The sequence below is a fragment of the Motilimonas eburnea genome (assembly GCF_021295345.1).
Classification (GTDB): Bacteria; Pseudomonadota; Gammaproteobacteria; order Enterobacterales; family CBDFNC01; genus Motilimonas; species Motilimonas eburnea.
The window spans coordinates 57,672-115,342 of the sequence record NZ_JAIMJB010000013.1 but is presented as its reverse complement, the minus strand read 5'-3'; the positions used below and the strand labels follow the sequence as shown (position 1 = coordinate 115,342).

The following is a 57,671-nucleotide window of genomic DNA, read 5'->3' as shown; positions in this document are numbered from 1 at the left end:
GCTATTTCATTGATCAAGTTAGCTATATCTCTCTCTACCACGAAGCGTTCGCCGTAAAGCTTGGCGAAGATTTCGCACTTATCTAAAATAGCCCCCGCCCCTAATTGACGGATCATATTCATCGGCCCACCTAAATAGGGTGGAAAGCCGATGCCAAATACCGCGCCGACGTCAGCATCTTCGTCGCTGGCCACCACACCTTGGTGTAAACAGCGACAAGCCTCTAACACCATCTGCAACACGCAGCGCCATGCGATGTCATCCGAACTCAAACTGGCATTAAGGCGAATATCTAGCACATCATAAACCCTATCATCGCCTAGTTGGCGTGACTTCTTGTCATCAAATCGATAGAACCCTTTATTGCTTTTCTTACCTAAACGTTGGTCATTTAATAAATGCGGAAATACATCCGGCGGAGTAAAACGCTTGCCTAATTGCTGAGTTAAAATAGGCGCAATTTTGGCTGCCACATCGAGTCCTACTTCATCCAACAAACGAAACGGGCCAACAGGAAAACCAAAGTCAGTCAGCGCCGTATCAATTTTTACCACCTGCTCACCCGCTAATAGAATACGGGCCGCTTCATTGATATAGGGAGCTAAGATCCGGTTAACATAAAAACCCGCCTCATCTTTTACCACAATCGGGGTTTTACCTTGGCTAATGGCAAAATTAAGGGTGCGATTTAAGGTTTGCTCGGATGTTAAAGCGTGAGGGATCACCTCAACCAAGGGCATTTTTTCCGCTGGGCTAAAGTAGTGTAAACCTATGATGTTTTCAGGTCGCTGCGCGTTCTCTGCAATAGCCGCAATGGGAATCGATGAAGTGTTACTGGCAAAAATCGTGTCTGGTTTAGCATATTGTTCGACATCAGCCACCATTTGCTGCTTCAGCTTAAGATCCTCGAACACGGCTTCAATCACTAAGTCAGCCTTATTCAAACCTTGATAGTCTAAACTACCTGAATAGCGATTAATGATCTGATCATAAGCCACTCTATTAAGATGACCACGACGGCGTTTTTGTGCCAAGATCTGATGACCGTATGCCAATGCATTAGCTACCCCCTGCGGATTGATATCTTTAATGCGTGTCGCCACTTTCGCTTGATTGACGCAGGTATAAGCGATCCCGCCGCCCATCAAACCACCACCTAGCGCCCACACTTGTGAGATCTGACTGTATTCGCTTAGTTTTCTTTTCTTTTTCGCCGCTGTAGAAGCAAAAAATAACCTGCGCAGCGATTTTGATTGCGAGGTCATGACCAATTGGCCAAATTGATCAGCCTCAAGCTTAAATCCCGCTTTACTCATGTTGCGCTGTTTAAGCACAGTTAAAATAGCGTCAATGGCGGGATAATGCCCTTTGGATTGGCTTAAAGCACGTTTCTTTGCTTGCTTTAAAACCAAAGATTTAAATACAAACGAATCCATCAATCGCGTCGCCATGGGTTTAGCCCGGCGCCGCGATACTTTTTTAGGCTCACTGGCCATCGTTAAGGCTGTTGACAACAAGACATCTTGCGCCACCATGTCATCTGCTAAACCCAGTTTAACAGCGGCTTTAGCATGCAATTGTTTGCCCGTTAATATCAGCCCCAAACTCTGACTTAAACCGATTTGCTTTACGAGCCTCTGTGTGCCTCCGCTACCGGGTAACAAGCCTAATTGCACCTCAGGTAAACCCAAGCGGGTTTTCGTGTTGTCACTAACAAGACGATAATCACAGGCCAATGCCAGCTCTAAGCCACCGCCCAAACAACTGCCGTCGATGGCGGCGACTACGCGATACGGTAGTTTACTTAATCGCGCAAACAAGGTTTGCCCCGTCGCTGCAAGTGTTGACGCTTGCTCTGCAGTATCACAAGCATCGAGCATCTTGACATCGGCGCCCGCTACAAAGCAGTCTTTCTTACCGCTGTAGATGACTAATCCTTTGATTTGTTTATCTTGCTCGAGCTGATCTAAGATGGCGGTCATCTCGGTGATGGTTTGCTCAGACAAGGTATTCACCGATTCGTGTTCAACGGCAATGCATATTTGTGCGATATCTTCTGCAGTGCGCACTAAGGTTAAATCCGCCATTATTTCACCTCCAATACAAATGCGCTGCCTAAACCACCCGCGGCGCAGGCGGTGCACAACCCTAGCCCACCTCCTTGGCGACGTAAATGACCTAAGGTTTGCAGAATCAAACGGATCCCGGTCGCGGCAAAAGGATGACCATAAGCAATGGAGCCCCCTTGCGGATTAAATTTCGTCATGTCTACCTGACCTATGGGTGACGCTAGCCCTATCTTTTGTGCAAAACGCCTTGATTCAAACATTTGGATATTAGCGAGGGCTTGAGCGGCGAAGGCTTCGTGCATTTCAATGCAGTCAATATCGGCCAAGGTCAATCCCGCTTTTGCCAGCGCCATTGGCGTCGCATAAGCAGGCCCCAGTAGCATATCTTGCCACACATCGATGGCCGAAAAAGCCCAGCTGCGGATCAAGCCAAGCACGGGTAAGCCTAAAGCCTCGGCTTGCTGTTGTGACATTAACATCACCGCGGCTCCACCATCTGTTAACGCCGTAGAGCTGGCCGCCGTGACGGTGCCGTGGCGTTTATCAAATGCCGGTTTCAGGCTCGCATAATCGTCCAACTTGGATTGTGCGCGTATGGTATTATCGGCCACTATGCCTTCTTTATAAGGCGCCACCCAAGTGGGCATAACCCATTCATCTTGCCAGCCTTGTTGCCAAGATTGATGGGCTAATTGATGAGAGCGGTGAGCAAATGCGTCTTGATCGGCGCGGCTGATTTGCCACGACTTTGCCATTTGCTCCGCGGTTTTCCCCATGGTTAACCCGGTTGAATATTCTGCAATGGCGGGGGCTACTGGCACTAAGTCAGCTAGCTTGAGTTGCGACACTAGCTTAATTTTTTGCCTAAGGGACTTGGCTTTATTTAACTTGGTCAGTTGTTTGGCCATGTGCTGTGACACACCGATAGGAAGCACCGAAGTTGAATCAGCGCCACCTGCGATACCCACGCTAATGCTGCCCGCCAAAATAGATTCAGCCACATTGGCGACGGCTTGCAAACTGGTGGCACAGGCGCGCGACACAGAATAAGCATCGGTTGTTGGCCCTAGCGTGGTGCCGAGCGCGATTTCTCTTGCAATGTTGGGAGCACTGGGCATTTGCACCACTTGACCAAATACCAATTGGTCGACCCGCTCGGGGGCAATGTCGGTTCGCTGCAGCATTTCACTGACCACTAATTTACCTAACTGTAATGCTGGAATATCGGTGTAACTGGTCATTTGTTTGGCAAAGGGGGTACGCAATCCGGCCACGATGGCAATGGCGGGGGCCTCATTGGGTGGACGGGTCAAGCGATTGGCAACATTGCGCATAATGGACACCTTGGGCTATATGTTTGGTAAATAATGGTAAATTAATGTAAATGTTTTTTATATTTCAATTATTTAATCATAGCCAGTCTTTTCAGACTTGCTGCTTTTGGGTAGTATCTTGCCACCTAGTTAACAGACTTAAGTTTTTCTCATGACAGCACAAAATATTCAAGCGCTTAGAGCGCACCTCAATAGCGAAATTCTGGGCCAAAGCGAGTTAGTAGACAGTTTGTTGATAGCCCTATTAGCCGATGGCCACATTATTGTAGAAGGCCCGCCGGGGTTAGCCAAAACCCGCGCCGTTAAAGCCCTTGCCGATGGCATTGCGGGGGATTTTCACCGTATTCAATTTACCCCTGACCTATTACCCGCCGACCTCACCGGCACGGATATTTTCCGCCCACAAACCAGTGAATTTATTTTTGAGTCTGGGCCTTTGTTTCATAACCTTATTTTGGCCGATGAGATTAACCGTGCGCCCGCTAAGGTGCAATCGGCACTGCTTGAAGCCATGGCGGAGCATCAAGTGACGGTCGGTAAGCAAACCTACCCGTTGCCAGAATTGTTTTTGGTGATGGCGACACAAAACCCATTAGAGCAAGAAGGCACGTATCCGTTGCCAGAGGCTCAGCTTGACCGCTTTATCATGCATCTGGAATTAGATTACCCAGACGCGGAGACAGAAAAAGCCATCTTGCGCCTAAACCAAGATGAAATCATGGGGGCAGCGAAAGCGCCGTTAACGAAGCTCACCCCTGACGATATCTTCAAACTGCGTGATGCCGTGATGCAAGTCAATCTCGCCCCTGCTTTAGAGCAATATATCGTTGACTTAGTGATGGCAACCCGCCAGCCACAGAAGTATTCCGATCAGCTGGCGAGCTGGATAAGCTATGGCGTGAGCCCCCGAGCCACCTTAGCCCTAGCGCGAACTGCAAAAGCCAGAGCTTGGCTCGAAGGGCGCGATTTTGTGACGCCTGATGACATAATTCGCTGTTGTTTCCCTGTGTTTAGGCACCGCATATTACTTAGCTATGAAGCCGAAGCCGATGGCATCAATGCCAATACGGTGATCCAGCAAATCATCAAACAGGTGGCATTAACCGCATGATACATTCAGCTTTAACTGATAGTGATGGACTGAATCTAACACTAAAAGAGTTGCTGTTTTATCAACAACAAACTAAGCCTCGCTCGCAGCTAGGCTTAGCCAAAAATGCCATGGCGGGGCCCTATCGCTCGACCATTAAAGGCCGCGGCATGGAGTTTGATGAAGTTCGTCAATATCAAGCCGGCGATGATGTGCGCGCCATCGACTGGCGCGTCACGGCGCGCACCGGTAGTACTCATACCAAGATTTTTAAAGAAGAAAAAGAGCGCCCTGTGCTGATGCTGGTGGATTTATCGGACAGCATGATCTTTGGCTCGCAGCTGCTACTTAAATCGGTGCAAGCCGCCCACCTAGGTGCTTATCTTGCTTGGCAAGCCAAGCAACGCGGCGATCGGATTGGCGGGGTGATTTTTAATCAAAGCCAGCATCAAGAGCTGCGCCCCAAAGGCCGTGCCAGCGGGGTGTTGCAATGGCTACATCAATTAAAGCAGCTTTACACCAATCAGCCCCAAGCCTTATTGCAACTCGAGCAAGGTCAAGAGCCCGTATCCCTTAACCAAGCAGACTACTTTACTCAACAATTGACTCGGTTAAGACGCCTAGCCCAACCCGGCAGTCAGGTGCATGTGATCAGTGATTTTGCGCACCTCGATGAGGCGGGTGAGAAACAATTAGCCTTGATCAAGCGCCATAATCAAGTCACTGCTTGGCAAATTTTTGATCCTCTTGAGCAAGCATTGCCCAAGACCAAAGGCTTAGGTGCAAGATTGAGTTTCAACGTGATCACTGAGCGAGGCGCGGGCTGGCTACGTTTAGGCAAAGACAATCAAAACTACCAACAACAAGCGCAACTGCGCCAACAGCATTTACTCGCTCGCTTAACCAGACGCGCCATTGGCCTGCGCCAAATCAGCGCCGGACAGCCGCTATTAGGCCAAGTATGAGTAAGTCGATGGTTAAGTTAACGCGTAATGATAACTCTGTTTTGTTTGGAGTATAACGAAAATGCAAGGAAATTCCTCGGTGCCTGATTTAGGCCTGCATGACATTATATTACCGCCCCCACCCAGCTGGTGGCCACCTTCAATCTGGGCAAGCCTAGTTGCGCTGTTGCTACTGATTAGCTGCGTACTTGTGGCGGTGGCAGGCGTTCGCTATTTTAACAAACGCAAACTGCAACGCTTAGCGATTAAGCACCTTAATCAGCAGTCCAATATCACACTCACAGAGCTCAATACCTTGCTCAAGCAAGCAGCGTTGCAATATTACCCTCGTGAGCAGGTTGCCTCATTGCATGGCCAGCAATGGCTTGATTTTTTAACCCAAAGCAGCGCTCATAAAGCCAACTTCAGTGCCGAGCAAACCCGCTGGTTAACCGCTCTTTACCAGCAAGACAGCCTAGCTCAAGCATCTGATATTCAGCTTGCGCGTATTTGGTTAAAGCACGCCCTGCCCGCAGCAACATCATGGCGAGGTGAGCATGTTTGAATTTAGCTACCTATGGCCGGCTTTATTATTACCACTCCCCTTATTAATGCGCTTTTTGCCTGGCGTAAACAAGCAACAAATCAAGTTATGGTTACCCCTTGCCCAAGTGGGTAATGACGCGCCCAGTCAAATCTCTAGCAGATGGCCTGTTAGCTTACTCTGGCTGACTTGGCTTTGTTTTGTACTGGCCTTAATGCGCCCTATTTGGCTAGGAGAGCCAGTGCGCATTAGCCAAGAGCACCGCGATGTAATGCTGGCGGTGGATCTTTCCGGCAGTATGGAAATTGAGGACATGGAGTTAGGCCTGCGCCAAGTTAATCGCTTGGATGTGAGTAAAAAAGTCATCAGTGAATTTATTGCTAAGCGTCAAGGCGATCGCTTGGGGCTTATTTTGTTTGCCGATCACGCTTATCTTCAAGCGCCGTTGACCTTTGACCTCACCACCTTGCAAACCTTGATGCAGGAAACCCAAATTGGCCTAGTGGGCGATAAAACCGCCATTGGTGAAGGCATAGGCTTGGCAGTTAAGCGTTTTATCGAAGCGCAAAATGAGCAAAAGATTTTGATCTTACTGACCGATGGCCAAAACACCTCGGGCAGTTTAACGCCCATTCAAGCGGCTGAACTGGCCAAAGAGCATGACATTAAGATTTATACCATAGGCCTAGGCGCCGATGTGATGATCCAGCGCAGCTTGTTTGGCAGCCATAAAGTTAACCCATCGGCCGATTTAGATGAAAAAACCTTATCTGAGATTGCCAAGATGACAGGCGGCCAATACTTTCGTGCCCGCAGCAGCGAAGAGCTAAGCCAGATCTATCAAACCTTAGATAAACTTGAGCCCATTAGCGCACAAGAGCAAAGCTTTCGCCCAGAGCAGCCTTTGTTTCACTGGCCTTTGCTGGCGGCATTAATGTTATTTTCCATCCGTTTAATTTGGCTTAAGGAGGCTCAATAAGATGGAGTTTTTGCGTCCTTATTTCCTACTGCTATTACCTCTCGTGGGTTTGATTGTCTGGCAGATGAAGCGCAGTCAACCGGCGCAGTCTTTAACTGGCTTGATTGCCCCCCATTTATCCAAGCACCTGATTAGCGGACAAACGGGCAAGCCGCGCCATATTGCCTTAGTTGCTTGTGTTTTAATTATCACCATTATCGCCTTGGCGGGGCCTAGTTTTAGAAGTTTAGAGCTACCCGTCAAACAAATCAGTCCCGCTCGCGTGATCGTAATGGACATGTCGGCCAATATGCTGGCAACGGACTTACCACCCAATCGACTCACCCAAGCCCGCTTTAAAGCCTTAGATCTAGTGAAACAGCGTGATGAAGGTGAGCAAGCGTTGGTTGCCTATGCCGGTGATGCCTTTAGTATTAGTCCGCTAACCTTTGATGGTGGCAACCTAAGCAACTTGATCCCTAATTTAGCCCCCAACATCATGCCGGCCATGGGTAATGCTCCCCAAGCTGGCTTAGCCATGGCCATTGAGTTACTGACCAATGCTGGCCACCAGCAAGGCGATATCGTATTTATCACCGCAGGCTTTACCGATCTTCAAGTTGAGGCCATGCAAGAAATATTGGTAGGGCAACCTTGGCGCGTTTCTGTACTCGCGGTCGGCACGGCCAAAGGCGCGCCCATTAGCTTGGCTAATGGCGATCTACTTAAAGACAGCCAAGGGAATATCGTGATCCCGCAACTCGATGCGGCTACCACGGCTAAAGTGGCGCAGCTCAGCGGTGGAGAATATTTAACTATCCGAGCCGATGGCAGTGATGTTGAGCGGTTAAATCAAATTCACTTACTGGACAGCAAGATTAAAGATAGCGAAAAAGAGACATCAGCCCAAACCACCAGTCAGCAGGTTGACGATGGCTACTGGCTTCTTTGGCTAATTTTGCCCTTTTTATTGTTGGCATTTCGCCGTGGGCAATTAGCTTGTATTTTCATGGTCATTGCCCTAGGCCAGTCTGATCCCGCCATGGCCAGTTGGTGGCAAAACGAGCAAACCCAAGCTTACCAAGATTTTCAGCAGCAAGCGTATCCCCAAGCCGCCGAGCAATTTAGTGATCCTCTGTGGCAAGGCGCGGCTTATTATCGCGCTAAAGACTATGAAAATGCCGCAAAGGCGTTTGCTCAAGTGCAAACGGCTCAAGGCTATTACAACTTAGGCAATGCGCTGGCCATGTCGCAGCAATACCAAGCTGCGATAGAGGCTTATGATCAAGCCCTTGCCCTTGCGCCCGACATGGCTCAGGCTAAGGAAAATAAAGCAAAAATTGAAGAATTGTTGAAACAACAAGAACAAGAGCAAGAGCAGCAAGAGCAGCAAGAGCAGCAAGAGCAAAGCTCAGCGGACGATCAACAACAAGAAAATAAACAAGAACAAGGTCAAGAAAACAAAAACGCAGATCAATCTGAGCAACAAGATTCACAGCAAGCTCAAGAACAAAACCAGCCGCAAGACAATCAGCAAAGCAGTGAAGATCAAGGACAAAACTCAGCTTCGCAGAATGAATCTTCAGCAGAGGAAACAGAGCAAAGCGCAGCGTCACAACAAGCTCAAGCTAACCCAAGTGGTGAGCCTACCAATGAGGCTGATTCAACGCAAAACGCACAGCAAGGGATTGATCAGCTCGATGACGAGCCGCAGGCGAGCCCAGAGCCTAGCGAGGCAAACGCTCAGCTAGAGCAGCAAGATACAAGCCAAGAGCAAGGCCCAGAGATCCCTGCATTGCTACAACAAATGCCAGATGATCCCGCAGTGCTGCTGCGCAATAAAATGCGCTTAGAATATCAAAGACGTCAACGTGAAAACCGCTAACAGCAAGGAAATATCCGTGAAACAAGCAATCAAAATAGTAACGTATGTTTTATTAGTTTGGTGTGGACTTGGCGCTAGCTACAGTTGGGCGGCGCTGCAAGCCAGTGTTAGCCAAAATCCCGTCTACGTTGGAGAAATATTTACCCTTGAAGTAGCCAGCGATAAAAGTCTCGATCCTGATGAACTCAGCACTAAGGAGCTTGAAGCCAGCTTTGACGTCTTTCGCCCTTCCGTGAGTCGGCAAAAATCTTACGTCAATGGCACCTTAACCAGCAGTACCCGCTGGACCATATCCTTACTGGCTAAGCAAGCAGGACAAGTCATCATCCCCCCTCTCACCATAGCAGGGGAAACCACGCAGCCAATTAAGCTCACGGTGTTAGATGAGAAGCAGCAAGCCAATCATCAACAAGCGGACGATGTTTGGATGGAATCAAGCGTCAGCCACAACCAAGTTTATGTCGGTCAACAACTGATCTACACCGTTGATTTATATATTGGCGCCATGCTGGAAAATGCTAACTTACAAGCACCTAGCCTAACAGGCGCTCAAGTGGTGCAATTAGGCAGCGACGAGAAGCAAATGGTGGTCAAAAATGGCGTGAAGTATCAAAAAATTACCCGTAAATTTGCCATCACCCCAAAACAAGCCGGTGACGTGACCATTACGGGTGCTAGGCTAACGGGTGAGCTGTATAAAACCGTTGCTACGAACGGTTTTCGCAGTCGCACCGTGCGGCAAGTGGTAGACATTAATAGTGGTGATGTCACCCTTAAGGTCAAAGCCAAACCCAGTGAGATCAAGGACAAGGACTGGTTAGTCAGTAGTGAAGTCTTACTCAGTGAGCAATTACAAGACGATGCCGTTAACTTAACCGTGGGTCAGCCGATTACCCGCACTTTTACCTTGATCGCCACCAATACAGGCGAGCAAGCCCTGCCCAAGATCGCGTTTAATTACCCGGCTAGTGTGCGCATTTATCCGGATAAAGATGAAGTCAGCAGCTTTATTCATCAAGGCACCGCCTTTGCCCAGCGCATCAGCAGCCATGCGATTATCGCCGAGCAGGCCGGAGAGCTAGTATTGCCCGAAGTGTCGGTCCCTTGGTGGAACAGCGAAACCGATAAACTGGAATACGCCATTGTGCCAGCGCGCACCATCCAAGTGTTACCCAACCCTAATGCTAGCGAGACGCCGATACCGTCGGTTCAACCTACCACAACACAAGGAAGCAGCCCGGGCTTTTGGCCTTATACCACTCTCTTATTTGCTCTACTTTGGTTAGCCACCTTAGCGTTATGGCTTTACCAAAGGCATGGCCAAGGTATAAACGCTGCGACTCAATCAGCGAAGGGTAAATCAGCAAAAAGACATGCTCATATTGATAACGTCGATAAGGCGTTAGTGGTAGCAGTGAAAACCAATGATCCACGTCAAGCTTGGCAAGCACTTCAACCTTGGGCACAGCACCACTGGCCCAACATCAACGGCGTCAGCCAACTACCCGTGTCAGCTGAACTACAATTGGCCATACAAGAGTTGGAACTGTGTATTGCCAAAAATCAGCCTTGGCAAAACCAAGCTATGCTCGCTGCGCTTAAGCAGTCAAAACAGCGCAGTGCATCAGCTACACTGCCGCCAATGAACCCTACTTAGGCATAAGGCGTTTTTTTACATGCTAAATGGATTTTTCGGAAAGAAAAAAGTCAGTCGCACGGTCATAGATGATATGGCTAATAAACAAAAACGCTACGAGGCCCTAGTACAGGCCTATCATAGCGATATCTACCGATACGCGTACTGGTTGTGCCGCGACCAGCATATTGCAGAAGACATAGTGCAAGACACTTTTCTGCGAGCTTGGCGGGCATTGGATTCTTTACAAGACGAAAAGGCAGCTAAAGCTTGGCTGATCACCATCTTACGCCGTGAAAACGCCAGACGGTTTGAACGGAAACAATTTGAGCTGGTTGATCTTGAGACGGAAGCCATGGTGGATAACGAACAAGAAGGCAGCGAGCACACCATGGAAAGTGAATGGCTTCACCGACAAATTGACAAGTTGCCTCAAGAATATAAAACGCCTTTGTTGCTGCAAGTCGTGATGGGGTTGTCCGGTGATGAAATCGCCGACCAGCTTGGGTTGAATAAAAACACCGTGATGACACGATTGTTCCGTGCGCGCAATCAATTAAAAGAGGCGCTTGACAGTGACCCTAAAAACAAACAAATCGGGAGGGCAAAATAATGGATGAGTTAGAATTTCGTCGGCGCGTGTTAAGTGACCCTCATGATCTCGATGAAGAATTGCTTGATGCCGCCCTTGCGGATAAAAATAAGCGTAAGTACCTTGACGACATGAAACAGTTTGATAAGCAGCTTGAAGCAGGCTTAAAAGACATTCCTGTGCCAGAGGGCTTGGCTGATCGGATCTTGCTAAACCAGTCATTTGAGCAGTTTCAAGATAAACAAAAGACCCAGCGTTGGCATATCGCACTCGCAGCGTCCATTGCGTTTATTATCGGCTTAAGTGTCAACCTGATCCAACTGCCTAATACGCCTAATATGGGTGAAGTCGCGATACAACATGTGCAAGATGAATGGCTGTTTACCGAGCAAATCAATGAAAATGCCGATCTTAATGCGGTTAATGCCAAATTGGTTAAATATGGCGGCGCACTGCAACAAGAGCTAGGTCATATTTACTATGTCAATCACTGTTCATTTAATGGTGAGCCCGCATTGCACATCGTGATGGCGGGGGAGAAAAGTAAAGTCACCTTGTTTGTAGTGCCTAAATCAACGGGCTTGTCCATCGACCCCGTGTTTATCAAAGGCAACATGCGCGCCATGGTGATGCCGGTGCAAAACGCCAACTTAGTGATCGTGGCAGACAAAGCAGAGCCCGTCGCCAAACTAGAGCAAAAACTCGAAAGCAGTATTAATTGGTCAATTTAACCGCAATCATTCATGATAAAGTTAAGAAAGCAGAGCCAGCTCTGCTTTTTTCAGTTTGGTTTAAATTCACAATATTATATTATGCTTTTATCATTAAACCCTAGCTGTGTTGTGTTTTATGTACTCTTTTATTGCACGTCAACCTATTCTTAATACTCAAAAAAAGGTCATTGCCTATGAGTTATTATTTCGCGACAGTGCAGAAAATATTTTTCCTGATATTGACTCTGATGATGCCACTAAAAAGTTGGTTTCCGATAATGTGCTCAATGTTGGGTTTGATAAGATTGCCGATGAAAAAACCTGCTACATCAACTTTTCAAAACAAGCCATATTACAACAGCTCCCTCGCCTACTCAGTAAAAACAACTTGGTCATTGAGTTATTAGAAGACATTGAGCCTTGTGAATCATTACTTGAAGAAGTCATCGCACTACACCGACTGGGTTATCAATTGGCCCTTGATGATTTTCATTACCATACTCAGTGGCTGCCATATTTACCCTATATTAGCATCATCAAGTTTGATATTCGTCTGTCATCCTTTGAAGAAATTCGCAAGGTCATCGCCTTTACGCGTCAATATGACATCAAATACCTAGCCGAGAAAGTAGAGACCCTTGATGAGTTTGAACAGGCTAAAACCCTTGGCGTTGAAATGTTTCAAGGGTATTTTTTCAGCCGTCCTGAGATATTTAAACAAAAGGCCCTCGCGCCCAGTCAATTGGTTGTGCTCGAGTTATTAAATGAAATCGCTAAACCAGATTTAAACTTTAACAGAATCGAAGGTATTTTTGTTCGTGATGTCACGTTGTCATACAAACTGCTGATGTTTGTTAATAAACAAATCAAATCCAATGCAAAACCCATTGCCTCATTTAAACAGGCCGCCGTTTACTTAGGTGAGCAACAACTGAAAAAGTTTATTTCTCTGGTGGCAACGTCCCTATCTAAACAAGATAAACCGTCCGAGCTCTATTTAATGTCGGTTATACGCGCCCGATTTTGCGAACGTGTCTTCACTGAAGTCAACCCAAATGACGCACAACAAGCCTTTTTAACCGGGTTATTTTCATTACTGGACAGCTTACTAGATCAACCATTAACAGCCTTACTGGCTGAAGTACAATTAAACGCCGCGATCACTCAAGCCCTTACTGAACGCCAGGGGCCATTAGGCCATTGTTTAAATTGCATCGAGCACTTCGAACATGGAAGGTGGCAACAAATTAGTGAAAGTGGCCAATTGATTGGATTGAAACAAGAGCAGTTAGCCCAGATTTATTTGGAATCGTTGTCTTGGGCTAAAACGTTTCATATTTCTGAATAGGGCCTGTTGATCTTTCGTGCTGGTTTTTGCAGCGATTTGTTGGGTATTTATACTAGGCAGCGGCTTTGTGGCATAGTCACCTACGCGAAAAGGCGCTAACGCAGTAGAAATGACCAACAAACGCAGTCCTACGGATTCGGCTAAAAGCGTTTTGTTCGTCGTTGAGCAGTATTTACTTAGAATGCTAAGCTTCACACTGCTCGTCTTGCCCAAAACGCTTTTAGACAGGGTGTCTCCCACTCGAACAAAAATCAACCATCAAAGATAAACAGGCCCTAATATCCCTTTCCTTTATCGACTAATAAACCGGCAGCCACACTCTAAACGTGTGTGGCTGCCAAGTATCAAGCTAGTTTTGTTGGGCTAATTTCGCCTGTGAACGTTTGAGTTGGTATAAACACCCTACAACCGTTAGCAACATTAAGGCGACTGCCACGCCTAATCCTAACCATGCAGAGCCGCTCATGCCCAATACAAGGTAGCCGACAAAACTCACTTTTGCGGCTAAAAGCGCATAAGGTAACTGAGTAACAACATGATCGATGTGGTGACAGCTTGCCCCAGTAGATGACAAAATGGTGGTATCAGAAATCGGTGAACAGTGATCACCAAACACCGCGCCAGCAAGCACACTGGCCATGGCAGGCAGTAATAAACTGGTGTCTGCACCCATGGCTAAATCAGCAGCGATGGGCAGCATAATCCCAAAAGTGCCCCAACTGGTGCCCGTAGCAAAGGCCATAAAGCCAGCCAACAAAAACAGTAATGCAGGAATATAGGCCGTGCTAATATTACCGGTCACCAAAGAGGCCAAATACTTACCGGTTTCTAGCTGACTGATGACACTGGCCATAGACCAAGCAAAAAGCAAAATCACGATGGCCGGTAGCATAGAGCGTGCGCCCGTCACTAATGCTCCCAGTAATGTGTTAGCCGGTAATTGATTGCGTAACACCATAACAAGCGTGACTCCTAACCCTGCTAACCCACCGTACACAAGCGCACCGGTCGCATCGGTATTGGCAAACGCCTCGATCAAGCTAAATGGCCCTTCACTTGCCTTGGCACCCAGGTAGACAAGACTGAAGACGGTTGCCCCGACTAATGTCAAAATAGGCAGCAATAAATCAAGCATATGTGCTTGTACACCTTGATCTTTAGGCAAGGTTTCGCCCGCCGGCGTGCCTTTATCCTTAGCATAAAGCTGGCCCGTCAATGCGGCCTGCTCATGTTGTTTCATTGGCCCTAAATCCAACTTAAACCATGCGGTCAAGAGCACTAGCAATAGGGCTATCACAGCATAAAAATTCATGGGGGCCATGGTCATAAAGACGGTTAGCGGGTTAAGGTCGGTTAACTGATGAGTCGCCAATAAGCCACCTAAAATAGCGATGATATAAGCCCCCCAACTGGAAATGGGCATTAGAACGCACATAGGCGCTGCAGTGGAATCAAGCAAATACGCAAGCTTAGCTCTGGAAATGCGGTTTTGGTCAGTGATGGGTCGAGCGATACTGCCCACCGCTAAACTGTTAAAGTAATCATCGATAAAAATGAAAATCCCTAACAATACCGTCAGGATCTTAGCTCCGCGTTGATCGTTAATCCGCTTTGCAGCCCAGCAAGCGAAAGCCTGCGTCGCTCCCGAAAAGGTCATCAAACAGGTCATCATGCCTAGTAGCAATAAGAAAACAATGATGTCGATGTTCCATTTGTTGAGCGCGCCGTCTTGCCAGAATAGTGACAACAGGGTCGTCCCTACATATTCCATCGAATGGAGCAGGTCAAAATCAACGATCAAAACAGCGCCTACGGCGATGCCCAAACCCAAGGACAATAAGACACGACGAGTAATAATGGCAAGAAAAACCGCTAATACAGGAGGGATTAGCGATAAGGGTGATTCGGCTAGACTGGTTAATTCCATTGGCAACTTACTTTTTTAAATGAAGAGCCAAGCAAATTAGACGCGGTAGCTCTCCATAGTGGACACTATGACAGGGATAGACTTATTCAATGTATCCCCAGCTAAGTAGCGTTGATCACTGCCTTAACTTCGGCGTGCTTCCCTTTTACTCTAGCTCAACGGCATCACCCTAACTAAAGCGACTAATAAAGCACGCACCTCTACGATATAACACCAGAAAGTAACACCAAAGCAGAATAAAAACAAAGAATAATTCCGTTATTCATATTTTTATAATATAAAAATTGGTATCTAGCCAGTACAACGACGTCTCGGTTTCCTCATTCACTTTGTGAATCTAAAGGCCCCCGGCAAAACGCATGCATATCCCTCAACCATGGGTTGTTCATCGTTAAGCCAACGGCTAATTAAGACAAACGGTTTTAAATCGATTTGAAAAATGATACTTGTTTGCGAGGTAAATACTTTATATTACGCAGCCCGTTGGGCTCCCTTTCCTCATCCTTGCATCACGATTAAACAAAGATATATCCGTGTAGTTTGCTTGAATGAATGATTGTAAAGTCCCAATCATTGACTACTAACCTAACTAAAACGGGTTAAGGGTAAAGAGCAAAATGATATTTAAACTTTGCTACTTTTGCTGGTAATTAAACTGACAACAACACCACAACTAGGCTGATGCATTAGCCCAATTTAAATGAATCCATATGGAATTATCCTAAATCATAAAAAACAGAATATATTCAGTCTACTTAGACTAGAAATTATCACTACTTCGTTCTATATTGTAGGCACTCTCACATTAATAAATGGTAACTAAAATGAGCGATGTAATTAAAGCACTATTAAATGCCCGTAGCTTAAAGGCAGCAAGTAAAGATCTTACGCTAGAGCAATTAGAAGAATCATTAGCTAAATTCACTAAAATCGTAGAAGAAAGAAAGTCTGAAGAAGCGGCGGCGCGTGCTGCTAATGAAGAAAAGCTACGTAAACTAGAAGAATATAAAGAAATGCTTAAGGCTGACGGCATTGATCCCACTGAGCTGTTAGGCACTGTAGTAAAAGAGACTAAAAAGCGCGAACCTCGCCCAGCCAAATACCAATACCGTGATGAGCAAGGTGAGCTACGCCAATGGACAGGTCAGGGTCGCAAGCCTAAACCAATTCAAAAAGCAATTGATGAAGGTAAAACCCTTGACGACTTCTTAATTTAATTAACCTGTTTCGTCAGCAATAAAAAAAGGCCTTTCGGCCTTTTTTATTGCTCTTTTTTTATTTGTACCCGCTGGGGTTGTTTGATTGCCAGCGCCAGCCATCTAAGGTCATATCTTCGATGGTTTTTTCCGCTTGCCAATCTAACTCTTGCTTAGCAAATTGAGGGTCTGCATAACACGTGGCAATATCACCAGGGCGACGCGGTGATATTTGATAAGGGATCTCCTTGCCACTGGCTTTAGCAAATGCCGCCACCATGTCTAATACGGAATAACCTTGTCCTGTTCCTAGATTATAAGTCGCAAGCCCAGGTTTTTGTGCTAATTTCGCAACCGCTTTAACATGCCCCTTGGCTAAATCGACCACATGGATATAATCACGCACCCCCGTACCGTCTGGCGTGTCGTAGTCATTACCAAATACATTTAAATGGAGTAATTTACCGACTGCGACTTGGGCAATATACGGCATTAAGTTATTTGGAATACCGTTGGGATCTTCGCCGATGGTGCCACTAATATGCGCGCCAACGGGATTAAAGTAACGCAAGTTGATAATGTTCCACTGCGGATCGCTGCGATATAAGTCACCCAGTATTTCTTCAATAAAGAGTTTACTGCGGCCATAAGCATTGGTGGCTGAAGTAGGAAAATTCTCAGTGATAGGCACCGTTGCGGGATCGCCGTAAACGGTGGCCGATGAACTAAATACGATATTTTTGACATTATGTTTTGCCATGACCTGACAAAGGGTCACGGTACCACTGATATTGTTATCGTAATAAGTCAGAGGTATTTGTGTTGATTCCCCGACCGCTTTCAGACCAGCAAAGTGGATCACACTATCAAACTGATATTGGCTAAATAATTTATCTAACCCGGCCTGATCGCGAATATCTAATTCATGAAAAGGTATGTTTTTCCCTGTAATAGCTTCAACGCGATTGAGAGATTCGACATTTGAGTTGCAGAGGTTATCAATCACCACCACGTCATAATCTGCATTTAATAGCTCTACTAAGGTATGGCTGCCGATATAGCCGGCGCCACCTGTGATTAGAATACTCACTTATCTCTCCGTTTATATGTGTATTGGAAATGACAAAATGGCTGGGTCAGCTCAACGCCAGCAACGCGAACTCAAGGTTGCAACCAATTTGACTTTAACTTGATTGTATTACAGCTCGGCGATGATGTAACTAGTGCATCCGAAATACCCGCGGCACATTAGGTTAGTTTTGCTGGCCTAACAAGATAGGCTTTAGCATGGTTTCTAAGCCGTTTAGCTTCACTTCATAAGCCAAGGCTAGTTGTTTTCCCAGTAAGCCTTGCGGAAACCCTTGCTGAGAAAACCACACCAAATAGGGCTCAGGTAAATCGATTAACCTTACTCCTTTATACTTGCCAAAGGGCATGGTTTGTAGCAAGGCTTGTTTCATCGCCGCAATCGTTTGCTGGTCCATTAATCGATACCTAAGTATTTATGGGTTTGAATTGAGAGTCGCCAATTTCTTTCGATGCAAGTGTCCATGGCGAGCTTAGTTGCGCGAGGTTTTTGACTGATAGGCTGTAGACAAATCTGCGGCATTTGCTGCCATTGACACTGGGCCAGTAACGCGTCCAACGCGTCGATGTCTTTGTCGGTGGCAACAGGGTGTTTGATTTCATTGGCCCTAAGCAGTGCATCTTGACGCACGGCTAAACCGCCCTTCATCTTAACCTTAGGTGACACGGTGACATAAGCTCGATCATCAACCTTAACCTCATAGGTTCCACTGGTTTCTATCTGGCACTGATAGCCGAGATCGCTAAGGTGCTGGGTTAGCTCGGTTAGATCATACATACAAGGCTCACCGCCTGTGATCACCACGTGTTTCGCTGTATAACCTAAACGCTTAAATTCGGCTAATACTTGCTCAGCATTGGCATCGGCCCAAGCATCGGACTCATTGCTCTTGTCGGTCACACGCTCAAGCTGAGTTTGTTGCTCAAGGGATATTTGCCAAGTATGTTGGGTGTCGCACCAAGGACAGCCAACATCACACCCTTGCAGGCGCACAAAAATAGCTGGCACACCGGTAAATACCCCTTCGCCTTGAATGGTTTGAAAGATTTCGTTGATCCGATATGCTTGAGCCATTGGTTTATACACCTGTTTTGCGTAAAATCGAGGGTTATATGTGAATAATAAGCGAAACTCAAGACTTATGAGCAAAAAAGTAGTCGTCATTTACTCGGGTGGCATGGATTCTTACACCGTATTAAACAAAGCCATTCAACAGGGCCATGAGGTGTATGCGTTAACCTTCAATTATGGTCAGCGTCATGTCAAAGAAGTGCAAGTTGCCAGCGATTATTGCCAGCGCCAAGGCATTAACCATAAAGTGGTTGATATCTCTGCTATCAATGAGCTTATCGGTGGCTCTTCCCTGACCTCTGATATTGCTATCCCCGAAGGCGATTATGATAAAGCCAATATGACCTCAACCGTGGTGCCCAACCGCAATATGATTTTGTTGTCTATGGCGATTGGCTATGCGGTTTCCATCAAGGCAGAGCAAGTCATGTATGGCGCTCATGGCGGTGATCACGATATATACCCCGACTGTCGCCCTGAATTTGTCAAACGCATGAATGATGTGGCGCTGATTGCCAATTACGAGCCCATTGAAATTGTCACGCCCTACCTCACTGTGAGCAAAAACGATATCTTACAAGATGGTTTAAGCATGGGGCTGGATTACCAATACACTTGGACTTGCTATAACGGCCGAGAAAAAGCCTGTGGTCAATGCGGCGCTTGTAAGGAGCGCCTTGCCGCTTTTGCTAGTCAAGGCAAAACCGATCCGCTCGCCTACGAATAGCGCTTTTTGAAATAGTTTTGTAGGAACAACTTTGATGTGTGGGAGCCCCAGTGATGGGGCGATTTTGTGGCTGAATCTCACAATTTTATCGCTGCATGACTGCAGCTCCTACTTATACCTCTCTCGGCGCACGCTTGGCGGCATTTGCTGTAGCTGAAAATCTATCATGGCGTCAAACGCACTCAATAACGACGTAAACTTGCTTTCACTGCCTTCAAGCTGACTCATTAAGTAGAAACCCGCCTCCACACTGGATACGCCCTGCGATTTGGTTGATTTACGAATGCGATATTGACTGGGTTGCTTCACCTCTATCCCAACTTTGGGGAGTTGCTGTAAGGCAGGGTTAAGCTGGAGCAATCGAAATGCTTTTTTCCAGCTGCCATCAAGTAAAATAAACTGGCTGTTGCTGCCAAACTGACCAGATCTGGCACTCACTACTGGCTCAGTGGAGGGATACAATAAGTAAGTGGGCGCGGCCTCTAAATAAGTTAACGGCAGGGTTTCACTGCAAATCAGTTCACTGTTAGTTAAGCTCAGACTTAAGATCCTAGCGCTGCCCACTGCTTTGTTTGCTTCACTGGGATGCTGTAAGATGAGCAACTTATATTGATTGTTGATGGTGGTAATAAGCTGACAAATACAGGCAACTTGTGCCTTATTGCAGCGAACACACCACGGCCGTTGAGACATGACATTCCTTACTGGAGCTAACGAGTTAATGCGCACTTGCCTGTTGCCCCTTGGTATTACCCTAGCCCTGATGGGATTAACCCACGCTTTTCAGCCTTGGAGCGAACACTGGCTGATATTCTACCGCCCTGAGCTGCCAGCTCAAGTTTGGCGTTTTTTAACCGCTTCGCTATGCCATACCAATACCAACCACCTACTGGTCAACAGTCTAGGTTTAGTGATAATTTGGTTGTTATTTAAGCGTCATTTTAATTGGCTAAATCTGACCAGCTTGCTTATTTTGACTAGTTTAGCTGTGGGCTTGACCCTTTGGTTATTCGATCCCGATGTAGTTTGGTATGTGGGCTTGTCGGGCACTTTACATGGCTTATTTTGTTACGGTGCATGTAAAGACGTGGAATGCAAAATTCGCTTTGGTTGGCTGCTTTGTATTGGCGTCGCCATAAAATTGGCCCTAGAGCAATGGGGGCCGCCGCAGCAGGCAATGGCGGAGATGATTGACGCCAATGTGCTGGTTAATGCCCATTTATATGGCGCCATCGCTGGCGTGGCTTACTACTTTGGAATGCGCTATTTAACAGGTCAAAAGACTAAGCTATCGCCTGATTAAATAGCGCGGCGAGTTTACACGCTCAATGTTTGATTTATTTCTGCTAAGACTTGCGCGGGATTCGCGGCTTGGGTGATTGGACGACCTATCACTAAGTAATGAGAGCCTGCTGCAATGGCTTCAGCTGGCGTCATGATACGACGTTGATCACCAGCATCACTGCCAGCTGGGCGAATACCTGGCGTGATCAGCTTAAAATCAGCGCCTAGGGTTTGACGCAACATACTGGCTTCTTGCGCCGAGCACACAACCCCATCTAAACCCGACTCTTGAGTTAAACTGGCCAAGCGTTTTACGTGATCTTGCGGCGTAACATTAATACCGATTTCTGCTAAGTCTTGCTGCTCCATACTGGTTAGCACGGTGACTGCAATCAGCAAAGGCGCATCCTTGCCGTAGCTTTCTAGGGATGCTTTAGCCGCTTCCATCATGCGTCGGCCACCACTGGCATGCACGTTAACCATCCAAACCCCGAGATCCGCTGAAGCAGCCACGGCTTTTGCCACTGTGTTTGGAATATCGTGGAATTTCAAATCAAGAAAAAGATCAAATTTTCGATCGACAATTTGTTTAACAAAACTGGGTCCAAAATGGGTAAACATTTCTTTACCAATTTTTAAACGACAACTGGCTGGATCAATTTGATCAATAAAATTTAACGCTGCATGTTGATCGGCATAATCAAGGGCAACGACTACTTTTGGGTCTAACTGCATTTTATTCTCCATCTAATCCACGTATCGGTTTTACTGAGCCCCAAGTTTTACAAGAAGGGCATTGCCAAAAAATTGAACGAGTGGCAAAACCGCACTTACGGCAGCGGCATTTAGGGCTCATTTTTAACTGTTCTAATACTAACTTTCTTAAACTATCTAAACTGGTTTTAGCGCGGCCTTCTTCGGCGAGTTCAAGATGATAAACCATCAGCTGATAAAAGCCTTTCATGGTTGGGTTTTTCACTAATTGTTTGGCTACCGCATCCTCACCACTTTCAGGGCCTTGATGCTCAGCAATATATTGCGCGATTTTAATGCCTACGCTCGCTCCTGCCCCTTTGTGCCATGCTTGGTCGAGCCATTCAATCAAGCCTGGTTGATCATCATAAGCATTAAAACACAGCGCCAAACGTTCAATTATTTCACTTACAAAATCAATATCCTGTTCAGCTACTTGAGACAAGTATTTTACGGCTTGCTTATAGTCTTGTTGCTCTATATACAGATCAGCTAACCCGATGCTGGCACGTACGCACCTTGGGTCGACTTGCAATGCTTTTTTAAGTTCAGCAATGGCTTGCTTATTTTCTTTATTTTGATGGGCTTCATTTGCCAACTCACAGTGAAAATGCGCAATATCGCGAACCGCGGTCTTCACTTGGCACTTCTGTAGTTGTTGTGCCACTTTAATCGCTTTACGCCATTCTTTGGTTTGCTGATAAATCTGTAATAGTTGCTGTAATGATTGAACTTTATAGTCCGGCTCAAGCACTAACTGAAGAAATAAAGCCTCACTGCGATCAATTAGGCCCGCAGCGGTATAATCTTTGGCTAACTGCAGCATCGCCAAATGCTTTTGCTCTGCTGTCAAAGAAGGACGTGCTATCAAATTTTGGTGGATACGTATGGCCCTATCGACCTCACCTCGCTGACGAAATAGATTGCCAAGGGCCAGGTGGGTTTCGATAGTTTCACTGTCAACTTCGAGTAAGTCGATAAAAAGATCAACCGCCTTGTCGGGCTGATCACTCAGTAGAAAGTTAAGCCCTGTCACGTAATCGCGACTGAGCTTATTGGAATGTCTTTGCTCACTCTGATGAAGCCCTCGCCGCCCCATATACCAGCCATAACCCGCGGCAATGGGTAACAACAGAAATAGCAGCTCAAGCATTGAGGTTTAATCCTTAAGCGGAAGCTTCCTTAAATGTGCCAATTCTTCGCTTTGCCGGGTCACTTTCTTCGTTAGGCGTCGGTTGCTGATTTTCAACTTAAGGTACAGCATACTGCTAATCCCTGCTCCTAGCGCAAATGCAATACCAAAGGTAATGGCGATCAGCACGGATAAGCGAATGTCAGATTGTGCAATGAGATAATTAAAGGTCACTACCACGTCATTCTTTAAACCAACGAAGATAGCAACAGCAAATAGGAGTGCGAGAAAAATAAAGGTTAATAGCGCTTTCACTTGGCCTCCCCAAGCCCATCAAAAAGTAACACTAAAAGAATCGCTAGATTACACTAAATCCAGCTCGTATCCTATTGTTGGGCAATAAAAAACGGCACTAGGCCGTTTCTCAGTAATCTGTATTATGCACCTAGGCTAGCGTTGACACGCTCTCTTAACTCTTTGCCAGGTTTAAAATGTGGTACATATTTACCATCTAACTCTACTTTCTCACCCGTTTTAGGGTTGCGGCCAACGCGAGGGGCACGATAGTGTAGAGAAAAGCTACCAAAACCTCGGATCTCGATGCGATCGCCTGAGGCGAGAGTTTCAGTCATTTGTTCTAGGATTTCTTTGATCGCTAGTTCAACTTCTTTAGCAGAAAGTTGCAAATGTTTGCTAGTGAGTCGTTCGATGAGATCTGACTTTGTCATAGTGGCTCCCATGGGTTAAAAACTGTTTATGCTACTGGTTGCGATGATAGCTACGCATAGCTTACGCTGATAGTTACGTGTATGCAGAAACAATAAGAGGGGCAAAGCCCCTCTTCTGACTCTGTAACTACTTATTCAGTAACTATTTTTTAGTTTACTCTAAGTAGCCCAGTTTACAAATAACAGGGTATAAAAATTTACCCTTTATTTATAATTAGTCGTTTTTAGCCGCTTTGAAAGCTTCAGCCATTGCGTTGCTGAATGCGCCTTCGTCTTGCTGCTTGCTGTTTAGGCCTTCGATAGCTGCTTTTTCTTCAGCTTCATCCTTAGCACGAACAGATAGGCTAACAACACGGTTCTTACGGTCAACACCAACAAACTTAGACTCTAGATCGTCGCCTACAGAAACAACAGTGGTTGCATCTTCAACGCGGTCACGAGAGATATCAGCTACACGGATGTAACCTTCAACGCCTTCAGCAAGCTCAAGTTTAGCGCCTTTCGCGTCAACTTCGATAACTTTACCTACTACTACTGCGCCTTTCTTCTTGTCAGCGATGTAGTTGTTGAATGGGTCTTCAGCGATTTGCTTGATACCTAGGCTGATGCGCTCGCGCTCTGGATCTACTTGTAGAACCACAGCTTCGATTTCGTCGCCTTTCTTGAATTCACGTACTGCTTCTTCACCCGCTACGTTCCAGCTGATGTCAGATAGGTGAACTAGACCGTCGATACCGCCGTCAAGACCGATGAAGATACCGAAGTCAGTGATAGACTTGATCTTACCGCTAACACGATCACCTTTGTTGTGCGTGCTAGAGAAAGATTCCCATGGGTTAGCAATACATTGCTTAAGACCAAGAGAAATACGACGACGCTCTTCGTCGATATCAAGAACCATAACTTCAACATTGTCACCCACGTTAACCACTTTAGATGGGTGGATGTTTTTGTTAGTCCAATCCATTTCAGAAACGTGAACTAGACCTTCAACGCCTTCTTCGATTTCAACGAAACAGCCGTAGTCAGTTAGGTTAGTTACGCGACCAGTCAGCTTAGTGCTTTCTGGGTAACGGTTAGCGATAGCTACCCATGGATCTTCGCCTAGCTGCTTAAGACCTAGTGACACACGAGTGCGCTCACGGTCAAACTTAAGCACTTTAACGTTGATTTCATCACCTACGTTAACGATTTCGCTTGGGTGCTTAACGCGTTTCCAAGCCATGTCAGTGATGTGTAGTAGACCGTCAACACCGCCAAGATCAACGAATGCACCGTAGTCAGTAAGGTTCTTAACGATACCTTTAACTGATTGGCCTTCTTGTAGGTTTTCAAGTAGTTCATCACGCTCTGCACTGTTTTCAGTTTCGATAACAGCACGACGAGAAACAACAACGTTGTTGCGTTTTTGGTCAAGCTTGATAACTTTGAATTCTAGGTCTTTGTACTCTAAGTGAGCCGTATCGCGAACTGGGCGAACGTCTACTAGAGAACCAGGTAAGAAAGCACGGATACCGTTTAGTTCAACAGTGAAACCGCCTTTAACTTTACCATTGATAACACCAATAACAGTTTCTTGCTCTTCGTAAGCTTTCTCAAGCACGATCCACGCTTCGTGGCGCTTCGCTTTTTCACGAGATAGCTGAGTTTCACCGAAACCGTCATCAGTTGCGTCTAGCGCTACGTCAACTTCGTCACCTACGCTTACTTCTAGCTCACCAGCCGCATTTTTGAACTGGTCAACAGAGATAGGAGATTCAGATTTAAGACCTGCATCTACAAGTACGATACCGTTTTCGATAGCAACGATAGTACCTTTGATGATCGCACCAGGGCGCGTTTCGATTTCGTTTAAAGACTCTTCAAAGAGTTGAGCAAAAGATTCAGTCATGTTATTAGACACTTTTAGTTAATGACAACCACTCATGTTCCATCGCGAGTGGGGTTGCTGTACAAAGTTCGTTCCATCCTTAGAACAAACATTAATAAGGCTGACACCACGCTAAACACGCAGCTTAAGCCATATTGAGATTCAATTTCTCATTCACAAAGGCAACGACCCTTGCAACAACTTGATCAATATCAAGTTCTGTTGAGTCGATGACCAATGCATCATCGGCTGGTTTCAGCGGCGCCACAGGTCTATTTCTATCTCTGTGATCTCGCTCTTCTATCTCAGCCAAAAGATGCGCGATATTAACATCAAAGCCCTTGACTTGCAATTGCTTATAACGTCGCTCGGCGCGCGCTTGCGCACTGGCATCAAGGAAGATTTTTACCGGGGCATCGGTAAATACCACGGTGCCCATGTCACGCCCGTCGGCAATCAGCCCGGGGGCTTCACGAAAACTGCGTTGGCGACGCAACAAGGCTTCTCTGACGCGAGGAAAAGCCGCCACTTTTGATGCCGCATTACCCGTTTCTTCGGTGCGCAATTCTCGGCTCACGTCTTCACCTTCGAGAAATACACGAACCCCCTCTGCGGTGGGTTTAAACACCACATCTAAATGCCCAGCCAGTAAAGACACGGCATCTTCATTGTCTAATTCAACATTGTGGTGTAGTGCTGCCAGTGCAAGCACACGATAAATTGCACCGCTATCTAATAAATGCCAGTTGAATTTTTCTGCCAACTTTTGACACAAGGTACCCTTACCTGAGCCACTTGGTCCATCAATTGTGATTACTGGGGCCTTCGCCACCATATAACGCCTCCATTACGCTCAATCTAAGCGTATCTTGTCCTGCTAATGGAGCTTGCCGAATAAGAAAACATCACGGAAATAAGGCAAACTGAAATAATCGCGGCAGATTATACCCAAGCCCCTCACCATCAGCTAGATTGAAACCAAGTTATGTGAAGGCATATGGATTTTTTACACTATCCTAAGGATATGCCTTGCACTAAGGCTAAATGCACTGTCCGAAAATATTATGATTGTTCAAACCGATCGCATTCAGCCAAAAACTGCTCCACCTTATCGACCATGTCCGTTGACCCGACAAAATAGGGTGAGCGTTGGTGTAGTTCACTGGGCACAATATCCATAATACGCACAGAACCATCACTGGCTTTGCCGCCAGCTTGCTCAGCTAAAAAAGCGATGGGGTTACATTCATATAACAAACGCAATTTACCTTGCGGCGCACTGGCTGTGGTTGGATATAAATAGATCCCCCCTTTGAGTAAATTCCGGTGAAAGTCTGACACTAACGAGCCAATGTAACGTGAGGTGTAAGGCCTATCATCCTCTGGCACTTGCTCTTGGCAAAATTTCAAATAGCGTTTTACGCCCAGCGGAAATTTAATGTAGTTACCTTCATTGATGGAATATATCCGCCCCTGTTTTGGCATGGTTAAATTTTCATGGGACAGGCAGAAGGTGCCGATAGAGGGATCAAGGGTAAACCCATGTACGCCATTGCCTGTGGTATAGACCAACATGGTGGATGAGCCATAAATCACATAGCCTGCGGCGATTTGTTTATGACCGGGTTGTAAAAAATCAGCCAAGGTGACTTCCGACCCGATAGGCGAAATGCGCTTATAAATAGAAAAAATGGTGCCTACGGAGACATTAACATCGATATTTGAGGAGCCATCTAACGGATCCATTAAGATCACGTATTTGCCATTTTTAGATTTGGTGCTTTGAAAAGCAACAAACTCTTCTTCTTCCTCTGACGCCACACCGCACACTTCACCGCGCGCTTCCATCGCGGCTTTAAACTTCTCATTGGCATAGACGTCTAATTTTTGCTGATCTTCACCTTGAACATTTTCGCCCCCTGCACTGCCGACGATGTCCACTAGGCCAGCCTTGTTGATCTCACGATTGACCACCTTTGCCGCCAACCTTATCGCCCCCAACAACTGACTTAAGCTGCCCGACGCATCAGGAAAATCCAGTTGCTTCTCAACAATAAATTCACCTAAAGTTTTCATTGGCTGTGACATTACGTTTACCTTCTCGATTATTGAATGACGTTTCCCTCGTTTTTAATCCTAGTATCAACCTTGACCTAGTGTGTGAGCTAAGTGCTCAAAATTACTTAATTTTTGGTACAAAAAAAGGAGCCACTTGGCTCCTTATTGTTACTGACTGACTTGTTTCAGCTTATCGAAATAGTCAGGGAAGGTTTTTGAGGTACACCCCGGGTCATTAATGGTGACCGGCGTGTCACTTAACGCCACCAGTGAAAAACACATGGCAATACGGTGATCATCATAAGTATCAATCGCCGCATGGGTTAACTGAGCAGGAGGCGTTACTTCAATAAAATCATGTCCTTCTACCACTTCGGCGCCTACTTTACGCAGCTCAGTTGCCATTGCAGCTAAACGGTCGGTTTCTTTCACGCGCCAGTTATACACATTGCGAATGGCGGTAGTGCCTTTAGCAAATAAAGCAGTGGTTGCAATCGTCATGGCCGCATCAGGTATGTGGTTCATGTCGAGATCAACGGCCTTAAGCTCGCCCACCGATGATTTAATGTAATCATCGCCCCATTCGATGTCAGCGCCCATGGCTTCAAGCACATCGGCAAACTGCACATCACCTTGCACCGACTTTTTACCTATGCCAGTCACCTTGATCGTGCCGCCTTTAATGGCCGCCGCGGCTAAAAAGTAAGAAGCCGATGACGCATCACCTTCTACTAGGAAGGTCCCCGGTGCGGTGTAAACTTGATTTCCCTTGATCACAAAGCGCTGATAATCTTGGTTTTCAACTTCAACGCCAAATTGCGCCATGATATGCAGCGTAATTTCAATGTAAGGCTTAGAAACTAACTCACCGACAATTTCAATTTCGGTATCAGCGTTGGCGTATGGCGCAGCCATTAAAAACGCCGTTAAAAACTGACTAGAAACCGAGCCGTCAATTTGGATCTTGCCACCGTTTAGTCCAGTGCCTTTAATGCGCAGCGGCGGGTAATCGGTATTTTTCAGGTATTCAATATCGGCGCCCGCTTGGCGCAACGCATCCACTAAGCTACCAATGGGACGCTCTTCCATTCGCGGCTCACCTGTTAATCGGTATTCGCCTTGGCCTAAACAAAGGGCGGCGCACAATGGGCGCATTGCCGTCCCCGCATTACCCAGAAACAGTTCCATTTCACCTTGAGTATTAAAGGCACGCCCTAGTCCTTCAACCACACAAGTCGTTTTGTCTGCAGACAACTCGTAACTCACGCCGAGCTTTTTCAATGCGTTCAACATATGACGAATATCGTCACTGTCGAGCAGGTTGGTTAACGTCGTGGAGCCCTTAGCGAGGGCGGCCAGTAATAAAGCGCGGTTTGATACGCTTTTAGAGCCTGGAAGGTTTATTTCTCCATCAACTTTAGCGATGGGATTCAGAGTTAAAGATTCCATTGATATCCTACTTATTGGCCTAGCTCGAGCACTTGGATCAGCGCCGCTTTAAAGGTTTGATTTTCTTGTTCTGTGCCGATGCTGACACGTAAATGATTCGGCATACCATAGCCGCCGATTGGGCGTACGATAACGCCTAACTGTAACAAGGCTTGATAAACCGGCATGGCATCGCGGCCAGTATCAAAAGTAATAAAGTTACCTTTTGACGCTATGTATGGCAAATCATATTGAGTAAAGAACTGCTCAAAATCCGCCATGCCTTGATTATTTAACGCCACGCTTTTGGCTAAGTAATCGCTGTCATTTAGCGCCGCGCAAGCAGCCGCTAGGGCCAAGCTGTTACAGTTAAATGGCTGGCGAACACGGTTAAGTAAATCGGCAATCACGTCATTAGAAATGGCATAGCCGACTCGCAATGCGGCAAGACCATAGGCCTTAGAAAAGGTGCGGGTGATCACCAAATTAGGGTATTGCTTGATCCAAGCCACACTGTCGGCTTGTTCATCGGCGTATTCATAATAGGCTTCATCCAACACCACGATCACTTGCTCTGGTACTTTAGCTAAAAAGTCCAAAATGGCTTGTGACGACAAACAGGTCCCCGTTGGGTTGTTTGGATTAGCGATAAAAATCATCTTGGTATCAACCGTGATAGCCGCCGCCATGGCGTCTAAGTCATGGCCCCAGTCTTTGGCTGGAACCGCGACCGCTTTAGCGCCAATGGATTGCGTCACTAGCGGATAAACCACAAACGCATATTGCGAAAAAATCACTTCGTGGTGTGGACTAACAAAGGTACGCGCTAAAATTTCAAGTACATCGTTTGAGCCATTACCTAAGGTAATTTGATTGGCATTGACGTTGTATTTTTCCGCTAAAGCCTGTTTTAGATTAAAGCCATTGGCATCGGGATAACGGGTTAATTCAGCAAATTGCGCTGACATGCTCGCGGTCACGACTGGACTTGGGCCTAGCGGGTTTTCGTTAGAGGCCAGTTTAACGATATTATTAATGCCTAACTCACGCTCGAGCTCTTCCACTGGCTTACCCGCTTGATATGGGTGCAGCCCTTGCACACCCGTATTGGCTAAGGAAATATAATCACAGCTCATTGTTAGCCCTTCCCATGTTGCTTTGCAAACTTGTCCATAAAGGCAACTAAGGCCTCAACGCCGGCTTTTGGCATGGCGTTATAGATACTGGCGCGCATGCCACCAACAATGCGGTGACCTTTTAACGTCAATAGCCCCTGCGCTGCAGACTCCGCCAAAAAGGCATCGTTTAACGATTCATCCACTAATTGGAATGGCACGTTCATCCAGCTGCGGTATTGCGGGTCGACCTGGTTTTGATAAAAGTCAGAATTGTCGATGTAATCGTAAAGTAGCTGAGCTTTGGTTTCGTTATGCTCGGCCATGGCCGTTAAGCCACCTTGTTGTTTTAACCATTCAAACACCAAACCAGCTAGGTACCAACTGTAAGTCGGCGGGGTATTGAACATGGAATCGGACTCAGCAAGCACCTTGTAATCTAAGATAGAAGGAATGGCTTGGCGCGCTTTGCCGATGAGATCATCTCGCACAATAACCAAAGCTAACCCCGATGGGCCAATGTTCTTTTGCGCACCCGCGTAGACCACGCCAAATTGACTGATGTCGATAGGACGAGACAAAATAGTCGAACTCATGTCCGCGACCAAAGGCACGTCACCCGTATCAGGAACCGTGCTGATCTCTAGCCCTTCAATGGTTTCATTAGGACAGTAATGAACATAAGCCGCGTTAGGGTTAAGTGGCCATTGGCTGCTATCGCGCAATGATGCTTGACCGGCAGCATTGGTTTCACGGATATCAATTTCGTTGATTTTACCGTGCTTTTTCGCCTCTGCTGCGGCCGACTGAGCCCACTGACCTGTGATGATGTAATCGGCTTCTAGCTGCTCACCAAACAAATTAAGAGGCACGGCTGCAAACTGGCCACGGCCACCGCCTTGGCAAAATAGTACTTTATAATTATCTGGAATATTGAGTAAATCCCGAAGATCTTGCTCTGCTTTATCGGCCAGTGCAATATAGTCTTTACTGCGGTGACTGACCTCCATCACCGATACATTTAAATCATTCCAATTACGAAATTCTGCTTGCGCCCGCTCCATAACAGCCGTTGGCAACATGGCGGGACCCGCACAAAAATTATAAACCTGAGTCATTCTCTTGTTCCGAAAAATAAAACGAGCGGCATAAGCCGCTCATTTTTCATTGTTGTTAATTATGCTTGTTCAGATGGTTCATCATCCGGTGGAAGCTGCTGCTCAGCGCCACCTTCTGCAGAGGCTTGCTCTATTTCTAACTCATCCTGCTCGACTTCTTCAATCCGCTGTAAGGCAACCACGTGCTCGCCTTCACTGGTGCGAATTAAGGTCACGCCTTGGGTATTACGTCCCACAACCGACACTTCATCAACGCGAGTACGAACTAAGGTACCTTTATCAGAAATCAGCATAATGTCTTCTGATGCTTCAACCTGAACTGCACCGACTACCTTACCGTTACGTTCACTCACCTTAATGGAAACCACACCTTGGGTCGCGCGACCTTTAGTTGGGTATTCAGACTGAGGTGTACGTTTACCGTAACCGTTTTCGGTGACGGTCAGAATATCGCCAGACTGATTAGGTACGATTAATGAAACCACTTTTTGGCCGTCGCCCAGTTTGATACCACGCACACCGGTAGCGGTACGGCCCATAGGACGAACACCGCGGAATTTAATTTCCGGCTGACCGTTCTCATCCAATACTGGATTGCCGTTCTCATCGATCACTGGGGTTTCTTCAGATTCTTTGAAACGTACCACTTTACCCGCATCGGAGAACAGCATGATTTCGCTGTCACCATGGGTGATATCAACACCAATCAGTTCATCGTCATCTCGCAAGTTAATCGCAATCAAACCTGAGCTACGCGGCTTGCTGTAAGCACTTAAGGCTGTTTTCTTCACCGTACCTGATGCCGTTGCCATGATAATAAACTTATCGTCTTGGTATTCACGCACCGGCAAGATAGCGGTGATACGTTCGTTTTCGTCTAACGGTAAAATGTTAACAATAGGTCGACCACGTGCAGCACGCGACGCCAATGGCAATTGATACACTTTCAGCCAGTACAACTTACCACGGCTAGAGAAACACAAGATGGTGTCATGGGTGTTGGCCACCAGCAAACGTTCGATGAAATCTTCATCTTTCATCTTAGTCGCCGCTTTACCTTTACCCCCACGTCGCTGCGCTTCATAGTCCGTTAATGGTTGGTATTTAACGTAACCTTCGCGTGACAGGGTCACCACAACATCTTCTTCGGGGATCAAGTCTTCCATGTCGATATCACCGCTCATGGCGGTAATTTCGGTGCGGCGCTCATCACCAAACTGATCTCGCACTAATTCCAACTCTTCACGGATCACTTCAACCAAACGCTCAGGGCTGTTTAGAATGTGCAATAACTCGTCGATAAGCTCGAGCAGGGCCTTGTATTCATCAAGGATCTTCTCGTGCTCTAGGCCCGTTAGCTTGTGTAAACGTAAATCTAGGATGGCTTGCGCTTGTTGCTCGGTAAGGAAGTAACCGTCATCGCGAATACCGTATTGCTCTTCTAACCAATCTGGGCGCGCGGCATCAACGCCCGCACTTTCTAGCATCGCCGCCACATTACCCAGCTCCCAACCACGCGCTTGCAACGCTATTTTCGCTTGTGCTGGGGTAGAAGATTCACGGATCAACTCAATCACAGGATCAATGTTGGCCAGTGCAATGGCTAAACCTTCTAAGATGTGAGCGCGATCGCGCGCTTTGCGCAATTCAAATACGGTGCGACGTGTCACCACTTCGCGGCGATGGCGAATAAAGCTTTCTAATGTTTCTTTTAAGGTAAAGATTTTCGGCTGGCCATTTTCCAATGCCACCATGTTAATACCAAAAGAAACTTGCATTTGAGTTTGTGCGTAGAGGTTGTTCAGCACCACTTCAGCCACATCACCGCGTTTAATTTCAATACAAACACGAATAATACGGGTTGATTCATCGCGGATGGCGCTAATGCCTTCGATTTTCTTTTCTTTGACCAGCTCGGCGATCTTTTCAATCAGCTTGGCCTTGTTTACCTGATAAGGTAACTCTTGCACTATGATGGTTTCGCGACCGGTTTTAGCATCGGTCTCAATTTCAGCACGGGCACGAATGCGTAATTTACCGCGGCCTGTGGTGTAAGCATCAACGATGCCTTTGCGCCCTGCGATGATGCCATGGGTTGGGAAATCTGGGCCTGGGATATAATCCATTAACTCGGCAACCGTCAACTCACTGTTGTCAATCAAGGCTAAACAGCCATTGATCACTTCAGTTAAGTTATGAGGCGGAATATTGGTTGCCATACCTACCGCAATACCCGATGAACCGTTGACTAACAGGTTGGGGATCTTAGTCGGTAGTACCGCTGGAATTTGCTCTGTACCATCGTAGTTAGGCACAAAATCCACGGTTTCTTTATCTAAATCGGCCAGTAACTCATGGGAAATTTTATCCATGCGAATTTCGGTATAACGCATCGCCGCAGCGGAGTCGCCGTCTACCGAACCAAAGTTACCTTGACCATCAACGAGCATGTAGCGCAACGAGAAGTCTTGCGCCATTCGGACGATCGTATCGTAAACCGCGGTATCACCATGAGGGTGATATTTACCTATTACATCACCTACCACACGGGCAGATTTCTTATAGGGTTTGTTCCAATCATTGCCCAGTACATTCATGGCGTAGAGTACGCGGCGATGAACCGGTTTTAATCCATCGCGTACATCTGGAAGTGCACGTCCAACGATGACGCTCATGGCATAATCTAGATATGAGGTTTTTAACTCATCTTCGATATTTACCGGCGTGATATCTTTTGCAAGATCGCTCATATAAGCCTAAATCCCTAAATCTAAAATTTCGGTCTGATTTGACGAGGACGGGATTCTAGCACATTTTCATGGCAGAGACAGAGGGAGGTAGAACACATAACCTGCAACTTTTTTGAAAAAATGGCTTTTTTCCGATCTGCTCACGCTTATAATAATGTCCACACCCAAGAATGATGAAAAAAGCAGCAGAAATCATGAATGTAGATGAACAAGAAATTGCAAAGTTTGAGGCGATGGCAAGTCGTTGGTGGGATTTAGACGGCGAATTTAAACCCCTTCACTTGCTTAATCCAACCCGCCTTGATTACATCAATCGGGGCTGTCAGGGCTTATTTGGCAAAAAAGTACTCGACGTTGGCTGCGGCGGCGGCATTTTAGCCGAAAGCATGGCGCACAAAGGCGCTCAAGTCACCGGGCTCGACATGGGCACCGAGCCGTTAGAAGTGGCACGACTGCATGCCTTAGAGACCGGCGCTCAGCTTGATTACATTCAAACCACAGTCGAGCAACATGCTAAGGAACACCCTCACCGCTATGACGTGGTGACCTGCATGGAGATGCTAGAGCACGTACCTGACCCCGCTTCGGTGATTCGCGCTTGTAAAGCCTTAGTTAAACCCGACGGTGTGGTCTTTTTCTCAACCATCAATCGCACCGCCAAATCTTACCTCATGATGATTATTGGCGCTGAGTATCTATTGCGCTGGGTCCCTAAAGGCACGCACGAACATCATAAATTCATTCGCCCTTCTGAATTGCTCAGCTACACCGATGCAGCAGGGTTACAATGCCAAGATTTAACGGGGGTACATTACAACCCCCTCAGTCAAAGCTTCTATTTAGGGCCAAATGTTGACGTCAACTACATGCTGATGACAAAACCCTTGGCTTAACCAAGCAAAACATCAAATTTTGATAATGCGCACAGATTTTGATTTTACTGATGCGAGCCAATTACCCCTAACTTTTGCATGCCCTTTCGCCAAGTCCTGTTGCCTCTTAGGTTACTCATTGGGCTTGGTTGTTGGCTTTTTAAGCAACCGGATAAAATAAATATTTTTTTCAATATTTGCTAAAAAAGGACTTGAAATTCACTTGTTCTAAACCTGCTTGGAGATCAATGGTTAGTCATTACTAACCTAAGTAATCTTTTCACACTTTATCCACAAGTTGTGATCAATTTACCCTCTTGCAAAAACCGCTTCACCTCATTATCTTGTACTAAAATAAAATACAAACACTATATATTGTGGTTGCAGCATAATTAAGACACTAGCGCTCCACATCAAACATCAACCCTAATTTGTTTAGCCTGGTTGATTTTTTTGTTTTAACCATGCTGCATTTTCGACAACTCAAATTTTCAAAAGGCGTTATGCGATGAATAAAAATCTGTTGGTCACCAAACGTGATGGTACAAAAGAAGCGATCGATCTAGACAAGATCCACCGCGTAATCACTTGGGCAGCAGAGGGATTAAATAACGTATCTGTTTCTCAGGTAGAATTAAAATCCCACATCCAATTTTATGACGGCATCAAAACCGAAGATATTCACGAAACCATTATCAAAGCCGCTGCGGATTTAATATCCCCACAAACGCCTGATTACCAATACCTTTCTGCACGTCTCGCGGTATTTCATTTACGCAAAAAGGCCTATGGACAGTTTGAGCCACCACACTTATACGACCACGTTGTCAAAATGTGTGAAATGGACAAATACGACCGCCACTTGTTAAGCGACTACAGCCAAGACGAGTTCAATCAAATGAACGACTTTGTCGACCACTGGCGTGACATGAATTTTTCGTATGCTGCGGTCAAGCAACTTGAAGGGAAATACCTAGTACAAAACCGCGTCACCGGCGATATTTTTGAAAGTGCCCAGTATTTATATGTATTGGTTGCCGCCTGCCTATTTGCCAACTATGACAAATCCATCAGAATGGACTACGTTCGCCGCTTCTACGACGCTATCTCGACCTTCAAACTGTCGTTACCTACGCCAATTATGTCGGGCGTGCGTACCCCAACGCGTCAATTTAGCTCTTGTGTTCTGATTGAAACCGGCGATAGCCTAGATTCGATTAACGCCACCGCCAGTGCCGTGGTGAAATACGTATCACAACGCGCCGGTATCGGCATTAACGCAGGCCGCATTCGCGCCCTAGGCAGTGAAATTCGCGGCGGTGAAGCCTTCCACACCGGCTGTATTCCATTTTATAAATACTTTCAAACGGCCGTTAAGTCTTGCTCGCAAGGCGGCGTACGTGGTGGTGCTGCCACCGTGTTCTACCCAATTTGGCACTTAGAAGTCGAGTCTTTACTTGTCCTTAAAAACAACCGCGGCGTTGAAGAAAACCGTGTGCGCCATTTAGATTACGGTGTACAGCTAAGTAAGCTGTTTTACACTCGCCTGATTAAGGGCGGCAACATTACTTTATTTAGTCCGTCGGACACGCCTGGGCTATACGACGCTTTCTTTGAAGATCAAGATAAGTTTGAGCAGTTGTACTTGCAGTATGAACAAGACAGCAGCATCCGTAAAAAGACGTTAAAAGCCACTGACTTATTCTCCTTGCTAATGCAAGAGCGCGCCAGCACAGGTCGCATCTACATTCAAAACGTTGACCACTGTAACACCCACAGTCCGTTTGACAGCAAGGTGGCACCGATTCGTCAAAGCAACTTATGTCTTGAGATTGCACTGCCGACCAAACCCCTTGAGCACGTTAACGACGAGAACGGGGAAATTGCCCTTTGTACCCTTTCGGCATTTAACCTAGGTGCCCTTGAGAATCTTGATGAGCTTGAAGAGCTGTCTGATTTGATCGTCCGTGCCCTCGATAGCCTACTTGATTATCAGGACTACCCCATCCCAGCTGCTCGTACCAGTAGCTTGAATCGTCGTACCTTAGGTGTAGGCGTGATTAACTACGCCTATTACCTAGCGAAAAATGGCGTGTACTACTCAAACGGCAGCGCCAACAACCTCACTCATCGCACTTTTGAGGCCATTCAGTATTACCTGCTTAAAGCTTCCAATGGTTTAGCGAAAGAAAAAGGCGCCTGCCCGGCTTTCAACGAAACCACTTACGCACAAGGTATTTTACCCATAGATACCTACAAAGCCGATCTTAACCAGATCTGCACTGAATCGTTGCATTTAGATTGGGAAGCCTTACGTGAAGAAATTAAAACCCACGGCCTACGTAACTCAACCTTGTCGGCATTAATGCCCTCTGAAACATCGAGTCAAATTTCAAATGCCACCAATGGTATTGAACCACCGCGCGGTTTTATCAGTATAAAAGCCAGCAAAGACGGTATTTTAAAGCAAGTGGTACCGGAATATGATCGCCTAAAAGATAACTACGAATTACTGTGGAACATTCCAAGTAACACCGGCTATCTGGAACTCGTTGGCCTAATGCAAAAATTTGTTGACCAAGCCATTTCTGCCAACACTAACTATGATCCGGCCAAGTTTGAAGGCGGCAAAGTACCCATGAAATTGCTACTTAAAGATTTGCTAACCGCTTATAAAATGGGCCTTAAAACCCTTTATTACCACAACACCCGTGATGGCGCAGCAGACGACCAGTCAGATCTGCAAGCCGATGATGGTTGTGAAGGCGGCGCGTGTAAGATCTAATCCACTCGGGGGGCTTAGCCTCCCTTAATATTGTTGTATTTTGAGCATAAACAGAATGAATAAGTACACTACCTTTTCAAAAGTACAAAATAACGCCCTAACCGAACCCATGTTTTTTGGTAATCCGGTTAATGTGGCACGCTACGATCAGCAAAAATTTGAAATTTTTGAAAAACTAATCGAAAAACAACTTTCATTCTTTTGGCGTCCCGAAGAAGTCGACGTCAGCCGTGACCGTGTTGATTTTCAAGACTTGCCCGAACACGAGCAGCACATTTTTATCTCCAACTTAAAGTATCAAACCCTGTTGGATTCAATTCAAGGTCGCAGCCCTAACGTGGCACTCTTGCCGTTAGTTTCACTGCCCGAGTTAGAAACCTGGATTGAAACTTGGTCATTTTCTGAGACCATTCATAGCCGCAGCTATACCCATATCATACGTAACCTGTTCACGAACCCGAGTGAAGTGTTCGATGATATCGTCAGCAACGAAGAAATCTTAAAACGTGCTGATGACATTGCGGGCTACTATGATGATTTGATCACAGCAACCCAGTTCTATCAGCTGCACGGTGAAGGTGAATATACCCACGCTGATGGCCGCGTTGAGCAAATCACCCAACGTGAAATCAAGCGTAAATTGTTCCTGTGCATGAACTCGGTTAACGCATTAGAAGCGATCCGCTTTTATGTCAGCTTTGCCTGTTCATTTGCTTTTGCCGAACGTGATTTACTCGAAGGTAACGCCAAAATAATCAAGCTAATTGCCCGCGATGAAGCCCTGCACCTAAATGCAACGCAGCACATCATTAACCTGTGGCGCGATGGCGTTGACGATCCTGAAATGGCCGAAATTGCCAAAGAGTGTGAACAAGAAGCCATCGACATCTTTATGCGCGCAGCCCAGCAAGAAAAAGAATGGGCAGAGTATCTATTTAAAGATGGCTCTATGATTGGCCTTAACAAAGACATCCTATGTCAATACGTTGAGTACATCGCTAACGTGCGCATGCAAGCCATTGGTTTTAAAGCCCCGTTTGACACTAAATCCAACCCTATCCCATGGATCAATAACTGGTTGGTGAGTGACAATGTACAAGTGGCGCCGCAAGAATCTGAAATAAGCTCTTACTTAGTGGGCCAGATCAATGCAGACCTTGACGCTGACGACTTAGAGGACTTTGAACTGTAATGGCAAAAATGGTCATCAATGGCGTGAGCTTTACCGCAGAAAGCTCGCGCACATTACTTGAAAACCTTGAACATCAAGGCATTCAAACCGAATACCAATGTCGGGATGGCCATTGCGGCGCTTGCCAATGTCAACTTAACAGTGGCTCGGTGCAATATCGCAAAGCGCCACTGGCTTATGTACGCCAAGGTCAAGTGCTCACCTGCTGCGCCATTGCCACCAGCGACGTTGATCTCACCATAGCAGAAGCCAAATTACCGCTGAAATTAACCGGTTAATCCTTGGCTTAAGCCAAGTTTAAACTTATAGTTAGCCTTATTTTGTCCCTATCTAGACCCAAACTATGTCTTTTCTGACCAAACTTAAGTGTGCCCTCACCCTAGGCCAAGGCGTGTTACTCGACATGCCCGAATTACAAGCAACCGACAACCCGTTTGAATTTTTTAAACAATGGCTAAAACAAGCCGAGGAAGCTGGGATTATTTTGCCTGAATCCATGTCGGTAGCTAGCTGTACGCCAGAGGGGCGTCCTTCTTCACGTATGGTACTGCTAAAGGAAGTCGACGAGCAGGGCTTTGTGTTTTATACCAACTATGGCAGCCGCAAGGCGCAGCAACTTGAGGCAAATCCTCATGCCGCGTTATTGTTCCATTGGAATATCTTACAACGCCAAGTGCGCATCGAAGGCCGGATTGAGCGTGTTAGCTATGAAGAGTCACTAGCTTACTTTCATTCTCGTGGTCGCGGTAGTCAAATTGGCGCTTGGGCATCTCATCAAAGTGAGGTAGCGCAAAGCCGTCAAGAATTAATGGACAAGGTAAAACACTTTGAACAAAAATTTGCCGGCCAAGAAGTGCCCTTACCTGAATTTTGGGGCGGCTATCGGGTGATCCCTGAGCGCATTGAATTTTGGCAAGGCAAAGCAGACCGCCTCCATGACAGATTTGATTACCAAAAAGACGGCGATGGCTGGAAAGTGGTCAGGTTGAATCCCTGATCGATAAGATTGGGCTAAAAGTTAGAGTTAAAGCTATACCGAGGATAAAACATGCCCCATTTAATCAAGGCTACCCTATTCGTCGCTTTTTCTTTGGCATTAAGCGCATGTAGCTCAACCCCATCAGGTAAAGAGGCAAACTGGCGCGGCTTCACTCAATCGGGACAAGCCTCTTATTATGCCGATAAGTACAACAACCGAAAAACCGCCAGCGGTGAAATCTACCACCATAAATACAGCACCGCCGCCCATCGCGAGCTGCCATTTGGTGCAAAAGTTAAGGTCACCAATGTCAAAAATGGTAAAACTGTGGTGGTGAAAATTAACGATCGCGGCCCCTTCATTCGCGGTCGGATCATAGATTTATCTAAATCCGCTTTTAGTCGTATTGGCAATACATCTGAAGGCTTACTTGATGTCACCATCCAAGTCATTGACTAGATAATGGCTAATCAATAGCTAGTCAATGCCCAGCTCAGCTAAAGAGCTGAGCTAGGGCTTTGCGGTATTACAACCAGCCATCTCGCTCAAACTGAGTCGCTAATTTTTCCAATTCCACATCGATCACCTGATGCCAGTCTTGAGTCGGTAAGTCTTGGCCTAATTGATTGACAAACCAAGCCATAAAGGCTGCATTATCAAACGCGCCATGTAAATAAATGCCAACTACGTTATCGCGTTGCCAACCTAAGTTAGGCTGTAAAAAATCGCTGACAGCGCCATGCTGTTTGGTTTGACCGTGATGGATCTCATAACCCGATATCCTTTGGCCCTGCCACTCAAAATGCACCTGTGAAGTGGCTTTGATGGCGGCTAGCTCTGTGGTCAGTGGCAGTAGGCCTAAACCGGCAAAATCCCCTGCTTCCAAATGGTTAGGATCAAGTAGCTGCTCGCCTAAGATTTGTAGGCCGCCGCAAATGCCCAGCACCAGTTTGCCCGATTTTGCAGCCATAATAATGGACTGAGCTAATCCCGTTTTCACTAAATAAGCCATGCTGGCTCCCGAGTTTTTACTGCCCGGGAGCACAACGGCATCATAGCGCGACAAGTCTTGCGGCTCGCGGATCACCGACACATTCACCCCTACTTGATGAAACAAGGGATCAAATTCATCCATGTTGGCCGCATAAGGATAAATGAGCAGGGCAATATTTAACTCGCCTTTGACATAAGTATCTTGGCCGCGAAAGGCATCTTCTTCGGGTAAACGGTGATCGTACATAGGAATATTGGCCACCGTAGGAATGCCGGTTTTAGCTTCTAACCAATCCATGGCATTACCGAGCAGCTTAGGATCGCCGCGAAATTTATTCAGCACAAAGCCTTTAATTAAACGTTGCTCTTCTTCGGCTAAACAAGCCCAAGTCCCTAATAAATGAGCAAAAGATCCGCCGCGATCGATATCAGAAATCAAGTACACATCGGCCTGCGTTTCCAGCGCCACCGCCATGTTCACTATATCGCCAGCTCGCAGATTTATTTCTGCCGGACTGCCCGCACCTTCTATCACCAGCTGTTCGTAATCGGCTTGTAAGCTGCTTAACGCACGTGTGACATGTTGCCAAAGCACTGACTTTCTGTCCATCCAAGGCATGGCAGATATGGCCTTATCGGCAACACCATTGACAATCACCTGACTAAAGGTCTCAGCACTCGGTTTGAGCAACACCGGATTCATGCGCACGTCTGGCACGGCTCTTGCCGCCAAGGCTTGCAAATATTGCGCTCGGCCAATCTCTAAGCCATCAGGTGTCACGGCAGCGTTGTTGCTCATGTTCTGCGCCTTAAACGGCGCCACTTTCATACCGCGATTCGCCAATACCCGACACGCCGCAGCAACCAGCAAGGATTTACCTGCATCACTGGTACAGCCCATCATCATCATCGGCTTTGCCATGCGCCTTCTCCCACCATAAAAAGCGCCATCATACCTAGAATTAAACGCAGGTTAAACCAAGCACTTAGGCTAAATGATGAAATCTGATTAATTAAACGCCTTGGTCACTCTGGCCAAGCTCGATAAGCCAGCTAACCTTTAAACTGTATAAAAAAACAGGTAATCAAGATGAATCTGACCAATCGAAACATGGGATCTTATCTGACTTCTGGTTTAGCGTTAGCCCTTTGCTCTGGCACGACACTCGCAGCCGACTGTCAGCAAGCCCTAGCGGGCTATTTAATGGCGCAAAACCAGGCCTATGAGAGGGGCCAGCCTTGCCTAAGTGACGGTGAGTTTGACCAATTGAACCAGCTACTCACCAGCCCCCTATCGAGCTTAGACAACCCAGTGACAGGGCCAACTATTTTGCACCACCGCAGAATGAAAAGTCTCAATAGCACCACAACAATGAGTGAGTTAGATGACTTCATCAGGCCGCTATTAGCTTCTGATCAATCCCTTATCATTCAGCCTAAAATAGATGGCATCGCCGTCGAGTTAGTTTATCGTCAAGGTAAACTCCACCATGCCAGCACCCGAGGCGACGGCGAGCGCGGCAAAGAGATCACGCAGTTAATCACCTTATCTAAACAGATCCCACTTCGCTTAACCCAGGACGTAGATGCGGTCATCTATGGTGAATTGTTTATGCCAACACAGGGGTGGAAGGCAATCAATCAAGAGTCGCAAAATAACTACAGCAGCGCACGTCAGCTCACCGCAGCCCTTGCTCAGCAGCAATCGCCCGCAAAGCACCATGGCCGCTGGCTGAACTTTTATCCTTATGGCTTAGCCAGCAATCACGTCACTAACGAAATGCAGCAACAAGCTAGCTTACGCCAATTTGGATTTACTCAAGTCATCGGATTAACCCAAGCCTTAAATCAGACACAGCAAGCGCAGCAATGGCTGACCCATTGGCAAGATAACGCGCCGCTTGATGCCGACATTGACGGGGTGGTTGTTAAGCTAAGTCGCCAAGATGCTCGCCTTGAGCAAGGGGAAAACCGCCAATATCCCCATTGGGCAATGGCGTTTAAACCCAAAGCCAAACCACTATCAGTGACCATAGCAAAGCTGAGTTTTAAGGTAGGTAGAACAGGGAGAATCACGCCGCTGCTGCATTTTGCCCCCGTGGAGCTGGGCAATAAAACCGTGTCCAAGGTATCTGGCTATTCACTGGATTATCTTGCCAAGCATCAACTCAATATTGGCAGTGAGGTAAACATAGCCATCGCAGGCAGTGCCATTGCTCAAATTGAGCAGGTTACAACACCCGCGCAAGACCAAGTGGATCACAATATCTCCTCTTACGCTTTGCCCTACATTAAGCCTGGGCTATGTCTTAAAGCAAGCTTTGGCTGTGAGCAAAGGTTTAAACTGCAATTGCGTTACACCGCAGACAAGCTCGCACTGCCGGGCAAACTCATTAATCAATTGATCAAACAAGATGCGTTAAATAGTCTAGCTCAGCTAGCGCCTGTCTATCGCGAGGTGCACCAAAAGGGGCTAAGCGAAGCTGAGTTACTCACGCATTTAACAGGCTATCCGAGCCAATTAGATCTGGCTGACAGGCACGAGCTGAGTCGGCAGTATTTACAGTTACAGCACGGCTCGTTCTAGCGTTTATGGAATTACTCACACCACTCGCTTTATTTGCCAACATTTAAGGGAGTGGTGTCTTGAAATTAGTTAGTCTTGATTTTGGCTAATAAGCAGTAAGACCTTGGTTGTTTACACTCAGGTTAATTATCCAATGACTCAGCTTGCAGCGGCAGTACCATTTCAATGAGCCCATCTTCAAGCTCTATGGTCACCTTAAACCCTAGCTTACGCGCAAGCTCTGCCATGCCTTTGTTTTGTAACATGGTAAAACCCATTAAGGTTTGTGTGCCGTTGTTTTTATAGTAGCGGATCAGTTTATCCAGTAAGAAACGGCCTAAACCTTGGCCTTGCATATCGCCTTTGACCACCATAGCAAATTCCGCTTCGGTGTTGTCGGGATCCGTTGATGCCCGCACCACACCTAAGGTCTCCCCTTCCTCGTCATGTTCATCGCAAGCAACAGCAACAAAGGCCATCTCGCGAGCGTAGTCAATCTGGGTTAACAAGGCCATTTCTTCATGGGTCATTTGTGCCCGCTCACCAAAATAGCGTTTGTATCTGTCCTCGGGTGATAGCCCCGAATCAAAGACGCGATGTTTTGGCTCATCCTCGGGCAGAATAGGCCGCACCAACACCCGAGAGCCGTTACGAATAGTGACATATTCTTCTAACTCTTTGGGATAAGGCCGGATAGCCAAACGCGCAGCCGCATCACCTTCCACCATTTGCAGTTTGACATTGACATCGAGCAAGGTGATCTTGCTGCCCGCCATTAAGACAGGATTGAAGTCGATTTCATGGATTTCGGGGCAATCTATGATCAAGTGTGCCACCTGCGTTAGCATCACACACAGGGCTTCCATATCAAAGCCTGAGGGCAAATGGCGATCACGGATTTTTTGGCTCTTAAGAGCATTAATCACCATGTAACGCGACAGCGCCATGTTTAAAGGAGGCAGTGCAACGGCAGCATCACGACTGATGTCCCACTCAGAGCCCCCTTCCCCCAATAATATGGCCGGGCCAAACACAGGATCGTTTTTAACCGCCACACGCAGCTCCTGAGCACCCGCTGTCAGCGCCATCTTTTGCACTATCATGCCGTCGATATTAGCCTGTGGAAATCTGTCCTTCACCCTTTGCTTGATGGATTGTGCCGCTTGCAGTACTTCAAGTTGAGAGTTGAGGTTGAGCATCACCCCATGAACATCGGATTTATGGTGAATATCGGGTGATTGAACTTTTAATGCCACGGGATAGCCAATGCGATTGGCGGTTTCTACCGCCTCACTGGCATCTTTGGCAAACCAAGTTGGAATCGTTTTTAACCCATAGGCTTCAAGAATGGGCTGCATTTCATGGGTTTCAAGCACTTTTTTACCATTATCAAGGGCGGCTTGTAAGCGGGTTCGCGCAATATCGGCATGGGCCGGCCAATCGGCGGGAATCGACTGCGGCGTTTCCATCAAGAGTTTTTGGTTACGTCGATATTCAACCATGTGCATGAAGGCGCCCACGGCCCCCTCCGGCGTGCGATACGTAGGCAAACCTGCTGCAGAAAACAGCCTTCTGGCTTCATAAGCCGCTTGCTCTCCCGTCCAGTTGGTTAAAATATTAAAGCGTCTTTGATTAGGATGCAGTTTTACCGCGCTGATAACGGCTTCTGCAGTCTCTTCACTATGTGCCAAGGCCGAAGGAGAATGCATCACCAGCACAGCATCGATTTCTTTAGAGTTCATTAACACATCGACGGCTCGCGCATATCGTTCTGGCGTAGCGTCACCAATGATATCCACCGGATTGGCGCGAGACCAATTGCTTGGCAACACCTTATCCAGCTCAGCCAAGGTTTGTTCATCTAATTGTGCTAATTTACCGCCACGCTCAATCAAGGCATCAACGGCCAACACACCAGGGCCTCCACCATTGGTAACAATAGCTAAACGCTCTCCTTTAAGAGGATTTGAATGGGCTAAGGTTTCTACCGCGGCAAATAGTTCATGTAAATCATTTACCCGCAACATACCGGCGCGTTTAAACGCGGCATCATATACGGCATCACTGCCCGTTACACCCCCGGTATGCAGCTCTGCTGCGCGGGCCCCTTCGTGACTGCGACCGGATTTAATCACCAAGATAGGTTTGTTGCGCGAGGCCGCGCGCGCGGCTGACATAAAATCTCGACTTTGATGAACCGAGTCGACATAAAGCATGATGGCACGGGTTTTACCATCGCGGCCTAATAGATCCAGCATTTCATCAAAATCGACATTGATGCCATCACCGAGGGAAATAAAGTGAGAAAAACCGATACCTTTGTTATTAGCCCAATCAAGCACCGTGGTACAAATAGCCGCAGATTGTGACACAAAAGCGAGTTTACCTTGCTGCGCTCCGGCATGGGCGAGGCTGGCATTAAGCCCTATGCCAGGTAAAATCAGGCCCAGGCTATTGGGGCCTAAAATACGAATACCGTACTTTTTGGCAAAGTCATTCAGCCGATGCTTGAGAGCAATACCATCTTCATTACACAACTCATCAAAGCCACCGGAAACCACCACAACGGCTTTACAGCCGTGCTGGCCTAGCTTCTCGACAATGCGCGGCACTCGCTGCGCAGCGGTACAGACGATGGCTAAGTCAGGCACTTGGGGCAGCGCTTCAATATTGGGATAAGCCAACACTCCAAGCACCGCTTTGTACTTGGGGGTGACTGGCATAATGGGACCGGAAAAACCGCCCGCCAGCAGGTTTTTCATCACCACGTTACCAGCGCGTTGCTCGCGCGTTGATGCCCCAATCACAGCAACGGATTGGGGTTTAAAAAGCAAGTTTAAGTTACGTTGGCTCATAAGCTGTATTTTCGGCTGTCGGTTTTGTTTCTCCTTAGCATACACTAAGGGAACGAAAAGCTATGTTCGACCTTTCACAAAAAACACACCTAATTTACATTAAACCAACGAGATACCTTTCTATAAGCTGGCGATAAACCTTGCTAACAGATTAACGCATACGGGCAACACGAAATTTGCGGCCTTTAATTTTGCCGTGCTCCAATGTCTTTAGCGCTTTGGTCGCAATATCACGATGCACTGCAACATAAGCCCAGTGATCTAGCACTTGAATTTTGCCAATACTGGCAAAAGTGATGCTTTTATCTGACGTCAGGGCGCCGACAATATCACCCGGCCTGACTTTTTGCTTTTTACCCCCATCAATTCGTAAGCTGACCATTTCAGGTTTGGGGATATCAGCATCGAGCACCTGAACATTTGGCAAAGGGGTTGGCGTAATTGTACTGGCTAAATAGTCTTCAAGGGCAATCACCTTGTTAACGTCTTTGCTGGTAAATAGCGAGCACGCGATGCCCTTACTGCCTGCGCGACCGGTGCGACCAATGCGATGAACATGTACCTCGGGATCATGGGCAAGATGAAAATTGATCACCATATCCAGTGCATCTATGTCTAACCCCCGCGCAGCCACATCGGTGGCGACCAAAATCGACACACTCTTGTTAGCAAAGCGCACTAAGGTTTGGTCGCGGTCTTTTTGCTCAAGATCGCCATGCAAAGCAAGTGCGCTAAAACCATAGCGGCGCAATTCATCAGCTAAGGCGTCGGTATCTTTTTTCATGTTACAGAAAATGACACAGGATGGCGGTTGATGTTGCATTAACAATAAGCGGGTCGCCAACACGCGCCCATCTTGCCCATCGACCTCATAAAAGTGCTGGGCAATGGTATTGGTGGCGTGCTTAGATTCCACCTTAACCATGTCGGGATCGCGCATAATGCGATCGGCGATGGTTTTGATTTCAGGCGGAAAAGTCGCACTAAATAACAAGGTTTGACGCTGAGGCGGCATCTTGTTAATAATGGCATCGAGGGCTTCTTGAAACCCCATATCCAGCATGCGATCGGCTTCATCCAATACAAACGTATTGATGTCATCGAGCACTAATGTCCCCTTATTGAGATGGTCGAGCACCCTGCCCGGCGTACCCACCACGATATGTGCACCATGTTCTAGTGAGCCAATTTGTGGCCCAAACGGCATGCCCCCACATAAGGTGAGCACCTTAATGTTGTGGATCGCTCTGGCTAGTTTACGGATTTCAACCGCCACTTGGTCGGCCAGCTCTCGGGTGGGACATAGCACTAAGGTTTGAATGCGAAAACGTTTTACATCTAAGGCTTGCAATAACCCCAAACCAAACGCAGCTGTTTTGCCCGAGCCAGTTTTACCTTGGGCAATCACATCCTTACCCCCAATAATGGCCGGCAAGCTCATGGCTTGGATAGGGGTCATCGAGTCATAGCCTAATGACGCTAAGTTAGTCAGTAATTCAGAGCGCAGCGCGAGTGAAGAAAAAGAGGTTTGAGTCAAAACTAAGTTCCCAAGTGGTAACAAGACATTTGGCCTATTGACGCATGACGGTTGACTTTCGCTCTAGTGGATTACGCTATTTCGGCAGCTTCCTTTTCAGGGGCACCTTGTTGGGGGGCCCTTGCCGGGGGCAACTTACCAAAATACACACCACGAAAAATCATATCAGGACAACAGAACTTATATAGATTAAGGTATTGGGCCAGTATATCAGGCATTGTCTTAGGGAGTACAACTCAATATTGGCGCTTCATGCTATCAAGGCTTACTCCCTTATGGCGCCTCATTTTGAATCATCAGAATGATTTGCTCAGCGGAAACCGGCGGTGAAAACAGGTAGCCTTGGTACATATCACAACCCTCTTCTGCCAGTAAGGCTAATTGAGCTTGATCTTCTACCCCTTCAGCGGTGACTTGTACATCTAGGTTATGGCCCAATTGCACCACGGTCCGCACTATCATTTTGTCTTTATGGTTCGTCACACAATCATCGACAAATGACTTATCTATCTTAAGCACGTCCACGGGTAATCGACGTAAATAATTAAGGGAAGAATAGGCCACACCAAAATCATCGATGGCCACTTTAACGCCTAAATCACGCAAACGGGCTAATGTCACTATGATGGTTTCGGGATTTTCCATGATCGCCGTTTCGGTGATTTCAATTTGCAACAAACGAGGGGGCAAATCAGCCAAACTCAGCGCTTGAGATATCATCTCAAAGGTATCGTCATGGGCTAATTGCACTGCGGAGACATTCACTGAAACCACCACTTCCATATCTGAGTCTAGCCAGCGTTTGGCTTGTCGACATGACGCCTCCATCACCCATCGCCCTAACACAATAATTTGTTGGCTATCCTCGGCAATAGGAATGAAATCAGCGGGCGGGATCAAGCCCAATTGTGGATGATGCCAGCGGATCAAGGCCTCGACACCGACAACTTGATGAGTCGCAATGCTGACCTTAGGCTGATAAACCAAATAAAACTGGGATTGCTCGAGTGCGAGTAGTAATTCTTTTTCCAATTGGTAACGGCGGATGGTTTCTTGGATCAATTGGTGATCAAACCAATGAAAGGTGTTTTTGCCATATTCTTTTGAGCGATACATGGCGATATCGGCATTACGACACCAAATATCATTAAGGCCAGATGCATCTTGATAGAGGGCGATGCCGATACTGGCCGTTAAATGATACTCTCGATTCATAAAGGTGTAAGGAAGCGTTGAAAACCCAAGAATTTGGTGAGCAAGGGCCTCTGCTTCGCTGACCAAATCATTGCGTGGTTTAACCAACACTGCGAATTCATCACCGCCGATACGATAACTGGACACCCAATTAGAATGGGTTTGCTGTAGCCGCTTGGCAAACTCTTGCAGCACAAGATCGCCAATGTTGTGCCCCATGTTGTCATTTATACGTTTAAAGCCATCAAGATCAATTTGTAACAATGCAGCACGTTGTTCAGACTGGTGCCCCTGTAATTTAAACTTGGCTAAATCGGCATAAAATCCTTTTCTATTAGGCAATTGTGTCAAGTAATCCGTCATACTTTCACGACGGTAGTTCAACATTTGCTGCTTTAACTTTTGTTGAAAAAAGGCCATCACAGAAGCAAATGAGGTGATCGCAATCAGCTCGATAGCGTCTTCAATATATTCATCTAATTCCGCTGCTGGCAAGTGGAGATAAAACACCAGCAACATCACAAGCGCACTGGCAATGGGCCAAAGTGAATGAGGAAATAAAATAACATAAACCAAGGGTAGCAAGATGAAGGTTTCTTCTACCGCATCAAAGTGTATGGGATCAAACAGCCCACCTATTACCACGAGTAATAACGCCAGCACAGCACTGATACACTTGAATAAATAAAATTGACAACGCTTGGCAAAAATCAATAAAAGAGGGAAAGCAACATACAGGTAGTTATAAACTTGGTGCTCATGGTATAGGGTCGAAAACACACTTGCCACAGCGACATAGTAAAATATGGAAACCCATGTTTCCATATGCATGAGTGTCTGCCAGTGAAACGTTTTTCTTGACATAGGTATCCCTAGTACTTGCCTATACCCAGTATGGCAAACTTGCATCAAAGGCTAAAGCGCTAACCTCATTGGGTAACGAAAATGCTGCCATCTTCACAGTTCACTGGTGCAACACACTCACTAACACTTTGCGTTTCAGGTCATCATTTTAGGCAATTCGCTCGGAAAATATGCGCCACCGCTAACGTTTTAACACATTTTGTGCTCTGAGAATTAATTAACAAGGTGAAATAGGCTAAAGTAAAGAAGACCTTGCAAGGAGGCTAAGGATGAGACGATTTAGTAATTCAATTAGCTTAACCAGCTCAGCCAAGCGTGATCTAATCATCATCGCCTTACTATCTACTTTGGTGTTTATCGTATCCTTCCAATATGATCTTTCCGAATGGCTTTTTGCCACCACGCGAAATTATGAAAGCCTTGAGCTCGATGAACTGATCCCCTTTGCTGTGTTTCTGTCTTTTTGCTTTGCTTGGTTTTCTTGGCGGCGTTGGCGCGAAATTAAGGGGCTATATCTCATTGTTGAAAAGCTTTCTTTACAAGATACCATCACTAAAGGCCACAACCGCAGAGCCGCCATAATAGAGTTAAGTAAGTTACAGCAACAACAAGCGAAGTTTGGTTTGTTGCTGATTGATCTGGACAACTTTAAGCAAATTAATGAAAGCTTTGGCTACGACATCGGCGACGAGGTTCTCGTAAGAAAAGCCGCGATCTTGGCACGATATTGCACTAAGCAGGGATTTAGTGCCCGCTGGACTGGCGCGCAATTTATCGTCATTGCCAAAGGGTATGATGTGCACCAAACACAGCAATTAGCGAAAAAGCTCCATCGCGCGATAGTCGATGAGTTATTTAACAGCATGGAAATCATCTGCCGACTAGGATTAACGCAAAGCCATCAAGGGGATTCGGTGGAGCAAGCCTTACAACGTGCACAGGATGCTTTACTGGAAGCAAAACTCAACCAGCAAGATATATATCAGCAATGGTAAAAGAATAACGAGAAGATCATGCTAAAAGGCCAATCATGAGCCGTGAGTCAAATAGGCCAGTTTAAGATTGAAAAAAACCCGCACTAAGCGGGTTTTCAATCATATATAGCTTGCTAAGCCTTGCTTACCAACCTGTTACCGCTTTTAGCGCACTGCCAATTTCGGCTAACGACTTAGTGGTTTTCACACCTGCCGCTTCAAGGGCTGCGAATTTATCTTCAGCCGTGCCTTTACCACCAGAGATGATCGCACCAGCATGGCCCATACGCTTACCCGGAGGCGCAGTCACACCCGCGATGTAAGAAACAACTGGCTTGGTTACATGCTCTTTGATGTAAGCAGCTGCTTCTTCTTCCGCAGTACCACCAATTTCACCGATCATGACGATGGCTTCGGTTGCTGGATCGTTTTGGAACATTTCCAATACGTCGATAAAGTTCGTACCTGGGATTGGGTCACCACCGATACCAACACAAGTAGATTGGCCAAAACCAGCATCGGTCGTTTGTTTAACCGCTTCGTACGTTAATGTACCAGAGCGAGAAACGATACCCACTTTACCTGGCTTGTGAATGTGACCTGGCATGATACCAATCTTACATTCGCCTGGAGTGATCACACCTGGACAGTTAGGACCAATCATGCGCACGCCCGTCTCTTCAAGCTTAACTTTAACGTCAAGCATATCAAGTGTAGGGATACCTTCGGTAATGGTTACGATCAGTTCAATACCGGCATCAATCGCTTCTAAGATAGCGTCTTTACAAAACGGAGCTGGTACATAGATAACGGTTGCTGTCGCGCCTGTTGCTTCAACGGCTTCACGCACTGTATTGAATACAGGTAAACCTAAGTGCTCGCTGCCGCCTTTACCAGGAGACACACCACCCACCATTTGTGTACCGTAAGCAATCGCTTGCTCAGAGTGGAATGTACCTTGGCCGCCAGTGAAACCCTGACAGATAACTTTAGTATCTTTATTAATTAATACAGACATTATTTGCCCTCCGCAGCTTTAACAACTTGCTCAGCCGCGTCAGTAAGACTTGTAGCAGCAATGATATCTAGACCAGATTTAGCTAGCACTTCACGACCCAATTCAGCATTGGTACCTTCAAGGCGTACCACAACTGGTACTTCAACGCCCACTTCTTTAACAGCGCCGATAATACCTTCTGCAATCATGTCACAACGTACGATACCGCCGAAGATGTTAACTAAAACTGCTTTCACGTTGGCATCAGATAGAATGATTTTAAATGCTTCCGCTACGCGCTCTTTGGTTGCGCCGCCGCCTACATCTAGGAAGTTAGCTGGCTTGCCGCCGTGTAGGTTAACGATGTCCATGGTACCCATTGCTAGGCCCGCACCGTTCACCATACAACCTACGTTACCGTCTAAGGCAACATAGTTAAGTTCAAATTTAGCGGCGTGTGCTTCGCGCTCGTCTTCTTGTGAAGGATCGTGCATTTCACGAAGTTTAGGCTGACGGTACATCGCGTTTGAGTCGATGTTGATTTTACCGTCTAGACATAACAAGTTACCTTCACCCGTTACCACTAGCGGGTTGATTTCTAGTAGCGCTAGATCATGCTGGATGAACATGTTTCCTAGGCCTAAGAAAATCTTAGTGAACTGTTTGATTTGATCGCCAACTAAGCCTAGTTTGAAAGCAAGTTCACGGCCTTGGTAAGCTTGTGGGCCTACTAGCGGGTCAATCGCCGCTTTGTGGATCAGCTCAGGCGTTTCTTCAGCTACTTTCTCAATTTCCATACCACCTTCGGTCGATGCCATGAAAACAACGCGACGTGAACCGCGGTCAACTACCGCACCTAGGTACAGTTCGTTAGCAATGTTAGATGCTTCTTCAACTAAGATTTTAGCAACAGGCTGACCGTTAGCGTCAGTTTGGTAAGTGACTAGGTTTTTACCTAACCACTTCTCAGCAAAGCCTTTGATGCCATCTTTGGTTGTATGTAACTCAACGCCACCCGCTTTACCGCGGCCACCGGCGTGTACCTGACATTTTACAACCCATTTCTCGCCACCAATTTTGCTGGCTGCTTCTGCGGCTTCGTGCGGTGTATCACACGCGTATCCTTCTGGAACTGGCAATCCGAAATCAGCAAATAGCTGTTTTGCCTGGTACTCATGCAAATTCATGATGTTTTATCCGTTTTTTTATGCAACGTTCTTTAGGTGTGAACCACCCTGCGAAAATGGGCTCAAGTGAGCCCAAACTTATAAACTGTTCGTTTACTACTTATACATCCAGCAGTAGACGTGTTGGATCTTCAAGTAACTCTTTAACCGTTACCAAGAAGCCCACTGATTCTTTACCATCAATTAGGCGATGATCGTATGACAGCGCCAAGTACATCATAGGTAAAATTTCAACCTTACCATTGATGGCCATTGGGCGTTCTTGGATCTTGTGCATACCTAAAATAGCCGCTTGCGGTGGGTTGATGATAGGCGTAGACAAAAGTGAGCCAAATACACCGCCGTTGGTGATGGTGAAGTTACCCCCCATCATCTCCTCTACGGTCAATTTACCGTCGCGGCCTTTAATGGCTAGCTCACGAATGTTCTTTTCAATGTCAGCTAAACCTAAGGTATCACAGTCACGTAATACTGGCGTTACCAGACCACGTGGCGTAGACACAGCAATGCTCACGTCAAAGAAGTTGTGATAAACGATGTCATCGCCATCAATTGACGCGTTCACTTCTGGGTAGCGTTTTAGGGCTTCAGTCACTGCTTTTACGTAGAAAGACATAAAGCCTAGACGAATACCGTGTTTTTTCTCAAACACCTCTTGGTATTGCTTACGAATGTCCATGATAGGCTTCATGTTGATTTCGTTAAACGTAGTCAGCATCGCCGTTGAATTTTTTGCTTCCAGTAGACGCTCTGCAATACGCTTACGTAAACGCGTCATAGGGACACGCTTTTCACTGCGCGCAGCAACCGCTTCAGGTGTCGTAGCAACGGGTGCAGCCGCCGCAGGCGCTGCTTTTGCATTGCGGAAGTTTTCTACGTCTTCTTTAGTGATCACGCCGCCCTTGCCTGTGCCTTTAATTTGGCTAGCATCAATGCCGTGCTCGTTCATTAAACGACGCACAGATGGGCTTGCATCAGCAGGACCTTGTGCTGAAGGCGCTTCCTCTGCAGCGGGCTCAGCGGGAGCATCCGCAGCAGCGCCCGGCTGAATTCGGCCAAGCAGTTGTTTTGAAAGTACGGTTGCACCCTCTTCTTCAACGATGGCTTCAAGGATGCCTGATTCCGATGCAGGCACTTCCAATACAACTTTGTCGGTTTCGATATCGACTAAGATTTCATCACGCTCAACAAACTCACCTGGCTTAACATGCCAAGTTGCAACCGTTGCGTCCGCGACAGACTCAGGTAAATCAGGAACTAATATTTCGATAGCCATTTAGCTTTCCTTTACTCTTTCAGACCAAGTGCGTCATTTACCAACGCTTTTTGTTGTTTTAAGTGTACAGAGATATAACCCACCGCTGGCGAAGCCGATGCTGCGCGGCCGGTGTATGTTAGGGTCGCCCCTTCCGGCAAGACATTGCGGAAGTGGTGTTGGCTACAATACCAAGCACCTTGGTTTTGTGGCTCTTCTTGGCACCAGACGAAGTCTTTAACATGTTGGTAAGCCGACAGAATTTCTTCTACTTCTTCCGTTGGGAATGGGTAAAGTTGTTCGATACGGATAATAGCAACATGGTTAAGCTCACCGTTGCGACGCTGTTCGAGTAAATCGTAATAGACTTTACCGCTACACATCACTAAGCGCGTAACTTGTTTGGGATCAAGATCATCAATTTCACCAATTGCGTTGTAGAATCGACCGTTGGCAAGCTCTTCAAGGCTAGAAACCGCAAGAGGATGACGTAGCAATGACTTAGGTGACATCACAATCAATGGACGACGCATTGGGCGCACCACTTGACGACGTAGCATCTGGAATACCTGAGCCGGCGTTGATGGCACCACCACTTGCATATTATGTTCAGCACATAGCTGCAAGTAACGTTCAAGACGAGCTGATGAGTGCTCGGGACCTTGACCTTCGTAACCATGAGGTAGTAATAGTGTTAGACCACACATACGGCCCCACTTTTGCTCACCCGAGCTTAAGAACTGGTCGAACACCACTTGAGCGCCGTTAGCAAAGTCACCAAACTGGGCTTCCCAAATAGCAAGGCCTTTAGGCTCTGCCGTTGAGTAGCCATATTCAAACGCCAGTACTGCTTCTTCCGACAACACCGAGTCGTAAATTTCGATGCGTCCTTGGTCGTCTTTAATGTTGGCAAGTGGCAAATAAGTACTGGCATCGTTTTGATTGTGCAGTACAGCATGACGATGGAAGAAAGTACCACGGCCTGAGTCTTGACCCACAATACGAACGTTATATTGGCTATCCAGTAAGGTGGCGTAAGCTAAGGTTTCGGCAAAGCCCCAATCGATGAGTTTTTCACCACGGATCATCGCGATGCGATCTTGATAGATTTTACCGACACGTGAATGCAGTGGGTGGGTATCTGGGAATTCACACACTTTTTCTCCCAGTGCTTTTAAATGCTCAAGGGGATATTGTGAATCGTATTGCGTGTCCCAATCATGTTTCAAGTATGGCGTCCAGTCAACGGAATGCTTCTGCATTGGTCGCCACTCGGCAACAACACAATCCCCTTTATCTAGGGCATCGCGGTAGTTATTCACAAACGCTTTCGCCTCTGCTTTGTCAATAACACCTTCTGCAATAAGTTGATCAGCATAGATACTGCGCGGCGTTGGATGCTTCTTGATCTTTTGATACATCAAAGGCTGCGTTGCATTTGGCTCATCGGCTTCGTTATGGCCATGACGACGGTAACAAACCAAGTCAATCACCACATCGCGATTAAAGGTGTTTCTAAAATCAAGGGCGATTTGTGACACCAAGATAACCGCTTCAGGATCGTCGGCATTAACATGGAAAATTGGTGCTTGGACCATTTTCGCAATGTCAGTACAGTACATGGTTGAACGGGTATCTTCTGGGTTTGATGTGGTAAAACCAATTTGGTTATTGATCACAATGCGAATCGTGCCGCCCACCTTAAATGCGCGTGCTTGCGACATGTTAAAGGTTTCTTGGACGACACCTTGGCCTGCGATAGCTGAGTCACCGTGTACCGTAATCGGCACCACAGATGAGCCGTCTTGACAACCTAAACGTTCTTGACGAGCACGAACTGAACCCAGTACAACTGGATTTACAATTTCTAAATGCGATGGGTTAAAAGCTAGCGCTAAGTGAACATCACCGCCAGGTGTGGCAAAGTCTGAGCTAAAGCCTTGGTGATATTTTACGTCACCGGCGCTGTCATCGTAGACTTTTTTACCGGCAAACTCATCAAACAAATCAGCGGGTTTTTTACCTAATACGTTAACCAGCATGTTTAAACGGCCGCGGTGAGCCATACCAATGACGACTTCTTTGGCGCCCTGCTCGCCGGAACGACGAATGAGCTCTTTTACCATAGGCACAAAACTATCCCCACCTTCCAAAGAGAAGCGTTTCGCACCTGGGAATTTTGAGCCTATGTACTTTTCTAGGCCTTCAGCCGCGGTTAGGCCTTCAAGGAAGCGCTTTTTGGCATCAACACTGAATGAAGGCTTACCTTCACAAGATTCAATGCGATTTTGGATCCAACGCTTTTGGTCGGTATTGGTGATGTGCATGTACTCAGCACCAATTGAACCACAGTAGGTTTTCTTAAGGGAGTTAACCAGCTCCTTAAGCACCATGGTGTCATTGCCAACAGCGTAAGAGCCGACATTGAAACTAGCGTCAAAATCTGAGCCTTCTAAATCATGGAAAAAAGGGTCCAGTTCTTTAACGGCTTCTCTTTGCCATAGACGCAGGGGATCAAGTTGAGCCTGCTGGTGACCACGAAAACGAAAGGCATTGATCAGCTGCAACACTTTAACTTGCTTCTCATCGTTATGCACTTCACCCGAAGGTGATGTAAAACGTTTTGGTGATTTTGCTAAGCGGCGAAACTCTTCAACGACTGCTGAATGCGCCTGCTCTTGGCTTGTAAGATCAAGACCAGGAAGTTCATCGAAAATGCTGCGCCACGTGGGGTCTATTTGTGTAGGGTCTTGCAGATAGGTTTCATACAGCTCTTCAACATAAGCTGCATTAGCACCAGCCAGATGAGAAGAATCTAGCCAAGCTTTCATCGCACTGTTTTGCATCAATTATCCCTTATTATACTTCTTGAGCAAACCGATCCGCTTATTGCGGTTGTAGGGTAGTTTTACCAAAAAAATAGCCACCTCTCCAGAGATGGCTATTCAGTTTTTGCTACAAAACATAAAGTTAGGCAACAAATTATACTAAACAGCCTTGTTTAGCAGCATTGACTTGATATGGCCAATGGCTTTAGTCGGATTTAATCCTTTTGGACACACATTCACACAGTTCATGATGCCATGACAGCGAAATACGCTGAATGCATCATCTAGCCCGGCTAATCGCTCATCCGTTGCCGTATCACGGCTATCGATTAAGAAACGATAGGCAGCAAGAAGACCTGCTGGGCCGATAAACTTGTCTGGGTTCCACCAAAATGATGGACAAGACGTTGAACAACATGCACATAAAATACATTCGTACAAACCATCAAGCTTAGCTCTGTCTTCTGGCGATTGTAAGTTTTCCCCGGCAGGCGGTAACTTGTTATCGCTGATGAGATAAGGTTTGATTTTTTCGTACTGGGTATAGAACTGACTCATGTCGATAACGAGGTCGCGCACCACAGGCAAACCCGGCAAAGGACGGATCACTATTTTATCTTTACCAGACAAGTCCGATAATGGCGTGATACAAGCCAAACCATTTTTACCATTCATGTTGATGCCGTCAGAGCCACACACACCTTCACGACACGAGCGGCGGAATGACAAGGTTGGATCTTGCTCTTTTAGCAGTAACAAGGCATCCAGTACCATGATATCCGACCCATCCTCAAGGTTAAGGGTGTAGTCTTTCATATATGGCACGTTATCAACATCAGGGTTGTATCTGTATACCGAAAATTCCACTTTCATTTTAATAACCCCTTAATAAGTTCTTACTTTAGGCTCAAACGCTTCGCGATGAACGGGCGTCATATTGACGTCACGCTTACTCATCTGCTCGGTTTCAGGGTTATAAATAGAGTGATACAGCCAATTTGCATCATCACGATCTGGGTAGTCAAAGCGACTGTGAGCACCACGGCTTTCCGTTCTAAAGTTAGCTGCTAATGCGGTGGCGTAAGCCGTTTCCATTAGGTTGTCTAGCTCTAAACATTCAATACGTTGAGTATTGAATTCTGAACTGGTGTCAGACAGCTTGGCATTGTGTAAACGCTCACGAATGGCTTTAAGTTCAGCCAAACCTTGTGCCATGGCTTCACCTTCTCTAAATAC

48 protein-coding genes and 1 riboswitch (2 of these 49 cut by a window edge) are annotated in these 57,671 nt (G+C 46.6%); of the genes, 20 read left to right on the top strand and 28 right to left on the bottom strand.

Annotated features, from left to right (window positions below; genetic code table 11):
* On the bottom strand, positions 1 to 2,087 hold the 5' portion of the coding sequence (gene fadJ / locus K6Y21_RS13975; RefSeq protein ID WP_233072458.1) for a fatty acid oxidation complex subunit alpha FadJ. The gene continues 10 nt to the left of window position 1, outside the view; 2,087 of the gene's 2,097 nt are visible here — the first part of the coding sequence; its start codon is at positions 2,085 to 2,087; its stop codon lies off the left edge, out of view.
* Positions 2,087 to 3,403, bottom strand: a complete 1,317-nt coding sequence (gene fadI, locus K6Y21_RS13970; protein WP_233072457.1) for an acetyl-CoA C-acyltransferase FadI — start codon at positions 3,401 to 3,403, stop codon at positions 2,087 to 2,089. Before fadI ends, fadJ begins: the two co-directional genes overlap by 1 nt.
* Before the next feature lie 151 nt (positions 3,404 to 3,554).
* Here fadI and K6Y21_RS13965 point away from each other — a divergent pair, with 151 nt between their 5' ends.
* From K6Y21_RS13965 to K6Y21_RS13925, 9 genes are all read left to right on the top strand, one after another.
* Positions 3,555 to 4,514 (top strand): AAA family ATPase, encoded by a 960-nt coding sequence (locus tag K6Y21_RS13965; protein ID WP_233072456.1) that lies wholly within the window; start codon positions 3,555 to 3,557, stop codon positions 4,512 to 4,514.
* The gene (locus tag K6Y21_RS13960) at positions 4,511 to 5,458 is read left to right on the top strand and encodes a DUF58 domain-containing protein (RefSeq protein ID WP_233072455.1); all 948 of its coding nucleotides are present in this window, start codon (positions 4,511 to 4,513) and stop codon (positions 5,456 to 5,458) included. The genes K6Y21_RS13965 and K6Y21_RS13960 overlap by 4 nt, the downstream gene beginning before the upstream one ends.
* Before the next feature lie 61 nt (positions 5,459 to 5,519).
* Entirely contained in the window at positions 5,520 to 6,002 is a 483-nt protein-coding gene (locus tag K6Y21_RS13955; protein WP_233072454.1) for a DUF4381 domain-containing protein, read from the top strand.
* Complete coding sequence (locus K6Y21_RS13950) at positions 5,995 to 6,960, top strand: vWA domain-containing protein (RefSeq protein ID WP_233072453.1); 966 nt, start codon at positions 5,995 to 5,997, stop codon at positions 6,958 to 6,960. The genes K6Y21_RS13955 and K6Y21_RS13950 overlap by 8 nt, the downstream gene beginning before the upstream one ends.
* Before the next feature lies 1 nt (position 6,961).
* Positions 6,962 to 8,824 (top strand): vWA domain-containing protein, encoded by a 1,863-nt coding sequence (locus K6Y21_RS13945; RefSeq protein WP_233072452.1) that lies wholly within the window; start codon positions 6,962 to 6,964, stop codon positions 8,822 to 8,824.
* 16 nt (positions 8,825 to 8,840) lie between these two features.
* Complete coding sequence (locus tag K6Y21_RS13940; RefSeq protein ID WP_233072451.1) at positions 8,841 to 10,481, top strand: BatD family protein; 1,641 nt, start codon at positions 8,841 to 8,843, stop codon at positions 10,479 to 10,481.
* 19 nt (positions 10,482 to 10,500) lie between these two features.
* Entirely contained in the window at positions 10,501 to 11,073 is a 573-nt protein-coding gene (locus tag K6Y21_RS13935; RefSeq protein ID WP_233072450.1) for a sigma-70 family RNA polymerase sigma factor, read from the top strand.
* On the top strand, positions 11,073 to 11,783 hold the full coding sequence (locus tag K6Y21_RS13930) for a DUF3379 family protein (protein ID WP_233072449.1): 711 nt from the start codon (positions 11,073 to 11,075) through the stop codon (positions 11,781 to 11,783). Before K6Y21_RS13935 ends, K6Y21_RS13930 begins: the two co-directional genes overlap by 1 nt.
* 118 nt (positions 11,784 to 11,901) lie before the next feature.
* Positions 11,902 to 13,113: an EAL and HDOD domain-containing protein gene (locus tag K6Y21_RS13925; RefSeq protein ID WP_233072448.1), complete on the top strand. Its 1,212-nt coding sequence runs from the start codon at positions 11,902 to 11,904 to the stop codon at positions 13,111 to 13,113.
* 349 nt (positions 13,114 to 13,462) lie between these two features.
* Here the strand turns inward: K6Y21_RS13925 and K6Y21_RS13920 are convergent, their stop codons facing one another.
* On the bottom strand, positions 13,463 to 15,040 hold the full coding sequence (locus tag K6Y21_RS13920; protein WP_233072447.1) for a Na+/H+ antiporter NhaC family protein: 1,578 nt from the start codon (positions 15,038 to 15,040) through the stop codon (positions 13,463 to 13,465).
* 38 nt (positions 15,041 to 15,078) lie between these two features.
* Positions 15,079 to 15,251, bottom strand: a riboswitch (Lysine riboswitch).
* 613 nt (positions 15,252 to 15,864) lie between these two features.
* Here K6Y21_RS13920 and K6Y21_RS13915 point away from each other — a divergent pair.
* The gene (locus K6Y21_RS13915) at positions 15,865 to 16,257 is read left to right on the top strand and encodes an H-NS family histone-like protein (protein WP_233072446.1); all 393 of its coding nucleotides are present in this window, start codon (positions 15,865 to 15,867) and stop codon (positions 16,255 to 16,257) included.
* 58 nt (positions 16,258 to 16,315) lie between these two features.
* On the opposite strand, the gene galE is transcribed toward K6Y21_RS13915, so the two are convergent.
* The 3 genes from galE to queE form a co-directional block, all read right to left on the bottom strand.
* On the bottom strand, positions 16,316 to 17,326 hold the full coding sequence (gene galE / locus K6Y21_RS13910) for a UDP-glucose 4-epimerase GalE (RefSeq protein ID WP_233072445.1): 1,011 nt from the start codon (positions 17,324 to 17,326) through the stop codon (positions 16,316 to 16,318).
* A gap of 163 nt (positions 17,327 to 17,489) precedes the next feature.
* A complete protein-coding gene (locus tag K6Y21_RS13905) occupies positions 17,490 to 17,720 on the bottom strand; it encodes a DUF3820 family protein (RefSeq protein WP_233072444.1) in 231 nt (76 codons plus the stop codon).
* Positions 17,720 to 18,397 carry a 7-carboxy-7-deazaguanine synthase QueE gene (gene queE, locus K6Y21_RS13900; protein WP_233072443.1) on the bottom strand — a complete coding sequence of 226 codons (678 nt, stop codon included), beginning with the start codon at positions 18,395 to 18,397 and terminating at the stop codon, positions 17,720 to 17,722. Before queE ends, K6Y21_RS13905 begins: the two co-directional genes overlap by 1 nt.
* 67 nt (positions 18,398 to 18,464) lie before the next feature.
* On the opposite strand from queE, the gene queC reads away from it, so the two are divergent.
* A complete protein-coding gene (gene queC, locus K6Y21_RS13895; protein WP_233072442.1) occupies positions 18,465 to 19,121 on the top strand; it encodes a 7-cyano-7-deazaguanine synthase QueC in 657 nt (218 codons plus the stop codon).
* Between the two features lie 108 nt (positions 19,122 to 19,229).
* Here queC and K6Y21_RS13890 read toward each other — a convergent pair whose 3' ends face one another.
* A complete protein-coding gene (locus K6Y21_RS13890) occupies positions 19,230 to 19,814 on the bottom strand; it encodes a tRNA-uridine aminocarboxypropyltransferase (protein WP_233072441.1) in 585 nt (194 codons plus the stop codon).
* On the opposite strand from K6Y21_RS13890, the gene rrtA reads away from it, so the two are divergent.
* The gene (rrtA, locus tag K6Y21_RS13885) at positions 19,813 to 20,424 is read left to right on the top strand and encodes a rhombosortase (RefSeq protein ID WP_233072440.1); all 612 of its coding nucleotides are present in this window, start codon (positions 19,813 to 19,815) and stop codon (positions 20,422 to 20,424) included. The two genes, K6Y21_RS13890 and rrtA, sit on opposite strands and share 2 nt — an antisense overlap.
* 14 nt (positions 20,425 to 20,438) lie before the next feature.
* Here rrtA and pyrF read toward each other — a convergent pair whose 3' ends face one another.
* The 11 genes from pyrF to gyrA all read right to left on the bottom strand — a co-directional run bounded on the left by pyrF (position 20,439) and on the right by gyrA (position 33,357).
* Complete coding sequence (pyrF, locus tag K6Y21_RS13880; protein WP_233072439.1) at positions 20,439 to 21,140, bottom strand: orotidine-5'-phosphate decarboxylase; 702 nt, start codon at positions 21,138 to 21,140, stop codon at positions 20,439 to 20,441.
* Between the two features lies 1 nt (position 21,141).
* Positions 21,142 to 22,311, bottom strand: coding sequence for a lipopolysaccharide assembly protein LapB (gene lapB, locus K6Y21_RS13875; RefSeq protein WP_233072438.1), 1,170 nt, complete (start codon positions 22,309 to 22,311; stop codon positions 21,142 to 21,144).
* 6 nt (positions 22,312 to 22,317) lie between these two features.
* Positions 22,318 to 22,605 (bottom strand): LapA family protein, encoded by a 288-nt coding sequence (locus K6Y21_RS21205; RefSeq protein WP_233072437.1) that lies wholly within the window; start codon positions 22,603 to 22,605, stop codon positions 22,318 to 22,320.
* 122 nt (positions 22,606 to 22,727) lie between these two features.
* Positions 22,728 to 23,018 carry an integration host factor subunit beta gene (gene ihfB / locus K6Y21_RS13865; protein WP_233072436.1) on the bottom strand — a complete coding sequence of 97 codons (291 nt, stop codon included), beginning with the start codon at positions 23,016 to 23,018 and terminating at the stop codon, positions 22,728 to 22,730.
* Positions 23,019 to 23,232: 214 nt separating this feature from the next.
* Positions 23,233 to 24,909, bottom strand: a complete 1,677-nt coding sequence (gene rpsA, locus K6Y21_RS13860) for a 30S ribosomal protein S1 (protein ID WP_233072435.1) — start codon at positions 24,907 to 24,909, stop codon at positions 23,233 to 23,235.
* Positions 24,910 to 25,033: 124 nt separating this feature from the next.
* Positions 25,034 to 25,723 (bottom strand): (d)CMP kinase, encoded by a 690-nt coding sequence (gene cmk, locus K6Y21_RS13855; protein WP_233072434.1) that lies wholly within the window; start codon positions 25,721 to 25,723, stop codon positions 25,034 to 25,036.
* A 227-nt stretch (positions 25,724 to 25,950) separates the two neighbouring features.
* Complete coding sequence (gene fbp, locus K6Y21_RS13850; RefSeq protein ID WP_233072484.1) at positions 25,951 to 26,964, bottom strand: class 1 fructose-bisphosphatase; 1,014 nt, start codon at positions 26,962 to 26,964, stop codon at positions 25,951 to 25,953.
* 150 nt (positions 26,965 to 27,114) lie between these two features.
* Positions 27,115 to 28,395 (bottom strand): 3-phosphoshikimate 1-carboxyvinyltransferase, encoded by a 1,281-nt coding sequence (aroA, locus tag K6Y21_RS13845; protein WP_233072433.1) that lies wholly within the window; start codon positions 28,393 to 28,395, stop codon positions 27,115 to 27,117.
* Positions 28,396 to 28,406: 11 nt separating this feature from the next.
* Positions 28,407 to 29,510: a histidinol-phosphate transaminase gene (gene hisC / locus K6Y21_RS13840; RefSeq protein ID WP_233072432.1), complete on the bottom strand. Its 1,104-nt coding sequence runs from the start codon at positions 29,508 to 29,510 to the stop codon at positions 28,407 to 28,409.
* Positions 29,511 to 29,512: 2 nt separating this feature from the next.
* A complete protein-coding gene (serC, locus tag K6Y21_RS13835) occupies positions 29,513 to 30,607 on the bottom strand; it encodes a 3-phosphoserine/phosphohydroxythreonine transaminase (protein WP_233072431.1) in 1,095 nt (364 codons plus the stop codon).
* Positions 30,608 to 30,666: 59 nt separating this feature from the next.
* The gene (gene gyrA, locus K6Y21_RS13830; RefSeq protein ID WP_233072430.1) at positions 30,667 to 33,357 is read right to left on the bottom strand and encodes a DNA topoisomerase (ATP-hydrolyzing) subunit A; all 2,691 of its coding nucleotides are present in this window, start codon (positions 33,355 to 33,357) and stop codon (positions 30,667 to 30,669) included.
* Between the two features lie 194 nt (positions 33,358 to 33,551).
* On the opposite strand from gyrA, the gene ubiG reads away from it, so the two are divergent.
* The 6 genes from ubiG (at position 33,552) to K6Y21_RS13800 (ending at position 39,644) form a co-directional block, all read left to right on the top strand.
* A complete protein-coding gene (ubiG, locus tag K6Y21_RS13825; protein WP_233072429.1) occupies positions 33,552 to 34,250 on the top strand; it encodes a bifunctional 2-polyprenyl-6-hydroxyphenol methylase/3-demethylubiquinol 3-O-methyltransferase UbiG in 699 nt (232 codons plus the stop codon).
* 487 nt (positions 34,251 to 34,737) lie between these two features.
* Positions 34,738 to 37,014, top strand: a complete 2,277-nt coding sequence (gene nrdA / locus K6Y21_RS13820; RefSeq protein ID WP_233072428.1) for a class 1a ribonucleoside-diphosphate reductase subunit alpha — start codon at positions 34,738 to 34,740, stop codon at positions 37,012 to 37,014.
* Between the two features lie 55 nt (positions 37,015 to 37,069).
* Complete coding sequence (nrdB, locus tag K6Y21_RS13815; protein ID WP_233072427.1) at positions 37,070 to 38,206, top strand: class Ia ribonucleoside-diphosphate reductase subunit beta; 1,137 nt, start codon at positions 37,070 to 37,072, stop codon at positions 38,204 to 38,206.
* Entirely contained in the window at positions 38,206 to 38,484 is a 279-nt protein-coding gene (gene yfaE, locus K6Y21_RS13810; RefSeq protein WP_233072426.1) for a class I ribonucleotide reductase maintenance protein YfaE, read from the top strand. Before nrdB ends, yfaE begins: the two co-directional genes overlap by 1 nt.
* Positions 38,485 to 38,549: 65 nt before the next feature.
* Positions 38,550 to 39,203, top strand: a complete 654-nt coding sequence (pdxH, locus tag K6Y21_RS13805) for a pyridoxamine 5'-phosphate oxidase (RefSeq protein WP_233072425.1) — start codon at positions 38,550 to 38,552, stop codon at positions 39,201 to 39,203.
* 51 nt (positions 39,204 to 39,254) lie between these two features.
* Positions 39,255 to 39,644: a septal ring lytic transglycosylase RlpA family protein gene (locus tag K6Y21_RS13800; RefSeq protein WP_233072424.1), complete on the top strand. Its 390-nt coding sequence runs from the start codon at positions 39,255 to 39,257 to the stop codon at positions 39,642 to 39,644.
* A 67-nt stretch (positions 39,645 to 39,711) separates the two neighbouring features.
* On the opposite strand, the gene K6Y21_RS13795 is transcribed toward K6Y21_RS13800, so the two are convergent.
* Positions 39,712 to 41,100, bottom strand: a complete 1,389-nt coding sequence (locus K6Y21_RS13795) for a cobyric acid synthase (RefSeq protein WP_233072423.1) — start codon at positions 41,098 to 41,100, stop codon at positions 39,712 to 39,714.
* A 168-nt stretch (positions 41,101 to 41,268) separates the two neighbouring features.
* Between K6Y21_RS13795 and K6Y21_RS13790 the strand changes: the two genes are divergently transcribed.
* The gene (locus tag K6Y21_RS13790) at positions 41,269 to 42,765 is read left to right on the top strand and encodes a hypothetical protein (protein WP_233072422.1); all 1,497 of its coding nucleotides are present in this window, start codon (positions 41,269 to 41,271) and stop codon (positions 42,763 to 42,765) included.
* Positions 42,766 to 42,887: 122 nt separating this feature from the next.
* Here K6Y21_RS13790 and K6Y21_RS13785 read toward each other — a convergent pair whose 3' ends face one another.
* The 3 genes from K6Y21_RS13785 to K6Y21_RS13775 all read right to left on the bottom strand — a co-directional run bounded on the left by K6Y21_RS13785 (position 42,888) and on the right by K6Y21_RS13775 (position 49,194).
* A complete protein-coding gene (locus tag K6Y21_RS13785) occupies positions 42,888 to 45,599 on the bottom strand; it encodes a bifunctional acetate--CoA ligase family protein/GNAT family N-acetyltransferase (RefSeq protein WP_233072421.1) in 2,712 nt (903 codons plus the stop codon).
* Between the two features lie 151 nt (positions 45,600 to 45,750).
* Positions 45,751 to 47,136, bottom strand: coding sequence for an ATP-dependent RNA helicase DbpA (dbpA, locus tag K6Y21_RS13780; RefSeq protein ID WP_233072420.1), 1,386 nt, complete (start codon positions 47,134 to 47,136; stop codon positions 45,751 to 45,753).
* Positions 47,137 to 47,409: 273 nt separating this feature from the next.
* Positions 47,410 to 49,194 (bottom strand): putative bifunctional diguanylate cyclase/phosphodiesterase, encoded by a 1,785-nt coding sequence (locus tag K6Y21_RS13775; RefSeq protein WP_233072419.1) that lies wholly within the window; start codon positions 49,192 to 49,194, stop codon positions 47,410 to 47,412.
* A gap of 269 nt (positions 49,195 to 49,463) precedes the next feature.
* On the opposite strand from K6Y21_RS13775, the gene K6Y21_RS13770 reads away from it, so the two are divergent.
* Positions 49,464 to 50,189, top strand: a complete 726-nt coding sequence (locus K6Y21_RS13770) for a GGDEF domain-containing protein (RefSeq protein WP_233072418.1) — start codon at positions 49,464 to 49,466, stop codon at positions 50,187 to 50,189.
* A 124-nt stretch (positions 50,190 to 50,313) separates the two neighbouring features.
* Here the strand turns inward: K6Y21_RS13770 and sucD are convergent, their stop codons facing one another.
* The 6 genes from sucD to sdhA all read right to left on the bottom strand — a co-directional run.
* Positions 50,314 to 51,186 (bottom strand): succinate--CoA ligase subunit alpha, encoded by an 873-nt coding sequence (gene sucD / locus K6Y21_RS13765; protein ID WP_233072417.1) that lies wholly within the window; start codon positions 51,184 to 51,186, stop codon positions 50,314 to 50,316.
* Positions 51,186 to 52,352, bottom strand: a complete 1,167-nt coding sequence (sucC, locus tag K6Y21_RS13760) for an ADP-forming succinate--CoA ligase subunit beta (protein WP_233072416.1) — start codon at positions 52,350 to 52,352, stop codon at positions 51,186 to 51,188. The genes sucD and sucC overlap by 1 nt, the downstream gene beginning before the upstream one ends.
* A gap of 100 nt (positions 52,353 to 52,452) precedes the next feature.
* Positions 52,453 to 53,628 carry a 2-oxoglutarate dehydrogenase complex dihydrolipoyllysine-residue succinyltransferase gene (odhB, locus tag K6Y21_RS13755; protein ID WP_233072415.1) on the bottom strand — a complete coding sequence of 392 codons (1,176 nt, stop codon included), beginning with the start codon at positions 53,626 to 53,628 and terminating at the stop codon, positions 52,453 to 52,455.
* A gap of 11 nt (positions 53,629 to 53,639) precedes the next feature.
* Positions 53,640 to 56,453 (bottom strand): 2-oxoglutarate dehydrogenase E1 component, encoded by a 2,814-nt coding sequence (gene sucA / locus K6Y21_RS13750; protein WP_233072414.1) that lies wholly within the window; start codon positions 56,451 to 56,453, stop codon positions 53,640 to 53,642.
* Between the two features lie 141 nt (positions 56,454 to 56,594).
* Positions 56,595 to 57,308 (bottom strand): succinate dehydrogenase iron-sulfur subunit, encoded by a 714-nt coding sequence (locus K6Y21_RS13745; protein ID WP_233072413.1) that lies wholly within the window; start codon positions 57,306 to 57,308, stop codon positions 56,595 to 56,597.
* Between the two features lie 12 nt (positions 57,309 to 57,320).
* Positions 57,321 to 57,671: the final stretch of a succinate dehydrogenase flavoprotein subunit gene (gene sdhA, locus K6Y21_RS13740; protein WP_233072412.1), read on the bottom strand. It continues 1,416 nt past the right edge of the window; 351 of the gene's 1,767 nt are visible here — the last part of the coding sequence; the start codon falls outside the window, past its right edge — the gene reads right to left on this strand; its stop codon occupies positions 57,321 to 57,323.

What these genes read in the sequence shown, in the direction of transcription:
- pyrF (WP_233072439.1), bottom strand. Translation starts at nt 21,140, where the DNA reads ATGCAGTTAGACCCAAAAGTAGTCGTTGCCCTTGATTATGCCGATCAA.
- nrdB (WP_233072427.1), top strand. Translation starts at nt 37,070, where the DNA reads ATGAATAAGTACACTACCTTTTCAAAAGTACAAAATAACGCCCTAACC.
- ubiG (WP_233072429.1), top strand. Translation starts at nt 33,552, where the DNA reads ATGAATGTAGATGAACAAGAAATTGCAAAGTTTGAGGCGATGGCAAGT.
- K6Y21_RS13930 (WP_233072449.1), top strand. Translation starts at nt 11,073, where the DNA reads ATGGATGAGTTAGAATTTCGTCGGCGCGTGTTAAGTGACCCTCATGAT.
- K6Y21_RS13955 (WP_233072454.1), top strand. Translation starts at nt 5,520, where the DNA reads ATGCAAGGAAATTCCTCGGTGCCTGATTTAGGCCTGCATGACATTATA.
- queC (WP_233072442.1), top strand. Translation starts at nt 18,465, where the DNA reads ATGAGCAAAAAAGTAGTCGTCATTTACTCGGGTGGCATGGATTCTTAC.
- rpsA (WP_233072435.1), bottom strand. Translation starts at nt 24,909, where the DNA reads ATGACTGAATCTTTTGCTCAACTCTTTGAAGAGTCTTTAAACGAAATC.
- K6Y21_RS13935 (WP_233072450.1), top strand. Translation starts at nt 10,501, where the DNA reads ATGCTAAATGGATTTTTCGGAAAGAAAAAAGTCAGTCGCACGGTCATA.
- K6Y21_RS13785 (WP_233072421.1), bottom strand. Translation starts at nt 45,599, where the DNA reads ATGAGCCAACGTAACTTAAACTTGCTTTTTAAACCCCAATCCGTTGCT.
- aroA (WP_233072433.1), bottom strand. Translation starts at nt 28,395, where the DNA reads ATGGAATCTTTAACTCTGAATCCCATCGCTAAAGTTGATGGAGAAATA.
- K6Y21_RS13890 (WP_233072441.1), bottom strand. Translation starts at nt 19,814, where the DNA reads ATGTCTCAACGGCCGTGGTGTGTTCGCTGCAATAAGGCACAAGTTGCC.
- serC (WP_233072431.1), bottom strand. Translation starts at nt 30,607, where the DNA reads ATGACTCAGGTTTATAATTTTTGTGCGGGTCCCGCCATGTTGCCAACG.
- K6Y21_RS13915 (WP_233072446.1), top strand. Translation starts at nt 15,865, where the DNA reads ATGAGCGATGTAATTAAAGCACTATTAAATGCCCGTAGCTTAAAGGCA.
- queE (WP_233072443.1), bottom strand. Translation starts at nt 18,397, where the DNA reads ATGGCTCAAGCATATCGGATCAACGAAATCTTTCAAACCATTCAAGGC.
- K6Y21_RS13775 (WP_233072419.1), bottom strand. Translation starts at nt 49,194, where the DNA reads ATGTCAAGAAAAACGTTTCACTGGCAGACACTCATGCATATGGAAACA.
- K6Y21_RS13945 (WP_233072452.1), top strand. Translation starts at nt 6,962, where the DNA reads ATGGAGTTTTTGCGTCCTTATTTCCTACTGCTATTACCTCTCGTGGGT.
- K6Y21_RS13925 (WP_233072448.1), top strand. Translation starts at nt 11,902, where the DNA reads ATGTACTCTTTTATTGCACGTCAACCTATTCTTAATACTCAAAAAAAG.
- K6Y21_RS13905 (WP_233072444.1), bottom strand. Translation starts at nt 17,720, where the DNA reads ATGGACCAGCAAACGATTGCGGCGATGAAACAAGCCTTGCTACAAACC.
- K6Y21_RS13745 (WP_233072413.1), bottom strand. Translation starts at nt 57,308, where the DNA reads ATGAAAGTGGAATTTTCGGTATACAGATACAACCCTGATGTTGATAAC.
- fbp (WP_233072484.1), bottom strand. Translation starts at nt 26,964, where the DNA reads ATGAAAACTTTAGGTGAATTTATTGTTGAGAAGCAACTGGATTTTCCT.
- K6Y21_RS13950 (WP_233072453.1), top strand. Translation starts at nt 5,995, where the DNA reads ATGTTTGAATTTAGCTACCTATGGCCGGCTTTATTATTACCACTCCCC.
- K6Y21_RS13790 (WP_233072422.1), top strand. Translation starts at nt 41,269, where the DNA reads ATGAATCTGACCAATCGAAACATGGGATCTTATCTGACTTCTGGTTTA.
- lapB (WP_233072438.1), bottom strand. Translation starts at nt 22,311, where the DNA reads ATGCTTGAGCTGCTATTTCTGTTGTTACCCATTGCCGCGGGTTATGGC.
- rrtA (WP_233072440.1), top strand. Translation starts at nt 19,813, where the DNA reads ATGACATTCCTTACTGGAGCTAACGAGTTAATGCGCACTTGCCTGTTG.
- pdxH (WP_233072425.1), top strand. Translation starts at nt 38,550, where the DNA reads ATGTCTTTTCTGACCAAACTTAAGTGTGCCCTCACCCTAGGCCAAGGC.
- nrdA (WP_233072428.1), top strand. Translation starts at nt 34,738, where the DNA reads ATGAATAAAAATCTGTTGGTCACCAAACGTGATGGTACAAAAGAAGCG.
- ihfB (WP_233072436.1), bottom strand. Translation starts at nt 23,018, where the DNA reads ATGACAAAGTCAGATCTCATCGAACGACTCACTAGCAAACATTTGCAA.
- K6Y21_RS13960 (WP_233072455.1), top strand. Translation starts at nt 4,511, where the DNA reads ATGATACATTCAGCTTTAACTGATAGTGATGGACTGAATCTAACACTA.
- yfaE (WP_233072426.1), top strand. Translation starts at nt 38,206, where the DNA reads ATGGCAAAAATGGTCATCAATGGCGTGAGCTTTACCGCAGAAAGCTCG.
- K6Y21_RS13770 (WP_233072418.1), top strand. Translation starts at nt 49,464, where the DNA reads ATGAGACGATTTAGTAATTCAATTAGCTTAACCAGCTCAGCCAAGCGT.
- hisC (WP_233072432.1), bottom strand. Translation starts at nt 29,510, where the DNA reads ATGAGCTGTGATTATATTTCCTTAGCCAATACGGGTGTGCAAGGGCTG.
- K6Y21_RS13800 (WP_233072424.1), top strand. Translation starts at nt 39,255, where the DNA reads ATGCCCCATTTAATCAAGGCTACCCTATTCGTCGCTTTTTCTTTGGCA.
- K6Y21_RS13965 (WP_233072456.1), top strand. Translation starts at nt 3,555, where the DNA reads ATGACAGCACAAAATATTCAAGCGCTTAGAGCGCACCTCAATAGCGAA.
- sucC (WP_233072416.1), bottom strand. Translation starts at nt 52,352, where the DNA reads ATGAATTTGCATGAGTACCAGGCAAAACAGCTATTTGCTGATTTCGGA.
- sucA (WP_233072414.1), bottom strand. Translation starts at nt 56,453, where the DNA reads ATGCAAAACAGTGCGATGAAAGCTTGGCTAGATTCTTCTCATCTGGCT.
- K6Y21_RS13795 (WP_233072423.1), bottom strand. Translation starts at nt 41,100, where the DNA reads ATGGCAAAGCCGATGATGATGATGGGCTGTACCAGTGATGCAGGTAAA.
- K6Y21_RS13920 (WP_233072447.1), bottom strand. Translation starts at nt 15,040, where the DNA reads ATGGAATTAACCAGTCTAGCCGAATCACCCTTATCGCTAATCCCTCCT.
- fadI (WP_233072457.1), bottom strand. Translation starts at nt 3,403, where the DNA reads ATGCGCAATGTTGCCAATCGCTTGACCCGTCCACCCAATGAGGCCCCC.
- odhB (WP_233072415.1), bottom strand. Translation starts at nt 53,628, where the DNA reads ATGGCTATCGAAATATTAGTTCCTGATTTACCTGAGTCTGTCGCGGAC.
- sucD (WP_233072417.1), bottom strand. Translation starts at nt 51,186, where the DNA reads ATGTCTGTATTAATTAATAAAGATACTAAAGTTATCTGTCAGGGTTTC.
- gyrA (WP_233072430.1), bottom strand. Translation starts at nt 33,357, where the DNA reads ATGAGCGATCTTGCAAAAGATATCACGCCGGTAAATATCGAAGATGAG.
- cmk (WP_233072434.1), bottom strand. Translation starts at nt 25,723, where the DNA reads ATGGTGGCGAAGGCCCCAGTAATCACAATTGATGGACCAAGTGGCTCA.